This window comes from Streptomyces sp. NPDC052040 (assembly GCF_044548405.1).
Taxonomy (GTDB): Bacteria; Actinomycetota; Actinomycetes; order Streptomycetales; family Streptomycetaceae; genus Streptomyces.
Window position 1 is genome coordinate 453,550 of the sequence record NZ_JBIUBV010000003.1, and the last position, 56,828, is coordinate 510,377.

47 protein-coding genes (2 of these 47 only partly in view) are annotated in these 56,828 nt (G+C 73.4%); 29 read left to right on the plus strand and 18 right to left on the minus strand.

Annotated features, from left to right (window positions below; genetic code table 11):
* A protein-coding gene (locus ACIHAA_RS10395; RefSeq protein ID WP_399815302.1) for an EF-hand domain-containing protein crosses the window boundary here: on the plus strand, window positions 1–297 show its 3' portion. Its footprint begins 216 nt before the window's first position; the window shows 297 of its 513 coding nt (coding positions 217–513); its start codon lies off the left edge, out of view; it ends in the stop codon at window positions 295–297.
* Here ACIHAA_RS10395 and ACIHAA_RS10400 read toward each other — a convergent pair.
* A complete protein-coding gene (locus tag ACIHAA_RS10400) occupies window positions 276–1,790 on the minus strand; it encodes a class I adenylate-forming enzyme family protein (RefSeq protein WP_399815304.1) in 1,515 nt (504 codons plus the stop codon). The genes ACIHAA_RS10395 and ACIHAA_RS10400 overlap by 22 nt on opposite strands.
* Window positions 1,791–2,008: 218 nt before the next feature.
* Here ACIHAA_RS10400 and ACIHAA_RS10405 point away from each other — a divergent pair, with 218 nt between their 5' ends.
* The 3 genes from ACIHAA_RS10405 (at window position 2,009) to ACIHAA_RS10415 (ending at window position 5,020) form a co-directional block, all read left to right on the plus strand.
* Window positions 2,009–3,163 (plus strand): acyl-CoA dehydrogenase family protein, encoded by a 1,155-nt coding sequence (locus ACIHAA_RS10405; RefSeq protein WP_399815454.1) that lies wholly within the window; start codon window positions 2,009–2,011, stop codon window positions 3,161–3,163.
* 7 nt (window positions 3,164–3,170) lie between these two features.
* Window positions 3,171–4,049, plus strand: coding sequence for an acyl-CoA dehydrogenase family protein (locus ACIHAA_RS10410; RefSeq protein ID WP_399815306.1), 879 nt, complete (start codon window positions 3,171–3,173; stop codon window positions 4,047–4,049).
* Between the two features lie 479 nt (window positions 4,050–4,528).
* Complete coding sequence (locus tag ACIHAA_RS10415; protein ID WP_399815308.1) at window positions 4,529–5,020, plus strand: ATP-binding protein; 492 nt, start codon at window positions 4,529–4,531, stop codon at window positions 5,018–5,020.
* A 618-nt stretch (window positions 5,021–5,638) separates the two neighbouring features.
* On the opposite strand, the gene ACIHAA_RS10420 is transcribed toward ACIHAA_RS10415, so the two are convergent.
* Window positions 5,639–6,565, minus strand: a complete 927-nt coding sequence (locus ACIHAA_RS10420) for a cyclase family protein (RefSeq protein WP_399815309.1) — start codon at window positions 6,563–6,565, stop codon at window positions 5,639–5,641.
* 91 nt (window positions 6,566–6,656) lie between these two features.
* Between ACIHAA_RS10420 and ACIHAA_RS10425 the strand changes: the two genes are divergently transcribed.
* The 4 genes from ACIHAA_RS10425 to ACIHAA_RS10440 all read left to right on the plus strand — a co-directional run bounded on the left by ACIHAA_RS10425 (window position 6,657) and on the right by ACIHAA_RS10440 (window position 11,498).
* Entirely contained in the window at window positions 6,657–7,568 is a 912-nt protein-coding gene (locus ACIHAA_RS10425; RefSeq protein WP_399815311.1) for an SDR family oxidoreductase, read from the plus strand.
* Between the two features lie 146 nt (window positions 7,569–7,714).
* Window positions 7,715–8,959, plus strand: coding sequence for an acyl-CoA dehydrogenase family protein (locus ACIHAA_RS10430; RefSeq protein ID WP_399815456.1), 1,245 nt, complete (start codon window positions 7,715–7,717; stop codon window positions 8,957–8,959).
* 23 nt (window positions 8,960–8,982) lie between these two features.
* Window positions 8,983–10,032, plus strand: a complete 1,050-nt coding sequence (locus ACIHAA_RS10435) for a Zn-dependent alcohol dehydrogenase (protein ID WP_399815457.1) — start codon at window positions 8,983–8,985, stop codon at window positions 10,030–10,032.
* A 188-nt stretch (window positions 10,033–10,220) separates the two neighbouring features.
* The gene (locus ACIHAA_RS10440; RefSeq protein WP_399815313.1) at window positions 10,221–11,498 is read left to right on the plus strand and encodes an MFS transporter; all 1,278 of its coding nucleotides are present in this window, start codon (window positions 10,221–10,223) and stop codon (window positions 11,496–11,498) included.
* Here ACIHAA_RS10440 and ACIHAA_RS10445 read toward each other — a convergent pair.
* Window positions 11,382–12,425, minus strand: a complete 1,044-nt coding sequence (locus ACIHAA_RS10445; RefSeq protein ID WP_399815315.1) for a GlxA family transcriptional regulator — start codon at window positions 12,423–12,425, stop codon at window positions 11,382–11,384. The genes ACIHAA_RS10440 and ACIHAA_RS10445 overlap by 117 nt on opposite strands.
* Window positions 12,426–12,484: 59 nt before the next feature.
* Between ACIHAA_RS10445 and ACIHAA_RS10450 the strand changes: the two genes are divergently transcribed.
* Window positions 12,485–13,804 (plus strand): MFS transporter, encoded by a 1,320-nt coding sequence (locus tag ACIHAA_RS10450; RefSeq protein ID WP_399815317.1) that lies wholly within the window; start codon window positions 12,485–12,487, stop codon window positions 13,802–13,804.
* A 22-nt stretch (window positions 13,805–13,826) separates the two neighbouring features.
* Here ACIHAA_RS10450 and ACIHAA_RS10455 read toward each other — a convergent pair whose 3' ends face one another.
* From ACIHAA_RS10455 to ACIHAA_RS10470, 4 genes are all read right to left on the minus strand, one after another.
* Entirely contained in the window at window positions 13,827–14,447 is a 621-nt protein-coding gene (locus tag ACIHAA_RS10455) for a flavin reductase family protein (RefSeq protein WP_399815458.1), read from the minus strand.
* 55 nt (window positions 14,448–14,502) lie between these two features.
* Window positions 14,503–15,330 (minus strand): enoyl-CoA hydratase/isomerase family protein, encoded by an 828-nt coding sequence (locus tag ACIHAA_RS10460; protein WP_399815319.1) that lies wholly within the window; start codon window positions 15,328–15,330, stop codon window positions 14,503–14,505.
* A gap of 121 nt (window positions 15,331–15,451) precedes the next feature.
* Window positions 15,452–17,677 (minus strand): acetate--CoA ligase family protein, encoded by a 2,226-nt coding sequence (locus ACIHAA_RS10465; RefSeq protein WP_399815321.1) that lies wholly within the window; start codon window positions 17,675–17,677, stop codon window positions 15,452–15,454.
* A gap of 245 nt (window positions 17,678–17,922) precedes the next feature.
* Window positions 17,923–19,128, minus strand: a complete 1,206-nt coding sequence (locus ACIHAA_RS10470) for a flavin-containing monooxygenase (protein WP_399815322.1) — start codon at window positions 19,126–19,128, stop codon at window positions 17,923–17,925.
* A 270-nt stretch (window positions 19,129–19,398) separates the two neighbouring features.
* On the opposite strand from ACIHAA_RS10470, the gene ACIHAA_RS10475 reads away from it, so the two are divergent.
* Window positions 19,399–19,794: a Zn-ribbon domain-containing OB-fold protein gene (locus ACIHAA_RS10475; protein WP_399815324.1), complete on the plus strand. Its 396-nt coding sequence runs from the start codon at window positions 19,399–19,401 to the stop codon at window positions 19,792–19,794.
* 31 nt (window positions 19,795–19,825) lie between these two features.
* On the plus strand, window positions 19,826–20,440 hold the full coding sequence (locus tag ACIHAA_RS10480) for a GNAT family N-acetyltransferase (RefSeq protein WP_399815327.1): 615 nt from the start codon (window positions 19,826–19,828) through the stop codon (window positions 20,438–20,440).
* Between the two features lie 81 nt (window positions 20,441–20,521).
* On the opposite strand, the gene ACIHAA_RS10485 is transcribed toward ACIHAA_RS10480, so the two are convergent.
* Complete coding sequence (locus ACIHAA_RS10485; protein WP_399815329.1) at window positions 20,522–21,439, minus strand: LysR family transcriptional regulator; 918 nt, start codon at window positions 21,437–21,439, stop codon at window positions 20,522–20,524.
* 144 nt (window positions 21,440–21,583) lie between these two features.
* Between ACIHAA_RS10485 and ACIHAA_RS10490 the strand changes: the two genes are divergently transcribed.
* Window positions 21,584–22,642: a YncE family protein gene (locus ACIHAA_RS10490; protein ID WP_399815331.1), complete on the plus strand. Its 1,059-nt coding sequence runs from the start codon at window positions 21,584–21,586 to the stop codon at window positions 22,640–22,642.
* A 121-nt stretch (window positions 22,643–22,763) separates the two neighbouring features.
* Complete coding sequence (locus tag ACIHAA_RS10495) at window positions 22,764–23,648, plus strand: NAD(P)H-binding protein (protein WP_399815333.1); 885 nt, start codon at window positions 22,764–22,766, stop codon at window positions 23,646–23,648.
* Between the two features lie 54 nt (window positions 23,649–23,702).
* Here ACIHAA_RS10495 and ACIHAA_RS10500 read toward each other — a convergent pair whose 3' ends face one another.
* Both ACIHAA_RS10500 and ACIHAA_RS10505 read right to left on the minus strand, forming a co-directional pair.
* The gene (locus ACIHAA_RS10500) at window positions 23,703–24,395 is read right to left on the minus strand and encodes a pyridoxal 5'-phosphate synthase (RefSeq protein WP_399815335.1); all 693 of its coding nucleotides are present in this window, start codon (window positions 24,393–24,395) and stop codon (window positions 23,703–23,705) included.
* Window positions 24,396–24,453: 58 nt separating this feature from the next.
* Window positions 24,454–25,629, minus strand: a complete 1,176-nt coding sequence (locus tag ACIHAA_RS10505; protein WP_399815337.1) for a thiolase C-terminal domain-containing protein — start codon at window positions 25,627–25,629, stop codon at window positions 24,454–24,456.
* Window positions 25,630–25,747: 118 nt separating this feature from the next.
* On the opposite strand from ACIHAA_RS10505, the gene ACIHAA_RS10510 reads away from it, so the two are divergent.
* From ACIHAA_RS10510 to ACIHAA_RS10520, 3 genes are all read left to right on the plus strand, one after another.
* Window positions 25,748–26,923 (plus strand): acyl-CoA dehydrogenase family protein, encoded by a 1,176-nt coding sequence (locus tag ACIHAA_RS10510; RefSeq protein WP_399815339.1) that lies wholly within the window; start codon window positions 25,748–25,750, stop codon window positions 26,921–26,923.
* The gene (locus ACIHAA_RS10515; protein WP_399815341.1) at window positions 26,920–27,393 is read left to right on the plus strand and encodes a nitroreductase family deazaflavin-dependent oxidoreductase; all 474 of its coding nucleotides are present in this window, start codon (window positions 26,920–26,922) and stop codon (window positions 27,391–27,393) included. The genes ACIHAA_RS10510 and ACIHAA_RS10515 overlap by 4 nt, the downstream gene beginning before the upstream one ends.
* Window positions 27,394–27,483: 90 nt before the next feature.
* Window positions 27,484–27,945: an Lrp/AsnC family transcriptional regulator gene (locus tag ACIHAA_RS10520; RefSeq protein ID WP_399815343.1), complete on the plus strand. Its 462-nt coding sequence runs from the start codon at window positions 27,484–27,486 to the stop codon at window positions 27,943–27,945.
* A gap of 212 nt (window positions 27,946–28,157) precedes the next feature.
* Here the strand turns inward: ACIHAA_RS10520 and ACIHAA_RS10525 are convergent, their stop codons facing one another.
* Window positions 28,158–28,793: a TetR family transcriptional regulator gene (locus tag ACIHAA_RS10525; protein ID WP_399815460.1), complete on the minus strand. Its 636-nt coding sequence runs from the start codon at window positions 28,791–28,793 to the stop codon at window positions 28,158–28,160.
* 155 nt (window positions 28,794–28,948) lie between these two features.
* On the opposite strand from ACIHAA_RS10525, the gene ACIHAA_RS10530 reads away from it, so the two are divergent.
* Window positions 28,949–29,773, plus strand: a complete 825-nt coding sequence (locus tag ACIHAA_RS10530; protein ID WP_399815345.1) for a VOC family protein — start codon at window positions 28,949–28,951, stop codon at window positions 29,771–29,773.
* Between the two features lie 344 nt (window positions 29,774–30,117).
* Window positions 30,118–32,451 (plus strand): PQQ-binding-like beta-propeller repeat protein, encoded by a 2,334-nt coding sequence (locus ACIHAA_RS10535; RefSeq protein ID WP_399815347.1) that lies wholly within the window; start codon window positions 30,118–30,120, stop codon window positions 32,449–32,451.
* 286 nt (window positions 32,452–32,737) lie between these two features.
* On the opposite strand, the gene ACIHAA_RS10540 is transcribed toward ACIHAA_RS10535, so the two are convergent.
* From ACIHAA_RS10540 to ACIHAA_RS10550, 3 genes are read right to left on the minus strand one after another with little or no spacing between them, the layout of a single operon-like run.
* Complete coding sequence (locus tag ACIHAA_RS10540) at window positions 32,738–33,517, minus strand: enoyl-CoA hydratase/isomerase family protein (protein ID WP_399815349.1); 780 nt, start codon at window positions 33,515–33,517, stop codon at window positions 32,738–32,740.
* Entirely contained in the window at window positions 33,514–33,930 is a 417-nt protein-coding gene (locus ACIHAA_RS10545) for a Zn-ribbon domain-containing OB-fold protein (RefSeq protein ID WP_399815462.1), read from the minus strand. The genes ACIHAA_RS10540 and ACIHAA_RS10545 overlap by 4 nt, the downstream gene beginning before the upstream one ends.
* A gap of 15 nt (window positions 33,931–33,945) precedes the next feature.
* Window positions 33,946–35,109, minus strand: coding sequence for a lipid-transfer protein (locus ACIHAA_RS10550; protein ID WP_399815351.1), 1,164 nt, complete (start codon window positions 35,107–35,109; stop codon window positions 33,946–33,948).
* A gap of 106 nt (window positions 35,110–35,215) precedes the next feature.
* On the opposite strand from ACIHAA_RS10550, the gene ACIHAA_RS10555 reads away from it, so the two are divergent.
* The gene (locus tag ACIHAA_RS10555) at window positions 35,216–36,841 is read left to right on the plus strand and encodes a FadD3 family acyl-CoA ligase (RefSeq protein ID WP_399815353.1); all 1,626 of its coding nucleotides are present in this window, start codon (window positions 35,216–35,218) and stop codon (window positions 36,839–36,841) included.
* Window positions 36,842–36,979: 138 nt separating this feature from the next.
* Here the strand turns inward: ACIHAA_RS10555 and ACIHAA_RS10560 are convergent, their stop codons facing one another.
* Window positions 36,980–37,231, minus strand: coding sequence for a hypothetical protein (locus ACIHAA_RS10560; RefSeq protein WP_399815355.1), 252 nt, complete (start codon window positions 37,229–37,231; stop codon window positions 36,980–36,982).
* 249 nt (window positions 37,232–37,480) lie between these two features.
* Window positions 37,481–40,423 carry a BTAD domain-containing putative transcriptional regulator gene (locus ACIHAA_RS10565; protein ID WP_399815356.1) on the minus strand — a complete coding sequence of 981 codons (2,943 nt, stop codon included), beginning with the start codon at window positions 40,421–40,423 and terminating at the stop codon, window positions 37,481–37,483.
* A 215-nt stretch (window positions 40,424–40,638) separates the two neighbouring features.
* Here ACIHAA_RS10565 and ACIHAA_RS10570 point away from each other — a divergent pair, with 215 nt between their 5' ends.
* From ACIHAA_RS10570 to ACIHAA_RS10595, 6 genes are all read left to right on the plus strand, one after another.
* Complete coding sequence (locus tag ACIHAA_RS10570; RefSeq protein ID WP_399815358.1) at window positions 40,639–41,889, plus strand: amidohydrolase family protein; 1,251 nt, start codon at window positions 40,639–40,641, stop codon at window positions 41,887–41,889.
* A gap of 20 nt (window positions 41,890–41,909) precedes the next feature.
* Window positions 41,910–42,815 carry an LLM class F420-dependent oxidoreductase gene (locus ACIHAA_RS10575; RefSeq protein ID WP_399815360.1) on the plus strand — a complete coding sequence of 302 codons (906 nt, stop codon included), beginning with the start codon at window positions 41,910–41,912 and terminating at the stop codon, window positions 42,813–42,815.
* 8 nt (window positions 42,816–42,823) lie between these two features.
* On the plus strand, window positions 42,824–43,618 hold the full coding sequence (locus tag ACIHAA_RS10580; protein ID WP_399815362.1) for an SDR family NAD(P)-dependent oxidoreductase: 795 nt from the start codon (window positions 42,824–42,826) through the stop codon (window positions 43,616–43,618).
* Window positions 43,619–43,700: 82 nt separating this feature from the next.
* Window positions 43,701–44,819 (plus strand): LLM class flavin-dependent oxidoreductase, encoded by a 1,119-nt coding sequence (locus tag ACIHAA_RS10585; protein ID WP_399815364.1) that lies wholly within the window; start codon window positions 43,701–43,703, stop codon window positions 44,817–44,819.
* Window positions 44,820–44,832: 13 nt separating this feature from the next.
* Entirely contained in the window at window positions 44,833–46,563 is a 1,731-nt protein-coding gene (locus ACIHAA_RS10590; RefSeq protein ID WP_399815366.1) for an amidohydrolase family protein, read from the plus strand.
* The gene (locus ACIHAA_RS10595) at window positions 46,560–48,011 is read left to right on the plus strand and encodes an aldehyde dehydrogenase family protein (protein WP_399815368.1); all 1,452 of its coding nucleotides are present in this window, start codon (window positions 46,560–46,562) and stop codon (window positions 48,009–48,011) included. The genes ACIHAA_RS10590 and ACIHAA_RS10595 overlap by 4 nt, the downstream gene beginning before the upstream one ends.
* Window positions 48,012–48,095: 84 nt before the next feature.
* On the opposite strand, the gene ACIHAA_RS10600 is transcribed toward ACIHAA_RS10595, so the two are convergent.
* Complete coding sequence (locus ACIHAA_RS10600; RefSeq protein WP_399815370.1) at window positions 48,096–49,616, minus strand: CehA/McbA family metallohydrolase; 1,521 nt, start codon at window positions 49,614–49,616, stop codon at window positions 48,096–48,098.
* A 200-nt stretch (window positions 49,617–49,816) separates the two neighbouring features.
* Here ACIHAA_RS10600 and ACIHAA_RS10605 point away from each other — a divergent pair, with 200 nt between their 5' ends.
* A complete protein-coding gene (locus tag ACIHAA_RS10605) occupies window positions 49,817–52,402 on the plus strand; it encodes a bifunctional FO biosynthesis protein CofGH (RefSeq protein WP_399815372.1) in 2,586 nt (861 codons plus the stop codon).
* Between the two features lie 48 nt (window positions 52,403–52,450).
* On the opposite strand, the gene ACIHAA_RS10610 is transcribed toward ACIHAA_RS10605, so the two are convergent.
* Complete coding sequence (locus ACIHAA_RS10610) at window positions 52,451–52,960, minus strand: DUF2165 domain-containing protein (protein WP_399815374.1); 510 nt, start codon at window positions 52,958–52,960, stop codon at window positions 52,451–52,453.
* Between the two features lie 159 nt (window positions 52,961–53,119).
* On the opposite strand from ACIHAA_RS10610, the gene ACIHAA_RS10615 reads away from it, so the two are divergent.
* The 3 genes from ACIHAA_RS10615 to ACIHAA_RS10625 form a co-directional block, all read left to right on the plus strand.
* Window positions 53,120–54,235 (plus strand): ADP-ribosylglycohydrolase family protein, encoded by a 1,116-nt coding sequence (locus ACIHAA_RS10615; RefSeq protein WP_399815376.1) that lies wholly within the window; start codon window positions 53,120–53,122, stop codon window positions 54,233–54,235.
* A 253-nt stretch (window positions 54,236–54,488) separates the two neighbouring features.
* Complete coding sequence (locus ACIHAA_RS10620) at window positions 54,489–54,902, plus strand: hypothetical protein (protein ID WP_399815378.1); 414 nt, start codon at window positions 54,489–54,491, stop codon at window positions 54,900–54,902.
* Window positions 54,899–56,828, plus strand: partial view of a tetratricopeptide repeat protein gene (locus ACIHAA_RS10625; RefSeq protein ID WP_399815380.1) — the 5' portion only. The gene runs 431 nt beyond the window's last position; 1,930 of the gene's 2,361 nt are visible here — the first part of the coding sequence; it begins with the start codon at window positions 54,899–54,901; its stop codon lies off the right edge, out of view. The genes ACIHAA_RS10620 and ACIHAA_RS10625 overlap by 4 nt, the downstream gene beginning before the upstream one ends.

Here is a 56,828-nt window from a genome sequence, read left to right on the forward strand (position 1 = left end):
GACCAGCGCATCAGCCGCGCGGAGTTCGTGGGCGGCGCGGTCAAGCGGCTGCGCGACAACCCCGAGCGCTTTGCGGAGATCGCCCGCCCCTTCCTGCACGCGGCCCTGGCCGTCGCGGACGGCGACCACGACGGCCGCGCCACGGTCGAGGAGACCGCCCGCGTCCTCGGGGCGCTCGGAGTGCCGGAGGACCTCGCCCGGTCGACCGCCGCCTCGCTCGACACCGACGGCGACGGCCGGGTCGAGGAGAGCGAGATCGTGGCTGCGTTCGCCCGCTACTTCACCGTGCCCGAGTAGCGCTCCCGCAGCTTGTACTTGAGCACCTTCCGCAGGGTGTCGTTGCGCGGGAGGGCGTCCACCACCTCCAGCCGCTCCGGCAGCTTGTGCACGGACAGCCCCTCGGCGCGCAGATACGAGACGACCTCCGCCAAGGTCAACTCCGGGGCGCCGGGCGGCTGTTCCACCACGGCGCAGACCCGTTCGCCGCGGTCCCGGTCGGGCAGCCCGATCACCGCCGCGTCCCGCACCGCCGGATGGCCGTGCAGCAGGTCCTCGATCTCCCGGGCGGAGATGTTCTCCCCCTTGCGGATGATGACGTCCTTCAGGCGCCCGGTGAGCACCAGATGCCCACTGCCGGTGAGATGCCCGAGGTCGCCGGTGCGGAAGAACCCGTCCGCGTCGAAGGCCTCCGCCGTCTGCGCCGGGTCCAGATACCCCCGGCACACGGCCTCCCCCCGCAGGCGCACCTCCCCGCCGACGATCCGTATCTCCATCCCCTCGGGCGGCCGCCCCTCGGTGGTCGCCAGCTGGTGGGCCGAGTCGTCCGGCCGCCCCATGGTGATCATGGGCACCTCGGTCATCCCGTACCCGTGCAGGAGCTGCACCCCCAGCTCGCGGACCACCTCGTGGTACAGCTCGGGCGGCTTCGGCGCCCCGCCGCCCGCCAGCAGCCGCAGGGTCGGCACGATCCGGGACCCGGGCCGCCCGCGCTGCTCGGCGAGGAACATCCCGTAGAAGGCGGTGGATCCGCCCGCCACCGTCACCCCGTGCCGACGGCAGTCCGCCAGCGCGTCCGGCAGTGCGAACCGCTCGAACAGCACCGCAGGGAAGCCGTACAGCAGCAGCATCACCGTGTAGTCGGGCCCGCCGATGTGCGCGTACGGGAAGGCGATGGAGCCCACATCGCGTTCGGACGGGCCGAGTGCGTGCGCGAGGCAGGACCCGCCCGCGAGCAGGGAACGGTCCGTGTGCAGCACGCCCTTGGGGTCGGAGGTCGTCCCCGAGGTCCAGTGGATCCAGCGGACCGCGGTGCCGTCGGCGGGCGGCGGCGGCAGTACGGCCGGGTCCCCGTCGGGCAGGTCCTCGCTCCCGTACACCCGGAAGACGCCCCGCGCGCCGAGCCGCCGTGCCATCGCCGCATGGTCGAAATCCCGCCAGACGCCCGGCACCGCGAAGAACTCCGCCCCGGTCCGGCGGAGCGCGAAGCCGACCTCGCGGTCCCGGCAGTAGGGGATGACCGGGGTCTGCACGGCCCCGAGGCGGGCCAGCGCGAAGGACAGCAGGGCGGTCTCGATCCGGGTGGGCAGCTGCCAGGCGACCACCGTCCCGGGGCGCACACCCATCCCGTACAGCCCGGCGGCCACCCGCTCGGCCCGCTCGCACAGCTCCCCGAAGGTCAGCGAGCGGTCGTCCTGGAGCAGAACGGGCCGGTCGGGGGTGAGGGCGGCCCGCCGGGCAGCCAGCTCCCACAGCGTCCGGGACGCACCCAGCGCCCGCGCGGTGTCGTTCACATCGCCCCCTGTCCTATCGCCTGACGGTACGTCAGATAGTGCGGGAGCGTAGAACCGGTCGCCTTGCCGGTCCAGGGGCGCGGAGCTACTCTGCCCCGCAGACCTGATGAAGTGTCAGATTCATGTCTGCCGCCAGGGGAGGCACCCGGACCCATGACACCCATGACACCCATGACACTGGCGACATTCAGGACACCTGCGTCCGCCCCGGACTGCTAGTGGACCTCACCGACTCGCCCGAGGAGGCGGAGTTCCGTGCCCAGTTGCGGGCCTGGCTGGCGAGGACGCTGCCGGGGCTGCCCCCGAAGCCGCCCCCCGACGACTGGCCCGCCCGCCGCGCCTACGACCTCGACTGGCAGCGGACGCTCCACGACGCCGGATACGCGGGACTGCACTGGCCCGTGGACGCGGGCGGCCACGGCGCCACCCCCACCCGGCATCTGATTTTCCTGGAGGAGACGGAGCGGGCGGGGGCGCCCTATGTGGGCGCCAACTTCGTCGGGCTGCTGCACGCGGGCCCGACCATCGCCGCCGAGGGCACCCCCGAGCAGCGGGCGCGCTGGCTGCCGCCCGTGCTGCGCGGCGAGGAGGTGTGGTGCCAGGGGTTCAGCGAACCGGGGGCGGGCTCCGACCTGGCCTCGCTGCGCACCCGCGCCCGCCGGGACGGCGACCACTACGTGGTGAGCGGGTCCAAGCTCTGGACCTCGCACGCCGAAGTGGCCGACTGGTGCGAACTGCTGGTCCGCACGGATCCCGGCGCGCCGAAACACCGGGGCATCACCTGGCTCGCGATGCCCATGGACGCGCCGGGCGTCACCGTACGCCCGCTGCGCACCCTCGCGGGGTCGCACGAGTTCGCCGAGGTGTTCCTCGACGAGGTGCGGGTGCCGGTGGCCAACCGGGTCGGCGCCGAGAACGACGGCTGGCGGGTGACCCTGGTGACCCTGTCCTTCGAGCGCGGCACGGCCTTCGCCGGGGAGGTGGTGGCCTGCCGTCGGCTGCTGCGCGAACTCGCCCGCGCGGCCCGGGCGGACGGCCGCTGGGACGACACCCCGCTCCGGCGGCGGCTGGGCAGGCTGAACGCGGAGTTCCGCGCCCTGTGGCGGCTCACCCAGTGGAATGTGAGCGAGGCGGAACGCACCGGGGGAGCGCCCGGCGCGGGCGGCTCGGTCTTCAAACTGCGGTACTCGCACGCCCGGCAGGAACTCTTCGACGCCGCCGCCGAGATCCTCGGCCCCGACTCCCTGGACCTCGACCGCCCCTGGGCCCTGGAGCGGCTGTCCTCGCTGTCGTACACCATCGCGGCGGGCACCTCGCAGATCCAGCAGAACATCGTGGCCGAACGCATCCTGGGGCTGCCGAAGGGGCGGTGACTCATCCGTGCGCTTCCAACTCACCGACGACCAGCGTGCCTTGCGGGCGGGCATACGGGCGCTGCTCGCGGGCCGTTTCGGCCGGGACGCGCTGTGGGCCGCCGCCGCCCGCCCCGGCGTCCTGGACCGGGCGCTCTGGCGCGAGCTGGGCGCCGCGGGCCTGTTCGCGCTGCGGTTGCCGGAATCGGCCGGCGGGGTCGGGCTGGGGCTTCCCGAGGCGGTGCTCGCCTTCGAGGAGGCGGGCCGGGCGCTGCTGCCCGGGCCGCTGGTGGCCACGCATCTGGCGGCCGGTGAGGTGGCGGGCGCGGCCGACGGCGGGACCGTGGTCACGGCGGTGTCCGGGGGTCTGGTGGAGTGGCTGGCCGAGGCGGACGTCGTGCGGGGGGACGCGGAGGGCGCCGTACCCCTCCGCTCGGTGGACCCGCTGACCCCCCTGCACCGGGTGGGCCGGGCCCCCGCCACGCCCGACCCGGCGGCCGTCCTGCTCACCGCCGCCGAACAACTGGGCGGCGCCGCCAGGACCTGCGAGCTGGCGGTGGCGTATGCCCGGACCCGGGAGCAGTTCGGGCGGCCGGTCGGCGCCTTCCAGTCGGTCCAGCGGCTGTGCGCGCGGAGCCTGGTGCGGGTGGAGACGGCCCGGGCCGCCGTCTACGCCGCCGCCGTCACCGCCGACCCTCTCGACATCGCCGCGGCCCGGCTGCTCGCCGACGAGGCCGCCGTCCGCGGCGCGCGCGACTGCCTCCAGGTCCACGGGGGAACGGGCTTCACCTGGGAGTCCGAGGTGCATCTGTTCCTCAAGCGGGCCTGGGTGCGGACCCATCGTATGGGTGTATCTACGCAGAGTGACGAAACTCTTGCTGATGATCTTCTGTCTGGAGAGGTGTAAACGCCCTTTGTGCAGGCATTCTTCGGGTCGGCCCGGTGGGGATGTTGCGGGTTGTGGCGGTACGGAATCACGGAGCGTTGATACCGGGTTGTGTCCTACGCGTGACTTGTCACGGGCTGGAGTCGGCGCGGGGCTCGGGTACCTTGTGTGGGATGCGAGCGGTTCCGAGCACGAGCCCGACCGGTGCGGCCCCTGTGGCGGCGCCGGACCCGGCGATGCGTGCCGCTCGCGGGGCGGTGCGAAACCCCGCATTTGCCTGTTCGACTCCCCGTGGCAAGCGTCGCACAGTATGCCGTACGCGTACTCCTTCGCGCTGGAATATGCCCGAAGCGCTTGTTGGGGTGACTGTACGTCAACCATGCTGTCGTGCAAGGGAATCACGGTCCGTGATCCTGGTTCCTGCCATGCAGACGATGACCACGATCGTGGCGCTCGCAAGGCGCGAGGCGATGTGTCCGCCGGTTCGGATGGTGTGAGCGGTGCAGGTGCTTCAAGTGCAGCTGGAGATCCGGCCCGACCCCGCGGAGGTGGGGCGAGCCCGCAGGTGGGCGCGTTCCCGGCTCGCCGGATCGGGGATAGGCGCGGACGAGCCGCTGGCCGAGACCCTGATCCTGCTCGTCTCCGAGCTCGTCACCAACGCCGTGGTGCACACCGGCTGCCCCGCCGTGCTGCGCCTGCTCCTGACGGGCGTCCGTGACGACGCCTCCGGCACCCCGGGCGGCACCGTACGCCTCGAAGTGGCCGACGCCAGCGCCCGCCCCCCGGCCCCCCGGCACGCCCGGGGCGACGAGACCGGCGGCCGCGGGCTGGAACTGGTGGACGGCCTCGCCGATCGCTGGGGCTGGGACCCGGAGGGTCCGGGCAAGCTCATCTGGTGCGAGGTGGACCGCTGCGCCGCCAAGGTGGGCGGCCGGATCACGGCCTGCACAACGGATGTGGCGCTCGCCGACCTGGCGTACGGAGCGGTGTAGCGGAGCGGTCCGGCTCTACGGCATGGAGGGCGGCGCGGTCCGGCTCTGTGGCGCGGGGAGTGGTCGCGGTCCGGCTCTGTAACGCGGGGAGTGGTCGCGGTCCGGCTCTGTGACGCGGGGAGTGCCCGGTGTCGGTGTGGTGCTCGTGGGCGCATGCGCCCGGGTGTGCGGCCGCACGGCGAGGGGTGTCCGCGGCGGGACGGCCGTGGATGCGCCGGGACGTGCTTCCGTGCGCACCGCCGTGACAAGCGCGGACGCGAGGAAATCCCTGACGGCTGTTGACGCCACGTGTCTGTTTGATCACGCTGGAGTGCAGCGATGCGCCGTGAGGGGACGACGAGGGCCGTGACGACGGGGCCCTCGACGAGTGCGGATCGTGACGCGGCGACGGCTCCCACAGGGCCGGGCGGCCCCGCCGGGCCGTCCGGGGAGCGGGGCGGGCACGCCGATGCCGGATGGCGGTGCGCGCTGACGCGCTCGGGGCGGGCAGGGGCGTACTGCCATCCGGTTCACTTTGTGGCGGCGGTTCGCCTGGCGGCGGTGATTCGGCTGATGGTGGCGATTCGGTTGGCGGTGGCGACTCGCCCGGCGTCGTTCTGAGTGAATCGTTCGGCGTGTCTAGAGGATCGCCACCGGTGCGACGGGTGCGCCCGTGCCACCGGTGAAGGGTTCGGGTGTCGCCGACAGCAGAAAGGCGTAGCGCCCCGCTTCTCCACAGGCTGTGGACAACTCTTCGAGATTCCAGTTCTGCCCCTGCGGCATCCCCATCTCGACCAGGTCCAGCGCATGGACCGGCAGCCACAGGTCCTCGATCTCGGGCGGGAAGATCTCAAAGGTGAGCGTGTCGTTCGCGACGGCCGCCACATCGCGCGCATGGAACCACTCCGGGGTGCGCACGGACAGCCCCGGCGACGGATGGGCGTAGGCCTCCCGGTCGCCCGCGAGGAGGCTCCGGATCTGCCCCGTCCGCACCAGCACGATGTCCCCCGGCCGCACCCGGGTGCCCGCGAACTCCTCCGCCGCGTCGAGGTCTTCGGGAGTGACGGCATGCCCCCCGGCCAGCCGGTCCCGGCCGAGCGTGCGGGCCACGTCCAGCAGGACACCCCGGGAGACGAGGTGCCGCGGCTTGTCGATCCCCCCGAACTCCGCGCCCCCGTGCGCGGTGACGGTCCCGGCCGGGCGCCCGTTGTAGAGCAGCCCGGAGTGCGAGACATGGCTGAGCGCGTCCCAGTGGGTGCCTGCCTGGAGCCCCATGGTCACCGCGTCGTCGCTGCACGCCACGGTGCCGGGTCCGAACAGCTCCTGGTTGATCTGCACCATGACATGCAGCGGATTGACCCGCCCCGGGATCACCCCGGTCTGCACCCCGTCCTGCCGCAGCGGCAGCGCGAGCGGAACGCGTCGGCCGCTCCGCACGCAGGCGGCGGCCTCCCGCACGGTCGCGTCGGTGATGAGGTTCAGGGTCCCGATCTCGTCGTCCTCGCCCCACCGCCCCCAGTTGTTGACGCGTCCCGCGATCTCGTGGAACTCGGTCGGCAGTGACATGGGACCTCCCCGGGGCTTGTCTCCGAGCGGGTGGCGGGCCGTAGAATCAGAAATCTAACGGACCGTCAGAAACGACGGGAAGGGGCCGGGCATGGGGAACTTCCTGGCGGGCAAGGTCGTCGCCGTGACCGGCGCGGGCCGCGGGATCGGACGGGCGGTGGCGCTGGCCGCGGCGGCCGAGGGAGCCCGGGTCGTCGTCAACGACCTCGGGGTGTCCGTGGAGGGAGCCGCGCCCACCAGCGCCGTCGCCGAGGCCGTGGCCGAGGAGATCGCGGCCGCGGGCGGCGAGGCCGTCGCCGTGGCCGACGACATCGCCACGATGGCGGGCGGCCGCCGGGTGGTCGACGAGGCGCTCGCCTCCTACGGCCGTCTGGACGGGGTGGTGTGCGTGGCGGGCATCCTGCGCGAGCGGATGCTGTTCAACATGACCGAGGAGGAGTGGGACCCGGTGGTCGCCACCCATCTCAAGGGCACCTTCACCGTGTTCCGCGCGGCCTCGGCGGTGATGCGCGCCCAGCGTTCGGGCACCCTGATCGGCTTCACCAGCGGCAACCACCAGGGCTCGGTCGCCCAGGCCAACTACAGCGCGGCGAAGGGCGGCATCATCTCCCTCGTCCGCAGCGCGGCGCTGGGCCTGCACAAGTACGGGGTGACGGCCAACGCGGTGGCACCGGTCGCACGCACCCGGATGTCGGCGAACGTCCCCCTGGAGCTGAAGGAGATCGGCGAACCGGAGGACGTGGCCGCGCTGGTGGTCTATCTGCTGTCGGACCACGCCCGGGACCAGCGCATCACCGGGCAGGTGTACACGATCGCGGGTCCCAAGCTCGCGGTCTGGGCCCAGCCCAGGGAGCTGCGGGCGGCCTATGCGGAGGGCCCCTGGAGCCCGGACCGGATCGCCGACATCCTGAGCGGCACCGTGGGGGCGGACCCGATGCCCCTCCTCGCGCAACTGGAGTCGATGGAACGGGCGGCCCGGGAGGGGGATCGCCCCAACGCGTGAGGCGCCACCGGGCGCCCCGCCGGGCGCCCCACCGGGACGGGCCCGTGCCGGGGAGCCGTAGAGCACGTAGACCCTGGCCGCAGCGCAGCACCACAGGACCACAGGACCACAGGACCCCTTGGACCACAGAACCGGAGGCGGTGACCGTGGAGTTCGGCCCCCATCCCGAGGACCGGGCCTTCCGGGCCGAGGCGCGGGCCTGGTTGCGCACCAAGCTGGGCCCGGGCACGGCGTCGGGCGGCGCCCCGGGCGTGGCCCCGGGCACGGCGTCGGGCACCGACCGGCGCGAATGGGAACGTACGCTCGGTGCGGCGGGCTGGATCGGCCTCGGCTGGGCGGAGGACGGCTACGGCAACCGCCGCGCCACCCTCACCCAGCAGGTCGTATGGGCGGAGGAGTACGCCCGTTCGGGCGCGCCGCCCCGGTCCGGCCACATCGGCGAGAACCTCCTCGGCCCCACCCTCCTCGCCCACGGCTCACCGGAGCAGAAGTCCCGCTTCCTGCCCCCGATAGCGCGCGGTGACGAACTCTGGTGCCAGGGCTACAGCGAGCCCGGCGCGGGCTCCGACCTGGCCGGTGTCCGCACCGCCGCCGTACGCGACACCCCGGGCACCTACCGGGTCACCGGCCAGAAGATCTGGACCTCCCTGGCCCACGAGGCGGACTGGTGCTTCGTCCTCGCCCGCACCGACCCGGAGGGCCGCCGCCACCGGGGGTTGACCTTCCTTCTCGTTCCGATGGACCAGCCCGGCCGGATCGAGGTCCGCCCGATCCGCCAGCTCACCGGGACGAGCGACTTCAACGAGGTCTTCTTCGACGGGGCGACGGCCCGCGCCGAGCACGTGGTCGGCGGCGAGGGCGAGGGCTGGCGGGTCGCGATGAGCCTGCTCGGCGTCGAACGGGGCGTCTCCACCCTGGCCCAGCAGATCGGTTTCGCAGGGGAGTTGGGCGAGGTCCTGCGGACGGCGGTGGCGACGGGCGCGGCCGAGGACCCCGTCCTGCGCGACCGGCTCATCGCCCAGTGGGCGGAGCTGCGGGCGATGCGCTGGAACGCCCTGCGCACCCTGGGCGGCCCGGCGGACACGGGCGCCCCCAGCGTCGCGAAGCTGTTGTGGGGCGGCTGGCACCAGCGGCTCGGCGAACTGGCGATGCTGGTGCGCGGCGCCGCGGGGGCGGCGGGCCCGGCCGACCGCACGCCGGAGAACCCGTACCAACTGGACGCGGACCAACATCTGTTCCTCTTCGGCCGCGCCGACACCATCTACGGCGGCTCGGACGAGATCCAGCGCACGATCATCGCCGAGCGCGTGCTCGGCCTGCCCAGAGAACCCAGAGAACCCAGAGATCCCAGAGATCCCAGAGAACCCAAGGCAAGAGGCCCGGTGGCCTGAGGAGGCTTTCGATGCCAGGCGGGATACGGGGCGTGGTCTACGACGGCACCCGGGCGCGGGTCGTGGACGATCTGCGGCTGCGGGACCCGGGTCCCGGCGAGGTGCGGGTGGCGCTCGCGGCGGCAGGGCTGTGCCACAGCGATCTGTCCGTGGTGGACGGGACCATCCCCTTCCCCGTGCCCGTGGTGCTCGGCCATGAGGGCGCGGGCACGGTGGAGGCGGTGGGGGACGGGGTCACCCATGTCCGGCCCGGGGACCATGTGGCGCTGTCCACCCTGGCGAACTGCGGGACCTGCGCGGAGTGCGACCGGGGCCGCCCGACGATGTGCCGGGCGGCGATCGGGCGTCCCGGCCGGCCGTTCAGCCGGGGCGGCCGCCCGGTGTTCCAGTTCGCGTCGAACTCGGCCTTCGCGGACCGCACCCTGGTGCGGGCGGTCCAGGCCGTACGCATCCCCGAGGACATCCCGCTGACCTCGGCCGCGCTGATCGGCTGCGGTGTGCTGACCGGAGTGGGCGCCGTGCTCAACCGCGCCCGGGTGGGGCAGGGCGACACCGTCCTCGTCATCGGGGCGGGCGGCATCGGCCTCAACGTCTGCCAGGGCGCCCGGATCGCGGGCGCGTCCAGCATCGTGGCGGTGGACGCCAACCCGGCGAAGGAGGCGGTGGCACGTCGGTTCGGTGCAACGGATTTCCTCTCCTCGGTGCGCGAGCTGAGGGACCTTCTGCCGATGGGCGTCGACCACGCGTTTGAGTGCGTCGGCCGGGTGGAGCTGATCCGGGCCGCGATCGACTCCCTGGACCGCCACGGGCAGGCGGTCCTGCTCGGTGTGCCGCCCGCGACGGCGGAGGCGTCCTTCCTGGTCTCGTCGCTCTACCTGGACAAGTCCGTCCTGGGCTGCCGCTACGGCTCCTCCCGCCCCCAGCGGGACATCGCCCTCTACGCCCGGCTGTACCGCGAGGGCCGCCTGCTGCTGGACGAACTGGTGACCGCGACCTACCCGGTGGAGGACTACGAGAAGGCCGCCGCCGACACGCGCGAGGGGAGGGTGGCCAGAGCGGTGCTCACCTTTTGATCCCGGGCGCGCGGCCTCCTGCTCGAACAGCGCGGAGCGCCCGCCGGACGCGCGCGAGCCGCACACCTGGCCGCGAACACACTCTCCATCAACCGGCCTTGGACGTCCCGCCCCCGGCCTCCGGATTGTCCACAGGGTGCGGGAAAACCCGTGGGCCGCTGTCAGTGCCGTCGCCTACCTTCGGAGGCATGTCGTACCGAGACGTGATCTCCGGGCGGGTGCTGACCTGGGCCCTGGTGGCGGTCTGCGCCCGGATCCCGGTCGCCATGGCCCCGCTCGCCCTGGTGTTCCTCGCCCGCCACCGCCCCGGCGGCTACACCCTGGGCGCGACCCTGGCCGCGGTCTACGTCATCGGTGAGATCGCCGGTGCCCCCGTGCTCGGCATGCGGATGCGCCCCGACCGGGCCCGTGCCCAGATGGCCGCGGGACTCGCGGCCGGGGCGGCCGGGTTCGCGGGACTCGGCGCCTTCCCGGACGCCCACCCGGCGGTCCTCGCGGTGTGCGCGTTCCTCGCAGGGAGCGCCCCGGCCGCGGCCCCCGGCGGTCTGCGGTCCCTGCTCACCGGGCTCGTCCCCGCCCACGCGGCAGCCCAGGCGCTGTCCGCCGAGTCCCTGCTGACATCCGGCGTCTGGGCCGTGTCCCCGGCCGCGGTCACCGGCCTTGCGCTCGGCGTGGCGCCGCGGGTGCCGCTGCTGCTGGCGGCCGCCCTGATGGCCGCCTCGGTCGCCGGACTGTGGCTGCTGCCGCCGGGCTGGACGGCGGACCCGGTCGGCCGCGACGAGGTCTCGATGGCCGGGCTGCTCGCCCGCGCCTGGCCGGTGTATGTGACCGCGGCCGCCAGCCTCTCCCTGCTCTCCCTGGCCGAACTGGTCCTGCCCGCCCTGCTCGAACAGCGCGGAGCGCCCGTCGGCTGGTCGGGCCCGATGCTCACCGGGCTCGCCGTGGGCTCGGGAATCGGCGCCTTCGTGTACGGGCTGCGCACCTGGCCGGGCGGCCTGCGGCTGCGGAGCGTGGTGCTGATGTGCGGCCTCTGCGCGTGCGTGGCCTTCGCCGCGCTGATACCGGGCCCCGCCTGGATCGCCGCGGCACTGGTCGTCGCGGGCATGCTCCAGGCGGGCGCGTCGGTCACCCGCACCATGGCGCTGCGCGAGGTCCTCCCCTCCGGCGCCCTGGCCGCGGGCTACTCGGTGATGTACGCGGCGGTGGGCATCGGCTATGCGGCCACCGGCTCCCTGGCGGGCGCGATGCTCCGCTTCACCGCACCCTCCACCGCGATCCTGGCGGGCATCGCCCTGACCCTGCTGCTCACCGCGGTGGGCGCCCGCGGCGAGGGCTCCCGGCGGCCCGTCTCAACTCCCGTCGCCGCAGCGGGCACCGGCATCCCGGCCGCCGTGGACGGCAAGACCGTCACCCGCGCGGAAGGTGCGCCGGTAGGCGGTGGGGGTGACTCCGAGTGCCGACTGTAGGTGCTGCCGCATCGACTGGGCCGTGCCGAAACCGGAATCCCGTGCCACCTGGTCGATCGACAGGTCCGAGGACTCCAGCAGCTGGCGGGCCCGTTCGACGCGCTGCTGGGTCAGCCACTGGCCGGGGCTCACCCCGACCTCCTCGCGGAAGCGGCGGGTGAAGGTGCGCACGGACATGGACTCCTGCTCCGCCATGTCCCGCAACGCGATGGGCCGGTGGAGGCGGCCGAGGGCCCAGGCGCGGGCGGCGGTCGTGGTGGCCAGCTGCGGATCGGGCACGGGACGGTGGATGTACTGGGCCTGGCCGCCGTCGCGGTGCGGGGGGACGACCGTGCGGCGGGCCACCTCGTTGGCGACGGCGGTGCCGTGGTCGCGGCGCACCATGTGCAGACACAGATCGATCCCGGCCGCCACTCCGGCGGAGGTCAGCACATCGCCGTCGTCGACGAACAGCACGTCCGCGTCGACCTCGATCCGCGGGAAGAGCCGCCGGAAGCGTTCGGCGTCGGCCCAGTGCGTGGTGGCGGGCCGCCCGTCGAGGAGACCGGCGGCGGCGAGGACGTAGACACCGGTGCAGATGGAGGCGAGCCGGGTGCCGGGGCGGATGTGGGCGAGTGCGGCGGCCAGTTCCCCGGTGAGCACCCCCTGCTCGAAGACCGGGCCCAGTTCGTAGGAGGCGGGGACGACGACGGTGTCGGCGGTGGCCAGGATCTCGGGGCCGTGCGGGACGTGGACGATGAAGTCCGCGTCGGTCTCGACCGGCCCGGGCGGCCGCACCGAGCAGGTCAGGACCTCGTACAGGAGCCGCCCCTCGGCGTCTCTCGGGCGCCCGAAGATCCGGTGCGGGATGCCCAGCTCAAAGGGGAGCAGCCCGTCCAGGGCGAGCACCACGACGCGGTGCGGTCGGAACTCCGGCTCACGGGTCATGGCCCGATCCTAGCGAACACTGTCCTTCGGGCCACTCGATCGGGAGAATCCCGGCCTCGATGCTCAAGGGCGTGACCTGGACACCCGACACCGCAGCCGCAGCCCCCGAGGAACCCCGCACCGGCAGGACGTCCACCCGCCTCCACCGGGCCTGGTTCGTCGCCGCCGTCACCTTTGTGACGATCATCGGCGCCGCCGCCTTCCGTTCGCTGCCCGGTCTGCTGATCGACCCCCTGCACCAGGAGTTCGGCTGGTCGCGTGGCACGATCGGCGCCGCCGTCTCCATCAACCTGGCGCTCTACGGAGTGACCGCGCCCTTCGCGGCCGCCCTGATGGACCGCTTCGGCATCCGCCGGGTGGTCGCCGCGGCCCTCGCGGTCATCGCGCTCGGCTCCGGCGCGACCGTGTGGATGACCACGGCCTGGCAACTCCTGCTCTGCTGGGGCCTGCTCGTCGGCCTGGGCACCGGAGCGATGGCGCTGGCCTTCGCGGCGACGGTCACCAACCGCTGGTTCACCACGCGCCGCGGGCTGGTGAGCGGCATCCTCACCGCCGCGTCGGCCTCCGGTCAGCTGATCTTCCTGCCCGTGCTGTCCTGGATGGTCGAGGGCCACGGCTGGCGCCCGGCCGCGGTGACGGTCGCCCTCGCCGCCTGCGCGGTCATCCCCTTCGTCTGGCTGCTGCTGCGGGACCATCCCGCGGACGTGGGCCAGAAGCCCTACGGCGCCACCGAGTTCGTACCCCGGCCCGAGCCCGTGCCCGGTGCCGGCCGCCGGACCGTCGGCGTGCTGTTCTCCGCGACGCGGACGGGCACCTTCTGGCTGCTGGCCGGCACCTTCGCGATCTGCGGAGCCTCCACCAACGGCCTGGTCCAGACCCACTTCGTACCGGCCGCCCACGACCACGGCATGCCGGTCACGGCGGCCGCCTCGCTACTCGCGGTCATCGGCCTCTTCGACGTGGTGGGCACGATCGCCTCCGGCTGGTTCACCGACCGCTTCGAGCCGCGGCGGCTGCTCGCGGTGTACTACGCCCTGCGTGGGATCTCCCTGCTCTTCCTGCCGATCCTGCTGGCCCCCACCGTCCACCCCCCGATGGTCCTCTTCATCGTCTTCTACGGGCTGGACTGGGTCGCCACCGTCCCGCCCACCCTGGCGCTGTGCCGGGAGCAGTACGGCGAGGACAGCGCCATTGTCTTCGGCTGGGTCCTCGCCTCCCACCAGGTGGGCGCCGCCCTGGTCGCCTACCTCGGCGGGGTCGCGCGGGACACCTTCGGCTCCTACGACGTGGTCTGGTACGCCTCGGGCGCCCTGTGTGCGGCGGCGGCCCTGATGGCCCTGGTGATCCGCCGCCCGGCGGCCCTGCGGGCGCTCGCCTGACACCCGCCCCCGGGGGGCCGTCCTACGGGTGTGCCCCCGGCATGAAACGGCCCCGGTGGAACAGCAGGGGAGTGTCCGCGCCGTCGTCGGTGCCCAGGGCCTCCACCCGGCCCACCACGATCAGATGGTCGCCGCCCGAGTGCACGGCGTGTATCGCGCAGTCGATCCATGCCGTGGCGTCCGCCAGCCGCGGTGAGCCGGAGTAGGGCGCGGGCTCGTGGTCCACGCCCGCGAACTTGTCCCCGCCGCTGACCGCGAACCCGCGGCACAACTCGCCCTGGTGCGCGGCCAGCACATTCACACAGAAGACCCCCGCCTGCGCGATCCGCGGCCAGGTGCGCGAGGCCCGGCCGACCAGGAAGACGACGAGCGGCGGATCGAGGGAGAGGGACGAGAAGGACTGGCAGGCGAACCCCGCGGGCCCGTCTCCGTCCTCCCCGGCGGGCGCGGTGATCACGGTGACACCGGTCGGGAAGTGGCCGAGGACACGGCGGAATTCCCCGGGATCGACCGGCGCCCGCTCGTCGTCGGCCACGGCGCGCAGCGCGGGCCGCGGCAGGGCCTCGACGGGACCCGCGACCGTGGGAGCCCCGACCGACCTGAGATAGCGGACGGCGGAGGCCGCCATGCCTGCGTGTCCCATCACGTTCCCATTGAAGCTGACGCCATATCAGAAGTGAACCCCTCGGCCGGGCCCTTCACCGCCCCCGGAAGCGGGGTTCCCGGCGCTCGGCGAAGCTGGTGACGCCCTCCTGGGCGTCCGCGGTCGTCATATTGATCTCCTGGGCCGCCGCCTCGGCCGCGAACGCCGCGCCCCGGTCCCCGTCCAGGGACGCGTTGACCAGTTGCTTGGCGAGGGCCAGGGCGCGGGTCGGTCCGGCGGCCAGGCGCTCGGCCCAGATCAGGGCGGCCCGCTCCAGACCGTCCGCGGGCACCACCCGGTTGACCAGGCCGAGGCGTTCGGCGTCGGCGGCGTCGAGCGCGTCGCCGAAGAACATCAGCTCCTTGGCGCGCTGGGGGCCGACCAGCCGGGACAGCAGATAGGCGCCGCCACCGTCCGGGACCAGCCCCCGCCGTACGAAGACCTCGACGAACCGGGCCGACGCGGCGGCCAGTACGAGATCGCAGGCGAGGGCGAGATGGGCGCCGAGACCGGCGGCGGTGCCGTTCACGGCGGCGATCACCGGCTTCTCGCAGTCGAGGACCGCGGCGACCAGGCGCTGGGCGCCCCCGCGGATGGTCCGGGCCACATCGCCGGGGAGCCGCTCCCCGGCAGCAGCCCCAGCCGCCCGCCCGCCGCGCAGATCCGCGCCCGCGCAGAAGCCGCGGCCCGCACCGGTGAGGACCACGGCCCGCACACCCGGATCGCCGGAAGCCTCGGAAAAACTTTGGATGAGCTGTTCCCGCAGGTCGGGCGTGATGGCGTTGAGGGAGGCGGGGCGGTTGAGGGTGAGCCACAGGACGTGACTGTCAGTGGTGTGCCGTATCAATGACTCGACGGGTTCTTCGGGGGAGGACATCATCATGTTCCGTTTGGTTTGGGGGGCCTTGGGGGTTCTGAGGGCTCTGGGCGTTCTGAAGGGTTGGTGGGGCCGGAGGCGGTGGCGGGGGCCGGTGGGCGGCCCGGGTGTCCGGCCGTTCCGGGGGTCAGCGGCAGACCGCCAGTGCGTCCAGGGCCACGGCTCCCTGCCCCCTCGGCAGCACCATCAGCGGATTGATGTCCAGTTCCGCGATGTCGTCCCCGAGTTCCAGGGCCATGCGCTGCACCCGCAGCACGACCTCGACGAGCGCCTCCACATCGGCCGGGGGGCGCCCGCGCACCCCGTCCAGCAGGGGCCGTCCGCGCAGTTCACCGAGCATGGCCCGCGCCTGGTCCTCACCGAAGGGCGGCACCCGCACGGCCACGTCCCGCAGCACCTCGACGAGCACACCGCCGAGCCCGGCCGTGACGGTCGGCCCGAAGAGCTTGTCGTGGGCGATACCGACGACCATCTCGACACCGGGCTCCACCATCTGGCACACGAGTACGCCGTCCAGCGTGATCCCTTCGTAGCGCGCGATGTCGGTCAGCTCCCGGTAGGCGTCCCTGACCTGGCTGGCGGAGGTGAGCCCGACCTTCACCAGGCCGAGTTCGGTCTTGTGGGCGATCCGCGCGCCGGACGCCTTCATCACCACCGGGTAGCCGACGAGCCCCGCCGCGCGGACGGCCGCCGCCGCGCTGGTCACCAACTGCTCCCGCGGCACCCGGATGCCGTAGGCCCGCAGCAATTGCTTCGCCGCGTGCTCGCTCAGCTGCTGCCCGGGACGCATCAGGGCCTTGGCCTTGCGGAAGGACGGCGAGGGGGTGCGGGGTGCCTCGTCGAAGGGGGACCGGTAGGCGTGGGTGAAGCGGTGGTGGTCGAGATGGGCCCGGACGGCCGTGAGGCAGTTCGCCACGGTGCGGAAGGTGACCACCCGGGAGGACCCGAGCAGCGTCTCGCGGTAGGCGCTCTCGGTGCCGACCGGCGACCCCCACACCACGCACACCAGCTTGTCCGTCTCCTCCGCCGCGGCCGCCAGATCCTCCACGAGCCTGTCGCTGAGCGGCGGAAAGGGCCCGGTGACGGGGCAGATCAGCACCCCGACCTCCGGGTCGTCCAGGATCGAGTCGATGATCTTCCGGCCGCGCCAGTCGCCCACCGGGTGACCGCCGTTGTCCACCGGATTGGCCACGTTCAGATAGTCGGGTATCCACTGGTGCAGTTCGGCCTGCCGGGCCTCGGACAGCACCGGCAGGCGCAGGCCCGCCTCGGTCGCGAGGTCCGCGACATGCGCGCCCGTGCCGCCCGAGATCGAATAGACGACCACCCCGTCCGCGCACGGGGTGCGGGCCCGGGCCAGCAGGGTCGCGGTGTCCTGGAGTTCGTCCAGGCCGTCGACGCGGATGACCCCGTACTGCCGCATCGCCGCGTCGACCACATCGTCCGCCCCGGTGAGCTTGCCGGTGTGTGAGGCGGCGGTGCGGGCGCCGGTCTCGGTGCGGCCCACCTTGACCGCGACGACCGGCACACCGCGGCGTGCGGCCCGGTCGGCGGCCAGGAGAAAGGACCGGCCGTCCTTCAGCCCCTCGATGTAGCAGGCGATGGCGCCGACTTCGGGCCGTTCGGCGAAGTAGGAGATGAAGTCGGCGGTCTCCAGGTCGGCCTCGTTGCCGGTCGGGGCCCAGTGGGAGAGCCGTACGCCCAGCTCCTGGAGCGCGAAGACGGGCCGCCCCTGGTGGCCGGACTGGGTGATGAGCGCGATGGCCGGACCGTCGAGGTCGTCCCGGAACGGCTCGAAGGCGTTGAGATTGGTGTTGGGCCCGAGCAGCCGGACCCCGGCCCGTTCCGCAGCCGCGGCCAGCCGGGCCTGGGCGGCCGCACCCTGCTCACCGGTCTCGGCGAAACCGGAGGCGAAGGCGACCGCGAACCTCACCTTGGCGGAGCCGAGTTCCTCGATGAGGGGGAGGGGGTCGGAGACGAGCAGTACGGCGAGATCGATCTGCGTGGGCAGGTCGGCGAGGGAGGGGACACAGGGCAGTCCGAAGACGGAACGGCGGGTGGGGTGTACGGGGTGGATCCGGGCGCCGACGCGCTCGGCCCAGGCCAGCAGCTGCCGGGTCATTCCGGTGCCGGGGCGCCCCTCGGTGTCGGAGGCACCGACGACGGCGACGGACTCGGGCCGGAAGAACCGGTCCAGGTCGGGGACCTCGGAGTGCAGTGGCCGTCCGCCGACATCGAGTTCCCCGGCGGCGGCGGGCCTGCCGTGCACCACCGGCGAGGCATGCTCCTCGCAGGCGGAGACCAGGGCCCGGCGGGAGTCGGTGGTCAGGCTGCCATGGGTTGATCCAAGCATCGCTCCACCCCGCTCCTGTTGTGACCGCTCAAGAACTGACGCAGTGTCAGATTACTGAACTGATGTCGCGTCAGGAATCTCTGTGCAGACAAAGACTGCCCTCGGGCGGCGGAGAGCAATCAACCGGCTCCGCGTGTGGGGCGGGCGGGGCGTGTGGGGCGAGCGAGGTTGGGGCGGGCGCTGGTGGGGGAGCCGATGATGGCCTGACCACTGACTCCCGCCGGGGCCGGGGACGGGGCCGGGGTTCAGTGTGGGGTGCGGGTGCGGGTGCGGGTCAGGTGGCGGGCTGTCGCCTTGGCGATCGGCCGGGCCTCGCGGGCCAGTTCGCGGAGGGTGCCGCTGATGGGGTTGGTGAAGCCGGTGAAATAGAGGCCGGGTGCGGTGTGCGGGGCGCGGGCGCCGTGGACGAGCGGTCTTCCCCGGGCGTCCAGGACATCGAGGTGGCCGACCAGCCCGTCCAGTGCGGGGACGTAGCCGGTGGCGGCGATGACCGCCTCCGGTGCGGTCCGGCTGCCGTCGGCGAGGACGGCTTCGGCACCCTCGAACCCCTCGACGGCCGCCACGATCTCGATCCGCCCCTTGCGCACGGCCTCGACCAACCCGGCGTCCTGGACCGGGATGGACCCCTCCTTCGCCCGGCGGTAGAGCCCCCTGCCGGGTCGGGGCAGCCCATGTGCCGACAGATCGGGCACGCCCAGTCTCGCCACCGGTCCGGCCAGCAGATCGACGAGCCCGGCGGGCAGCCTCCGGACCAGCACCCCCGTGTACTGGGCGGCCCACCCGGCGGTCGAGCGGCGCACGATGTGCGGTGCCGTCCGTACCGACAGCCGCACCCGGGAGGCGCCGCCCCGCACCAGGTCGACGGCGACCTCGGTACCGGTGTTCCCGGCGCCGACGACCAGGACGTCCCGTCCGGCGTACGGCCCCGCCTCGCGGTACTCGGCGGCGTGCAGGAACTCACCGGTGTAGGTGGCGAGTCCGGGCCAGTCGGGCACGCGCGGGGTGTGGTTGTGGCCGGTGGCGACCACGACCGCGCTGCCGGTCAGGCGGCGGCCGCCAGTGGCGTGCAGCAGCCAGCCGCTGCCGTCCGGTGCGGGCTCGACACGGGAGACCTCGACACCGGTGACGATCTCCAACTGGTGGTGCTCGGCGTAGGCCTCCAGATAGCGGACCATGCCGTCGCGCGGCACCCACCGCCCGGAGGAGCGCGGTATCGGCATACCGGGCAGGGCGGACAGGCGCCGGGTGGTGTGCAGCTGCAACCGGTCGTAGTGGCGCCGCCAGGACGCTCCGACGCCGTCGGACTTCTCCAGCACCACGGCCCGTACACCCCGGGCGCGCAGTGCGCAGGCGGTGGCCAGTCCGCCCGGGCCGCCGCCTATGACGTAGACGGGCCGGTCCTCCTGGACCGGTACCTCCGGGTGCGGCGAAACAGCAGTCGACAGGGCCATGAGCGGGAGCGTAATCCCGCTGGTGATTGATGGGTCTCGGTCAAGACCGGAATCGATTGCAAATTGATCACGGGTGCACAAGTGATGTGCGGAACAAGCCACTTACGGTGAGGGGTGTGGTGATTCATGAAGGGGCGGAGGGCATGGAAGTCCCCGGCCGCCCGGCTCTTGCGGGGCCGTCGCGGATGCGCTGAACTGACGTAGCGTCAGATAGCGGTCCCGGATCCCGGGTCCGGTTCCCAGGCCTTGGGAGTGGGAGGTGCGGTGCACATGGGTGAGCGCTTCGATCTCCCCGATGTGGACGCCTTCACCCGTACCTACTGGGACGCGGCCGCCGAGGGCCGGCTGCTGATCCGCCGCTGTGCGGATTGCGGGCGGGCGCACCACTATCCGCGGGAGTCCTGTCCGTACTGCTGGAGCGAGGACGTGGTCTGGGAGCGGGCGAGCGGGTGTGCCACGCTCCACACCTGGTCCGTCGTGCACCGCAACGACCTCGCCCCTTTCGCGGGGCGCACCCCGTATGTGGCGGCCGTGGTCGACCTCGCGGAGGGGCCCCGGATGATGACCGAGGTGGTGGACTGCCCACGGGCCGGGCTGCGGGTGGGGATGGCGCTGGAGGCGGTCTTCCGGGACGGGGTGCCGGTCTTCCGGCCGCCGGGCGGGTGAGCTTGGCTGGGTGGCTTGATTCAATGGGTGCATGGCCGACATACAGCGGGAGTCCCCCGCCGCGTACCCCTTCCCCGATCTTCAGGGCCATGGCCTGCGGCTCACCTGCTGGGACCCGGATTCCGAGGACCAGGTGGACGCGTGGTTCCGGGGGCTGACCGACCCCGACTTCGCGCGCTGGAACACACCGCTGAAGATCGTGCGGGACCGGGCCGATGCGCGCCGTTCGCTGCGGTCGAAGGCAATGGCCGCGGCGACGGGGTCGAGTGCCGTCTTCCGGATCGCGGACGCGGCGGACGGTACGACGCTGGGGCAGATCGGCGTCAATGAGATCAGCCAGGTGATGCGTGTCGCCCGCGTCGGGTACTGGGTGCTGCCCGAGGCCCGCGGCGGGGGCGTGGCCACCCGCGCGCTGGCCGTCGCCGCCCGCTGGGCCCTGACCGAACTCGGCCTCAACCGCTTGGAGCTGGGACACGCGCTCGGCCACGAGGCGTCCTGCCGTATCGCGGAGCGCTGCGGTTTCCGCTACGAGGGCACGATGCGCGGGGCCATGTTCGAGAGCGGGCGGCAGGACGCCTTCCGGGACGCGCACCTCCACGGCAGGATCGCGAGCGACCCGGAACCGGACCTCGGGCACGGCGCCTGAGGAGACTGCGTCACATCGACTCCGTCGGCTTCCTTCGGTCTCCTCGGTTTCCGCCGGTCCTCTCGGCTTCCAGTACGTCCCTCAGCTCTCCCCCAGGTCTCTGTCCGCCCCCGAGAGGGCCAGGACCGTGGCGGCCAGGCGGTCGCGGAACCAGCGGTGGCCCGGGTCGGCCGCGGTGCGCGGATGCCAGGCCATGCCGAGTTCCAGGGGAGCAAGGTCCAGGGGGACGGGAAAGGCGCGCAGGCCCAGTGCGGACAGGGTGTCCGGGAGCCAGTCGGCCAGGGTGAGCGCGACCAGGTCGGAGTCCCGGGCGAGCAGCATCGCGCTGGTGTGGCTGGGTACGACGACCGCGATCCGGCGGCGGAGTCCGAGCTCGGCGAGCGCGTCATCGATGGGTCCGCGGCGCTTGCCGAGGCGGGAGATGCCGATGTGGTCGGCGGCGGCGAAGCGGCGGGCGTCGATCCGGCCCCGGAAGAGCGGGTGACCGGCGCGGGCGACACCGACCAGTGTCACCCGGGTGAGCGGGTGGGTCCGGATCTCCGGGTCCAGGTGCCCGAGCACGCCCAGTTCGACGTCGACCAGGCCCTGCCGCAGCGCGGGGCCGCCCTCCACCGCCTCCGGCAGGAACACCACGTCCACCCGGGGAGCCTCCGTACGGATCCGGTCGGCCAGGCTCCCGGCCAGCGCCACCAGCAGCAGGTCGGCGGTCTGCACGGTGAAGGTGCGTTCGAGATGCGCGGCCTGGAAACCGGCCCCGGGGCGCAGCACGTTGTCGCAGCCGCGGAGCAACGCGCCCACCTCCTCCCGCAGTTCCAGGGCGCGCGGAGTCGGGACCATCCCCTGGCCCGCGCGCACCAGCAGCGGGTCCCCGACGGCACGGCGGAGCCGGGCCAGGCTCCGGCTGACCGCCGCGGGGGAGGTGCCGAGCCGCTCCGCGGCAAGACTCACGCTGTTGCCCTGGAGCAGAGCATCCAGAACGCGCAGCAGATTGAGATCCACACACCCTCCTGAGCTGCATTTTTACGGTTGAGGCAAAGATCTGCTGCTTATCTTTGCATTGCTGGCGCATTCTCCGGCCGGGACAGTGGAGGTGCGGGCGGAAAACGCCCGGCAACCCATCCACCGCGTTCAAGGGAACCCGCCATGCCTGCCATGCAGCAGTCCCCGCGCTCCGAACGGGAGGGCGACGTCCTGGCCGTGGTCGGCCAGAGCGGGCCCACGGTCTCGTTCTTCGACGCCGCCACCGACCGTCTCCTCGGCTCGCTGGAAACCCTGGCCGAACCGCACGAGTTGTGCTTCGACCCGGTCCAGCGCCTGCTGTGGTGCTCGATGACGTACCGCTCGGGCTTCTACCACGCCAACAGCGGCCCGCGCACCGAACTGACCGTCATCGACCCGGACACGCGACGGGTCGTCGAGGTGGTCGACCTCGCTCCGGAGCACGCTCCGCACGGCCTCGCGCTGGACCCGGTGCGCGGCCGCCTCTATGTCACCGTGGAGGGCTCCGCCGACCGGCCCGGCGGCGTCGTGGTGGTCGACACGCAGACCCGTCGGCCGCTGGGCCGGATCGACACGGGCGCGCCCGGTTCGCACTGGGTGGCCGTCGACGCCGCCGGGGGGACGGGGTACGTCGCCAACAAGGAGGCGCCGTTCGTCTCGCTCCTCGACCTCGAACGCGGAGTCCTCACCGCGCGGGCCGAGGTGCCGGGCAGCGAGGGGATCGCCATCGCCCCCGACGGCTCGCGCGCCTACGTCGCCGCGCCGTACCGGGGCTCCTTCACCGCCGAGGAGGGAGCTGCCCCCGGCATCCGGGTCATCGGGACCCGTACGGCGTCCGTCATCGACGTCCTGCCCACGGAGGGTTCCGTCCTGCCGGTGCATCTGACCTCGACGGGGCGGCTGCTCGCGGGCGAGGTGCGGGTGGCCCACGATCCGTCGGGCCGGCCCGGTGCCATGGCGCCCGGGCGCCTCGCGGTGTTCTCCGCGGACACCCACAAGCGGCTGGGCGAGGTCGAGGTGGGGCTCCTCCCGCTGACCATCACCTCGTCCCCCGACGGCCGGATCGCCTATGCGGCCTGCTTCGGCTCCTCCACCGTCGATGTCATCGACCTGGAAAGTCTCCGCCCCCTGCACCGGCTGGACCTCGCCGACCTCGGCCAGTCCGGCGCCCACGGCCTGGCCTACATCCCGCGCCGCGCCTGATCCCGGCTCCTGCACCTGTACCTGCGGCCCCCGCCTCCACCTCCACCCAGTCTCACCCCCACCTCACCCAAGGGCGTCCAGCCCACCCCTTTTCCCACCCGAAGAACGGAAGACATCAGACATGTTCGTCATCACCGCCCCCACCAGCACCATCGGCCGACTGCTCGTCGACGATCTGCTGGAGCGCGGGGTGCCGCTGCGGCTCGTGGCCCGGGACCCCGCACGGCTGGCGCCCGGGGTGCGCGAGCGGGCCGAGGTCGTCACCGGGTCGCACGGCGACGCCGCCGTCATCGACCGGGCGTGCGCGGGCGCGGAGGCCGTGTTCTGGCTGGCGCCGGACGTCGAGGACGCGCCGGTCGCCGAGACGTGCTACGTCGACTTCTCCCGCCCGGCGTGCGAGGCGTTCGCCCGGCACGGCGTCAAGCGCGTCGTGGGCATCTCCGCGCTGGGCCGCGGGACACCGCTGGCCGGGCAGGCGGGCCTGGTGACCGCGTCGCGGGCGATGAACGACCTGATCGCCGCGTCGGGTGCCGCCTACCGGGCGGTGGTCTGCCCGTCGTTCATGCACAACCTGCTCCACCAGGCCCGGACCATCAGGGAACAGGGCATGTTCTTCATGATGATCGACCCGGATCTGAAGAGCCCCCTCGTCGCGACCCGCGACATCGCCGCCACCGCCGCGCGGCTGCTGCTCGACCCCTCCTGGGAGGGGTCCGGAGAGGTGCCTGTCCTCGGGCCCGAGGACCTGTCCCCCGAGGACATGGCGCGGATCGTCTCCGAGGTGCTCGGCACCGAGGTCCGCTACCGGCAGATCCCGGGCGAGGCGCTCAAGGTGCGGCTCACCGGCTTCGGCATGAGCGAGGGCATGGCGCAGGGCATGGTCGACATGTTCGCCGCCAAGAACAGGGGACTCGACAAGGCCGAGCCGCGCACCGCGGAGTCCACGACCCCGACGACGTTCCGGCAGTGGTGCGAGGAGGTCCTCAAGCCCGCCGTGACCCGCTAGCGGGTTACCGGGCCCGGCGCCGCGGTCCGTGGTTGGCGGGGGGTCGCCGGGCCGTCAGGGCCACAGCAGCTGCCGGGTCCAGCCCTCCCCTTCGGTCTCCCGCTCGGCCTCCCGCTCGGCCTCTCCCTCCCGGCGGTAGACCAGCCGTACGTGGCGGCGGCCCGCGTCCCCCTGGAAGAACTCCACCTCCCGCGGCCGCAGCCGATAGAGGGTCCAGGACGGGACCGGGGCGTCCGGTTCGCGCTGTGCCCGCTCCCAGGCCTGGCGGGAGGCCCGGGCCAGTTCCTCCGCCGAACCGAGCACCTCGCTCTGCCGTCCCGTGAGCGCCGCGGCCAGCGCGCCGGTGGAGCGGGCGTGCAGATCCGCCTGCCCCTCCGGCGCGGGCGCCGCGCCGACCGGTCCGCGCACCCGGATCTGGCGCCCCTGGACGGGCCAGTAGAAGCCCAGGGCGGCATACGGCCGTGCCGCGAGCTGCCGCCCCTTCCGGCTGTCCGCATGGGTCGCGAAGGCCCAGCCCCGGGCGTCCGCGCCGTGCAGCATCACCGTGCGCACGTCGGGTGTGCCGTCGGCGTCCGCCGTGGCCAGCGACATGGTGTGCGGCTCGGTCTGCCCGGCCGCCACCGCCTCCGCGAACCACCGGGTGAACAGCGCCAGCGGGTCCGCGGGCGCCGTCGAGGGGTCGAAGGAGGGCAGTTCGACGTCCCAGACCCGGAGGGACCTGAGCAGCTCATGGAGATCCGTTGCCATGGTCCGAGTATCGCCGCCGGGTCCGGGCGGACGGATCCGGCGGCGCGCCGCGGCCGGTTCAGCGCCCCAGCACCACGGTTCCCGAGGAGCAGAACCAGCCGCCCGTGCCGGAGGCGACGGCCAGGGCAGGCAACCGCCCGCCGTGGACGCGTACTTGGCGCTCACCGGCCTCGCCGCGCAGTTGCCGTACCGCCTCCACCAGCAGGAACAGCCCCCGCATTCCGGGATGCTGGGCCGACAGGCCGCCCCCGTCGGTGTTCACCGGCAACTGGCCGCCGCGCACCAGGAGCCGCCCCCGCTCCACGAACGCCCCGCCCTCGCCCTTGGCGCAGAAGCCGAGGTCCTCCAGCGTCACCAGGGTCATATAGGTGAAGGCGTCGTAGATCTCCGCGAAGTCGATCTCCTCGGGGCGCACGCCCGCCCGTTCGAAGGCGAGCCGCCCGCTGACCGCGGCCGGGGACACGGTGAAGTCGGGCCACTCCGACATCGTGGTGTGGGATACGTACTCCCCGGTGCCGAGCACCCAGACCGGTGCCGTACGGCAGTCCGGCAGCAGGTCCTCGGCGACCAGCAGCACCGCCGCCCCGCCGTCCGAGCGCAGACAGCAGTGCAGGGTGGTGAAGGGGTCAGCGATCACCGGGCCGGACAGGACCTCGTCGACGGTGACCGGGGTGCGGAACATCGCCTCCGGGTTCGCGGCGGCGTTCGCCCGGGTCTGCACCGCCACCTCGGCCAGCTGCTCCAGCGTGGTGCCGTACTGGTGCATATGGCGCCGGGCCGCCATCGCGTACTTGGCGATCAGGGTGTGGCCGTAGGGCGCCTCGAACTGGAGCGGGCCGCGGGTGCCGAAGGACAGGGTGCCGGTGCGGCGGCCGGACCGGATGTCGGCGCGGGCCGTGGAGCCGTAGGCCAGGAGCACCGCCCGCGCGTGGCCCGCCGCGATCGCGTCCGCCGCGTGCGCCGCCATGACCTCCCAGGTGCCGCCGCCGACAGAGGTGGAGTCGAACCAGACGGGCCGCAGCCCCAGATACTCGGCGACCTCCGCCGGGGCCAGGGTGCCCAGACCCGCCGAAGCGAAGCCGTCGATCACCGAGCGGTCCAGCCCGGAGTCGGCCAGGGCACGGCGGGCGGCCTGGGCGTGCAGTCCGTAGGGCGTGGCCCCGTCGAGCCGTCCGCAGTCCGCCAGGGCCACCCCGGCGATCGCCGCCCGCCGCCGACCGGTCACAGCACTCATAGATCTGACGGTACATCAGATTACCCGCTCCCGGACCTGTGCAGGCGCGGGCCGGAGTCCTAATATGACGGAGCGTCAGAAACGTGCAGGATCGGCCGACGGAGAGGGGACCCGGCCCATGGACACCCGCTTCACCGTCGAACAGGACGCGATCCGCCGTACCGTGCGGAAGGTCCTCGCGGGGCGGTGCGGCCCGGCGGAGGTCCGGGCCGCCGCCGACACCCCCGCCGGCTACGACCCCGCCCTGTGGGCCGCCCTCGCCGGGAAGCTCGGGCTCCCCGGGCTCGCACTCCCCGAGGACTGCGGCGGAAGCGGCTGCACCACCACCGAACTCGCCCTGGCCTGCGAGGAGACGGGCCGCTTTCTCGCCCCCTCCCCGCTGCTGTCCACCGCCGTCCTTGCCGCGCCCCTGGTACACACCCTCGGCACCGACGCCCAGCGCGCCGCGGTGCTGCCCCGGATCGCCGCCGGGGAACTGACCGCCGCCCTCGCCGTGCCCGGCCCGGCCCTCGCCACCGCCCTCGGCCTCACCGGCGGCAATCGCGGCGACTGGGCGGGCGGGGGAGTCACCGGCGGGATGCAGGCCCGGTGGGCGGGCGGCGGCTGGCGGCTGTACGGGGAGGCGGACCAGGTGCTCGACGGGCACAGTGCCGGGCTGCTGGTCGTCGCCGCGCACACCGGCGGCTACGCCCGCGCCCGGACCCTGCTGTTCCTGGTGCGGGAGGGCGGGGTGCGGACCCGGCGGACCGCCCTCGACGCGACGCGCCCCTGCGCACGCATCCAACTGCGCGACGTGGCAGCGGAGTTGCTGGGCGAGGAGGGCGCCGATGTGCCGGAGGCGCTCGCCGTCACCGGGGACCGCGCGGCCGCCGTCCTCGCCTGCGAGGCCGTCGGTGCCGCCGACCGGGCCCTGGAACTCACCCTCGAACACGTCGGACGGCGGGAGCAGTTCGGCCGGCCGGTCGGCTCCTTCCAGGCCGTGCAGCACCGGCTGGCCGACGTCCATGTCCGGGTGCAGACGGCCCGTTCGGCGGCCTACTACGCGGCCTGGGCCGCCTGCCACGGGGAGCAGGTCGGCGCCCTCGCCCTCGCGGAGGCGCTCGGCGCGCTGCGCACCGCGGCGGCCGAGGCGGTCCAGCTGCACGGCGGTATCGGCTTCACCTGGGAGCACCCGGCGCATACGTACGTCAAGCGGGCGGCCGGGGACGAGCTGCTGTTCGGACCGGTCCACCGGCTGCGGGCGCAGGCGGCCGCGGCGGCACGGCTCTTTCAGTCCACGGAGGTGGCGATGTGACGGCCCTGGGCGTGCGGATCGTGCAGAAGGTGTCCTCCACGCGGGCCTTCGCCAGGGTCGCGCCGCATGTCGTGCCCGTGCTCGACCGGGCGGTGCACCGGCTGACCCGGGGCCGGGTGCTGCCCAGCGCGCGGATGCTGCCGGGGCTGGTCCTCACCTGCACCGGAGCCAGGAGCGGCCTTCCCCGCCGTATCCCCCTGGCGTGTGTACCCGAGGAGGGCGGCGGCTGGCTGCTGATCGGCTCCAACTTCGGGCGGACCGGCCACCCCGCCTGGACCGCCAATCTCCTCGCCCACCCCGACGCCCGGATCAGCCGCCAGGGGGAGGACATCCCGGTCACGGCCCGTCTGCTGACCGGTGAGGAGCGGGCGGCGGCCTGGCGCGCGGTGCTCGCCTTCTGGCCGCCGTACGCGACCTACCAGGCACGGGTGGAGCGGGAGATCCGGGTGTTCCGGCTGGTACGGCGCTGAGCCGGGGAACCGGCCCCCGCACCCGGTGTGAACAGGCCGAAAGTGGTCCGTGGGGCTTCCGGCGCGCGATTTCTGGCGGAAGATCCACTGATGGACTCCATGGACCAGAAGATCCTCGCCGAGCTTCAGCAGGACGGGCGGCTGACCGTGACCGAGCTGGCCTCCCGGGTGCGGCTCAGTGTGTCGCCGTGCCACCGGCGCCTGCGCGAGCTGGAGCGCAGCGGTGCGATCCGCGGCTACCGGGCGGTGGTGGACCCGTCCGCCGTCGGGCTGAACTTCGAGGCGCTGGTGTTCGTCTCGATGGGCCAGGAGGACCGGGACACCGTGGCGGGGTTCGAGCAGGCGCTCGGCGAGGTGGAACACGTCCTGGAGGCCCGCCGCCTGTTCGGCGACCCCGACTATCTGCTGCGGATAGCCACCGTGGACCTGGCCGCCTTCCGGCGGCTCTACGACGAGCGCCTGGCCACCCTGCCGGGCGTGCAGCGGCTGACGTCCACCCTGGTGATGAAGCACGTGGTCGAGGACCGCCCGCTGCCCCGGGCCCGCACGTGAACAGTGGCCGGTGGCCCGCACGTGAGCAGTCGGCGGTGGCCCGCACGTGAGCAGTCGGCGGTGGCCCGCGCATGAGCAGCGGCCGGTGGCCCGTACATGATGCAGCGGCCGGTGGCCCGTACATGATGCAGCGGCCGGTGGCCCGTACATGATGCAGCGGGCGGTGGCCCACCGCAGTGGACCACCGCCCGTATGACAGGACGTGCGCCGGGCTACCTCGTCGGCTTCTTCGCGGTGACGCCCAGATGCACCAACAGCGCCAGGTTCGGCCGCAGTTCGGCCTGCTTCACGCCCCAGGAGGTGAAACCCTTCTGGTGGGAGGCCACGGAGGCGAGCATCGCCACCAGGGCGCCCGCCACGGCTGCGGGCTTCACGTCCTTCTCGACCCTGCCCTTGGACTGGAGTTCGGCGATCGCGTCCGCGAGGGAGTTGGTCACCGAGTTGAGGATCTTCATGCGGAGTTTGTAGAAGCGCTTGTCGCCCTCGGCCGCGCCCAGGTCGACGACGCGCAGGATCGCATCGTTCTTGCGCCAGAAGTCCAGGAATCCGTCGACGAGTTCCTGGGCCGTCTGCCAGCCCGCCTTGCCGACCCAGGAACGGCCTTCGAGCAGCTGGGTCAACCCGGCGCCCTCCGCGGCCATTTGCTCGGCGATCTCCAGGACGGCGCCCTCGACGTCCGGGAAGTACTGGTAGAAGGTGGCCGGGGACGTCCCGGCCTTCCGGGCGACATCGATGACTTTGACGTCCCGGTAGGGCGATGAGCTGAGCATCTCGCTGAGGCAGTCGAGCAGCTTCTGCCGGGTCGCCTGCCCACGCCGGCCGGCCACGCGGCCGTCGACGGTACGCACTTGTCCTGTCATGCCGTCAGCTTACCGAGGGGTGATGGGAGCGCGATTCGGCCGACTGCAAATGGGGAGTGCGGGGGTCCGGAAGCCCCTCCCGGGCCGGTGAGGAGGGAGTATGCGGACGCGCGCCGCGCGGGAATCCCTCTTAACTTGGCGGCATGGCCGAAAATCCGCCGTCACTGCCGCCGTCCCCGCCCCCGGGGGACGGCGCCTCCGGTGCACCCGGCGGCGGTGCGCCCGGCGGCGTCCCGTCCCCGGGCGGCGCGGGGCGCGACGGCACGGCCCTCCCCGAGGGCGTCCCCTGCTGGACCGATGTCCAGCTGCCGGACCTGGAGGCGGGCAAGCGGTTCTACGGTGGGCTTTTCGGGTGGACCTTCGAGGAGGTGTCCGGCTCCGTGGCCTGGGCGCGCTCGGACGGCGGGGCGGTGGCCGCGCTGGTGCGCAAGCGGGACGGCCGGATGCCCACGGTCTGGACGGTGTACTTCGCGACGCCGGACGCCGCCGCGCTCGCCGGGCGGATCCGGGCGGCCGGGGGCCAGGTGATCGTGCCGCCCGCCCCCGTGGACGGCCTCGGCGTGACGATGCTGGCCGCGGACCCCGAGGGAGCGGTGTTCGGGCTGTGGCAGGCCGGGACGCACCCGGGCTTCGGCAGCCGCCACCGGCCGGGCTCCTTCGCCTGGGCCCAGCTGTACGCGCGGGACACCGCCACCGCGAACACCTTCTACACCGGGCTGTTCCACGACGCCCTGTTCGGCCCGGGCGCGGTTCCCGACTTCGGGCGCGCGCCGGTCGGGGAGGTCTTCCCGGCCGAGATGCCGCCGCACTTCCTCGTGCACTTCGGCGTCGAGGACGTGGGGGCCGCACTTGAGGCGGTGGGCCGACTGGGGGGCCGGGTGCGGGTACCGCCGTTCGAGACCTCGTACGGAAGGGTGGTGGTCGTCGCGGACGACCAGGGGGCCTCCTTCGCGCTGCTCCGGCGGTAGCGGGGGCGTCCGGGGCGAGGCCCAGGGGAGTGCCGGGGGCGTCGGGGGCGGGTCCCGGGGGCGTCCTGGGCGGGGCTTCCCGCGTGCTCCGGAGGCCGCCGGAGCCTTCCGGGCGCGGCACTTCGGGGGTGTGCCGGGCGTTCCATCATGCGGGCGCCGCTTTCCCGGAGCGGCCTGGCGTGGTTTTGTCCTGAGACACCCCGATCCGCCCCCGGGTTCGCACCAGGGGGCCGGGACAGGAAGAATCGGGGTCCGTGCCGCCGCGGCGGTGCGGTGGTGAGACGCTGCACGGGGTCGCGTGCACAAGGCGGGCGATGCGACCCGTACGGGGAGGTGGCAGGCTAGTGGTGGATCAGCTGACGCAGCACGATCCGCGGCGGATCGGGCCGTTCGAGGTGCTGGGACGGCTGGGTGCCGGCGGCATGGGGCTGGTCTATCTCGCGCGCTCGGCGTCGGGCAGGCGCGTGGCGATCAAGACGGTGCGCACGGAACTGGCCGAGGACCAGCTGTTCCGGGTGCGCTTCACGCGTGAGGTCGAGGCCGCCCGTGCGGTGTCCGGCTTCTACACGGCCGCCGTGGTCGACGCGGACCCCCGCGCGGCCGTGCCCTGGCTCGCCACCGCCTATGTGCCCGCGCCCTCCCTGGAGGAGATAGTGACCGACTGCGGGCCGCTGCCCGCGCAGGCGGTGCGCTGGCTGGCCGCGGGCGTCGCGGAGGCGCTCCAGTCCATCCACGGGGCGGGCCTGGTCCACCGCGACCTCAAGCCGTCCAACGTCCTCGTCGTCGAGGACGGCCCCCGGGTGATCGACTTCGGTATCGCCTCCGGCGTATCGAACACCCGTCTGACGATGACCAATGTCGCGGTCGGCACACCCGCCTACATGTCCCCCGAGCAGGCGAAGGACTCGCGCAGTGTGACCGGCGCGAGCGATGTCTTCTCGCTCGGTTCGATGCTCGTCTTCGCCGCCACCGGGCATCCCCCCTTCCACGGCGCCAACCCGGTCGAGACCGTCTTCATGCTGCTGCGTGAGGGCCCGGACCTGTCCGGGCTGCCGGACGAACTGCGTCCGCTCATCGAGTCCTGTATGCAGATGGAGGCCACCGGCCGCCCCAACCCCGCCGACCTCCAGGCCCAGCTGGCACCCCATCTCTTCGGCTCGGGCTCCGACGACAGCGGTACGGCCTCGGCCTGGCTGCCCGAGAAGGCGGTCACCCTGATCGAGGCGCGCCGCGGCGGACGCCCGCCCGCCAAGCCGCCCGTGCCCACCGGCCGCAGTGGCGGGGGCGGCAGACCCGCCGTGCCGCCCCCGCCCTCGCACGCCCCCGCCCCGGTGCCGGTCGGTGCCCCCGACGGCGGCCCGGTGCGGCTGGCGGGCGCCCCGGTGCCGATCGGGCCCGGCCCCCGGGTCGCCGACGCCCGGGCCGCCGCCGTGAAGGCGCCGCCCCCGGAGGCGGGCCTCGCCGCGTCCTGGTCCCGCCCGTCCGGCGGCGTCAACGGGGCGCCCGCGGGCGCCCCCGCCCTCCCGCCCCCGCCCCCGGAGACGGCCTCCGGCTGGCGCCCGTGGCGCTTCCGCATGTCCAACGACCTCTGGGGCACCCCGGCGGTCGCCGACGACCTCGTCTATGTCACCTCCTTCGAGGTGCACGCCCTGGACGTGGCGACCGGCCGCCGCCGCTTCAAGACCCGGGACGTCGCCTGGTCCATGGCGGTCGCCGACGGCCGGGTCCACGCCTCGGACGGCCCCACCCTCTTCGCCCTGGACGCCCGCGCGGGCACGGATCTGTGGCGGCTGTCCCTGGACGGCTGGGTCTACACGCTCCGGGCCGACCGGGGCACGGTCGTCACCGGGACCCGCGGCGGCGGCGTCCAGGCCTGGGAGGCGTCCACCGGGCAGAAGCTGTGGGAGACGGGCGGCGCCCAGACCGACTTCGAGTCGCCGGAGGCCGGGCCCGCGCTCCATGACGGCACGGTCTACATCTGGCAGGACACCCGGCTGCGCGCCCTGGACGCGCGCACCGGCGAGGAGCGCTGGTCGTACCCGATCGGGGACGCGGCCTCGTGCGGCGGCGTCCCGGTGCGCCTGACCCACGCCTCGGACGGCTCGGTCTACGTCTCGGCCGGTACCCGGGTACTGGCGATCGAGGCCGCGACCGGCAGGGTGCGCTGGCACTTCGAGGCGCCGGCGGTCTTCCTGTGCCCGCCGGCCTTCGTGCCCGGCCCGGCCGTCGCCGGCGGCGGCATCTACCTTGCGGACTACCTGGGCACGGTCTACGCCCTGGACGCGGCGGACGGCCGCGACCGCTGGCGCATCGCCACGGAGGCCCGGGCGGCGGCCGACCCGGTGCTGGTCGCCGCGGGACACGTCCATGTGGGCAGCGGCAAGGGCCTGTACACGCTGGACGCGGTCACCGGCACCCCCAAGTGGCGCTTCCAGGCGGGCGGCGACATCGTGGGTACCCCGGCGGTGGCCGAGGGCCGCATCCACTTCGGCTCCACGGACCATCTGCTCTACACGCTCAAGGCCGACGACGGCCGCCTGCGCTGGAAGCTGGCCACCGGCGGGGAGATCACCGGCTCGCCCGTGGTGAAGGACGGCGTGGTCTACGCGTGCAGCAAGGACCGCTGTGTGTACGCCCTGGACGCCGGGAAGGGCACCGGCACGGCACGGACGGCCTAGGGCCTCTCGAGTGGATCAGGCCGGGCTCGCGGGCCCTGGCACCGCGCCTCGCGGCGTTGTCGTCGGTTGCCATGGCTCCGCCATGACGCCCTCCTCCGCCTTGCGACGCTCGGCACCAGACCCCGCTCCCTGACCCGGCCCGATCCCAACGAAAGACCCTGGCGTCCAGCGGGGCCCTGGACGGCCGTCGTACGGGCCTGACGGAAGGGGCGGCGGACGGCGGCCGTCGCCTCGAGATTACGCCGGGTGCGCGCACCGCGCCACACGGTGACCGGGGTTCCGGCGCTCACCTGACCCGGTGACCGCCCTTGCGCCGCCCGGCGAAGAGTTCCGCCTGCCGTTCGGGCGGCAGATTCCCCAGCGCTATGAGCTGCGGCGCCTGTGCGAAGGCCGCGGCCCGCGCCGCCTCCTGGGCCGCCCACAGGGCCCGCACCGTGCCCTGCACCCCCTCCGGCGGATAGGAGGCGATGACCTCGGCGCAGCGCACCGCCGCCTCCACCGCGCCGCCGGGTGCGGTGAGTTCGGACACCAGCCCGATCTCGTAGGCCCGTTGCGCCGAGATCCGCTCGGCGGTGCCCATCAGGGCCATTCGCGCCGCCTCCCCGGGCGGCATCCGGTGGGCCGCGTGGACGGACTCGTAGGCGCTGACCATCCCGTAGGCGGTGTGCGGGTCGAAGAAGGACGCGGTCGGGTCCGCCACGACGAACTCGCTCTCGCCCAGCAGATAGAAGGCCCCGCCGCAGGCCATCCCGGACACCGCGGCGATCACCGGCTTCCACAGGCCGTTCGCCTTCGGGCCGATGTCCAGCAGCGGATCGTCCACCATGAAGGGCGAGGACGGCTGCGGGATGCGGGCGTCCCGGTCGATCCCCGTGCAGAAGGCGCGCCCGCCCGCGCCGGTGAGCACCACGGCCCGTACGGAGTCGTCGTGGCGCAACCGCCGCCAGCGCGCGGCCAGTTCGCGGGCCAGCGGGGGGTCGATCGCATTGAGCCGGTCCGGCCGGTCCAGGGTGAGCACCGCGACGCCCGTGGCCGCGTCGGCGGCGAACCGCAGCCCCCCGCTCACGGCCGCTCCGGGGCCCAGCGCGGCAGCCCGTCCGCACCGAAGACGGCCTGCACCCGCGCGCCGATCCGGATCCGTTCCGGCGGCACCGAGTCCAGCGGCGCGTCCGGCGCGGTGACCAGGTTCCCGACCAGCCGGATGCGGGGCTCCTCGGCCAGCTCCACCACGACCACGTTGTACGGGGCCCGCGCCGCGTAGGCCGGGAGCAGGGGCGGGTGGGGGACGACGTAGGACCAGATCCGTCCCTTGCCGCTCACCGGCCGCCACTCGCTCGTGAAGGACCGGCAGTGCGGGCAGCAGGGGCGCGGCGGGAAGCGGGGCTCACCGCAGTCGGCGCAGGTCTGGACGCGCAGTTCGCCCCGGGCCGCGTACTCCCAGAAGGGCGCCCCGTCCTCGTCGGGCACGGGGGACAGCAGGGCGTCGGTCATGGGTCAGCTCCTCAGCAGCAGGGCGGAGGTCGGCACGCCCTCCCCGGCGGTGACCAGGCAGGTGGCGGCGCCCGGGACCTGGGCGGTGCCGGTCCCGCGCAGCTGCTTCACGCCCTCGGTGACGAGGTTGAAGCCGTGCACATAGGCCTCGGACAGGCCGCCCCCGCCGGTGTTGAGGGGCAGCCGTCCGCCGATCTCCAGCGCGCCCCCCTCGGTGAAGGCCGCGCCCTCCCCGCGCCCGCAGAAGCCGTAGCCCTCCAGGGAGAGCGGGACGAGCGGGGTGAACGCGTCGTAGATCTGGGCGACGTCCACATCGTCGGGGGTGAAGTCGGCGTGCTTCCACAGATGCCGGGCGGCGGTCCAGGCCGGGCCGGTGAGCGGGTCGTCGTTCCAGTAGTTGACCATGCCGTGGTGCTGGGCGGGCAGGCCCTGGGCGGCGGCGTGGACATAGACGGGCCGGTGCCGGCAGTCGCGGGCGCGCTCGGCGGAGACCACCACGCAGGCCAGCGCGCCGTCCGTCTCCAGGCAGTTGTCGTAGAGGCAGAGCGGCTCGCTGATCCAGCGGGAGGTCATGTACATCTCCCTGGTCAGCGGGCGCTCGTACATGATCGCGGCGGGGTTCTGGTTGGCCCGGTTGCGGCAGGCGAGGGCCACCTGGAAGAAGTGGTCCCGCGTCGCGCCGTACTCGTGCATGTAGCGGCGGGCCAGCATGCCGATCTCGTCGACCGGCCGGAGCAGTCCGAAGGGCCGGGTCCACTGGGCGGGTACGGGCAGTTGGGCGGCCGTGTTCCGCCAGGGGCGGGGGCCGCTGCCGCGCTTGCGGGACCGCCAGGCGACCCCGACGGTCGCCTGCCCGGTGGCGATCGCCGCCGCGAGATGGGCGACGGTGGCGCAGGAACCGCCGCCGCCGTAGCCGGTCCTGGCGAAGAAGGTGAGGTCACCGAGGCCGAGCGCCTTGGCCACCTCCACCTCGTCGGTCTCCTCCATGGTGTACGAGGCGAGCGCGTCGACCTCGCCGGGCGCGATCCCGGCGTCGTCCAGCGCGGAGAGGATCGCCCGGCACGCCAACACCTTCTCGGACTGCGGCAGTCGGCGGGCGAAGGCGGTCTGCCCGATGCCCGCGACGGCGGTCGCGTCCTTGAGTCCTCTGAGTCCCGCCCTGGCCATGGACGCACCTTTCGCAGGGGATCCGGACCGGTGACTGACAGTCCGTCAGGCTATCGCTAATCTGACGGGTAGTCAGCTAATGGGACGGAATCGCTGGAGGCGGACCATGCGCGGTGACGTGGAGTGGGGCAGCATTCCGGGACTGGTCCGCAGCGCGGCCCGCCGGTACGGGGAGACGGAGGCCGTCGTCGAGGGCCGCACCCGGCTCTCCTACGCCGGGCTGGGCGCCCGGGTGGAGCACGCGGCGGCGGCGTGCATCGCACACGGCGTCGGCCCCGGCGACCGGGTGGCCGTCTGGGCCCCCAACTCCCTGGAGTGGATCGTCTCGGCGCTCGGCGCGGTCTCGGCGGGCGCGGTCCTGGTCCCCCTCAACACCCGCTACAAGGGTGCCGAGACCGCGGACGTCCTGGCGCGGAGCCGGGCGAAACTGCTGTTCGTGACGGGCACGTTCCTCGGCACCTCCTATGTGGCGTCGCTGCGCCGGGCGGCCGGCGAGGGACCCGGCCACGGTCCCCTTCCCGGCCTGCCGCACCTGGAGCAGGCGGTGGTCCTGGCGGACGACGCCCCGCCCGCCTTCCGCACCTGGCGGGACTTCCTGGCGGCCGGGGAGCGCGTCGGGGAGGCGGCCGTACGGCGGCGCGCGGCGGCCGTGGGCGGCGCGGACCCGTCGGACATCGTCTTCACCTCCGGCACCACGGGCCGCTCCAAGGGTGTGGTGACCACCCACGCCCAGACCCTGCGCACGTACGGGATCTGGACGGATCTGGCGGGTCTGGAGCACGGCGACCGCTATCTGATCGTGAACCCCTTCTTCCACACCTTCGGCTACAAGGCCGGGGTGCTCGCCTGTCTGATGCGGGGCGCGACCATGGTCCCGCAGCCGGTGTTCAACGTGGCCACGGCGCTGGCGAACATCGCCGCGGAGCGGATCTCGGTGCTGCCGGGACCGCCGACCCTGCACCAGTCCCTGCTGGACCACCCCGCCCGCGACGCCCACGACCTCTCGGCCCTGCGCCTGGTGGTGACGGGCGCGGCGGTGGTCCCGCGCCGCCTGGTGGAACGGCTGCGCGGGGAACTCGGCGTCGCCACGGTCCTGACGGCGTACGGCCTGTCGGAGGCGAGCGGCCTGGTGACGATGTGCCGCCGCGGCGACGACCCCTCGGTGGTCGCCGAGACCTCGGGACGGCCCGTGCCCGGCACCCGGGTGCGGATCGCCGGACCCGGGGGCGAGCCGCTGCCGCCCGGCGCCGCGGGGGAGATCCTGGTCCGCGGATTCCAGGTGATGCGGGGCTACTTCGAGGACGCGGAGGCGACCGCGGAGGTGCTGCTCCCGGGCGGCTGGCTGCGCACCGGCGATGTGGGCGTCCTGGACCGGGCGGGCAATCTCAGGGTCACCGACCGCATCAGGGACATGTTCGTCGTCGGCGGCTTCAACGCCTACCCGGCGGAGATAGAGCAACGGCTCGGACGGCACCCGGATGTGGCGGAGGTGGCCGTGATCGGCGTGCCGGACCCCCGGCTGGGCGAGGTCGGCAAGGCCTATGTGGTGCGCAGGCCGGGGTCCCAGGTCACCGGCGAGGATCTGATCGCCTGGTCCCGCCGCGAGATGGCGAACTACAAGGTGCCGAGGGCGGTGGAGTTCCTGGCCGAGCTGCCGCGGAACGCCGGCGGCAAGGTGGTGAAGGGGGAACTGCGCGGGCACGCCCGGCGGGAGGCGGCCGACCGCGCCTGACCGCGGACCGGACCGCGGCACACCTCGGCCGCGGCGGCTCCCCTCCGTGCCGCCGCGGCCGACCCCCGTGGTCGAGGAGGCGGGCTCTGCCAGGTTCTTCCGTCCGGATCGAGCCCGGCGTGATCCGGACGAGAGGCCTCAGCTCGGGTCGGACGTGATGTGGGTGTTGTCCGGGCGGACGTCGCCGTCCTGGGCGCCCGCGGCCTGCATCGCCGGCGGCTGGGCCGCGGGAGCCTCCGTGACGTGCGTGTTCAGCGGCTGGACGGCGGCGCCGGCCTCGGCGTCCGTGATGTGCGTGTTGAGCGGCCTGATCCCGCCGCCGGCCGGGGCATCGGTGATGTGCGTGTTGGCCGGCTTGACGATCGGCTGCTGCTTGGTGGTGTCGCTCATGCTGGTGCCTCCCCTTGGGTGGTGCTTCAGGACTGTCGAGGGCCCGCCCGGCCACTCCCCCGAGGATGGCCGGACGGGCCCCACAAACCGCCCACTCTAGAGACCTAGTGGGGCGGTCTCATCAGCGGTCCGCCTGCCCCCCGACACACGGATCGACAAAGAGAAGACTGCCGGACGGCGATAAACGAACGATGAACGCCCCTGACGGCTCCCCGCGTCGCCGCCCCTGAGGCCGCCCCGAGGGCGTCCTCAAGCCGCCGTCGCCGGGGCCAGCAGGGCCTGTAGCTCCGCGGCCTCCGGGGAGTTCAGCCCCTGGTAGATCTCCAGCGCCTCCCGCCAGCAGACGGTCGCGCGGCCGGACTGGCCGAGCCGGGTCAGGGCCTTGCCGAGGACCGTGAGGACATTGCCGCGGCGCCAGGTCCCGCCGATGCCCCGGAGCACCGACAGGGCCATCTCGGCGTTGGTGGCGGCCTGGGCGGGGCGCTGGGCCAGCAGGTCGACCTCGGCGAGCCGGAAGAGCGTCATGCCCTCCCACAGCCGCTGGCGGCTGGCCCGGAAGACCTGGAGGGCCTCGCCCAGGCGGGCGGAGGCGTCGGCGAACCTGCCGTGCTCGCTCAGCGCCATCCCGAGCGCGTAGTGGCCGTTGGCGGCCTTGAGCGTGTGCCCCAGCTCCTCGTACATCTCCGTGCCCTGCCGGGCGAGGCCCACCGCGCTCTCGGCGCGGCCCGTCGCCAGATGCAGCCGGGAGAGGTTGCACAGGGCGGCCGCGGTGCCGGACAGGTCGCCGCAGGCGCGGAACTCCCGGATGGCGCGCTCCAGATACTCCTCCGCCTCGGCATGGCGGTTCTGGTAGAAGGCGAAGGCGCCCAGGATGTTCGCCGCCCAGCAGCTGGGCAGCGGATCGCCCGCCGCCTCGGCGAGCCTGAGGACCTCGCGCGCCTCCCGGTCGGCCTGGTCGAAGGAGCCGGACCAGTGGCGGGCGTTGGCCAGCACCAGGTTCGCCCGGGCCTCCGCACGCCCGTCCGACGCCGTCCGGGCGGCATCGCGCAGGGCCGTGGCCGCGGCCTCGTACTCCCGGGAGTTCGCCCCGGACTCCGCCAGGTCCACCGCCGCCCACAGCAGGTCCACGGCGCGCCTGAGCCGGGTGCCGCCGGACGACTGGCGGACACAGGCGAGCAGGCAGACGGCCTCCGCGTAGAGCCAGTCCTGTGCCGCGCCACGGCCGGGGAAGGCGAGCCCCGGGGTCCCGGGCTTCTCCAGGTGGTCCACCAGCCGGTCGCCGGGCCGCTCGATGGCGTAGACGGCCGCCGCGGTGGCCAGGTAGAAGTCCAGCAGCCGGGACATCGCCGCGTCCCGCTCGCTGGGCGGATGCTCGTCCCGTTCGGCGCAGGCACGCGCGTAGAGGCGGACCAGGTCGTGGTAGCGGTAGCGGCCCGGGGCCGCGGACTCCACCAGGGAGGTGTCCACCAGGGACTCCAGCAGGTCCTCCGCGTCCTCCGGCGGGACGTCCAGGACCGCGGCGGCCGCGGCCAGGGAGATGTCCGGGCCGTCCGCCAGGCCCAGCAGGCGGAAGGCGCGGGCCTGGGCCGGTTCCAGCTGGCCGTAGCCCAGTTCGAAGGTGGCCTTCACCGCCAGGTCGCCGGCCTGGAGTTCGTCGAGGCGGCGCCGTTCGTCCGCCAGCTTGGCCGCGAGGATCGAGACGGTCCAGGTCCGGCGCGCGGCGAGCCGGGAGGCCGCGATACGGATCGCCAGCGGCAGGAAGCCGCAGGCCGCGACCACGTCGAGGGCGGCCTCGCGCTCCGAGTCCACCCGCTCCTCGCCCACGATCTTGGTGAACAGCGACAGCGCCTCGTCCGGGGACATCACATCCAGGTCCACCAGATGCGCACCGGCCAGGTCCACCATCCGGACGCGGGAGGTGACCAGGGCCGCGCAGCCGTCCGTGCCCGGGAGCAGCGGACGCACCTGCGCCGCGTCCTTGGCGTTGTCCAGCAGGACCAGCACCCGGCGGCCGTCCAGGACCGAGCGGTAGAGCGCGGCCCGCTCCTCCAGGGTGTCGGGGATGGCGGACTCGGTGGTGCCGAGGGCGCGCAGGAAGGAGCCGAGGACCGTCTCCGGCTCCGCGGCCTGGTGGCCCGCGCCCTGGAGGTCGACGTACAACTGGCCGTCGGGGAAGGCCGTGCGGGCCTGGTGGGCGACATGGACCGCGAGGGTGGTCTTGCCGACGCCGCCGATCCCGGCCAGCGCGGACACCGCCATCACCCGGCCCTCGGCCGAGGCCAGCACGTCGCTCAGCTCGTCGACGAAGGAGGTGCGGCCCGTGAAGTCCGGGACCGTCGCCGGGAGCTGGGCCGGGCGCACCGGGGCGGCGGCGGGTTCGGCGGCCGGGGCCGAGGGCTCCGCGAGACCCGGGTCGGCCCGCAGGATCCGCTGCTGGAGGTCCTTCAGGCCGGGGCGGGGGTCGACACCGAGTTCGTCGGCCAGCAGGCGCCGGGTGTCCGCGTAGACCGCGAGGGCCTCCGCCTGGCGTCCGGAGCGGTACAGGGCCAGCATCAGCAGTTCCCGCAGGCGCTCGCGCAGCGGCTGCGCCGCGGTCAAGGCGGTCAGCTCCGAGACCGCCTCGGCGTGGCAGCCCTGCTCCAGGTCCATGTCGAGCCGGGTCTCCAGGAGTTGGAGGCGCCACTCCTGGAGCCGGGTGCGCTGGGTCTCGGCGTACGGGCCGGGGATGTTGGCCAGGGGTTCGCCGTCCCACCGGGCCAGCGCCTCGGTCAGCAGCCGCCGGGCCCGGCCGAGATCTCCGGCGCCCTTCGCCTTCTCGGCGTCCCCGGCCAGCTCCTGGGCCGCGGCGAGGTCCAGGGCGCGGGCGTCCGTCAGCCGCACCGCGTAGCCGCCGGACTCGCTGACCAGCACACCGGGGGAGAGGACCTTGCGCAGCCGGGAGGCGTAGGTGCGGACGGCGGCCAGGGCCCGCGGCGGCGGCTCCTCGCCCCAGAGCGCGTCGATCAGTTCGGACGCGGTCGCCGTGCGCCCCTCGCGCAGCAGCAGCGCGGCCAGCAGGGCCCGTTGCTGGGGCGAGCCCGTGGCCAGCGGCTCGTCCTCACGCCAGGCGCGCACCGGTCCGAGCACCCCGAAGCGCAGAGCCGCCGATTCCTCGGCACCTCGCTGCTCCGGCACTCGCGGTACACCGTCCATCGCTGCCCCCTGGCACCCTGCCGAACGTCACAGTCAAGAGGCCAGTTTGCCTTGTTCATGGCGGATACGTCAGCCGTGGGAGACGGCGATCACAAGCTGTGAAGCAGTGCGTCACAGAGTCCACACACGCTCTGCCCCTGCCGGAGGGAACGGATTCGGGCCGGGGCGGGCCCTCGTTGCTGACGATCCGTCAGATCGGCGCTACGGTGACCGGCATGGAGACCTCGCCGAGCACCTCCGACTTCCCGCAGATCATCTCCGTCGACGACCACACGGTGGAGCCCCCGCACGTCTGGCGGGACCGGCTCCCCGCGAAGCACCGGGACGCGGGCCCGCACATCGTCCGCGCGCCCCTGAAGGAACTGACCTTCCTGGGCGGCAAGTTCGCCCCGGTCATGGGCGCGCCCGGGGACGAGGGGCCGCTCGGCGACTGGTGGGTCTACGAGGACCTGCGCCGCCCCCTCACCCGTCTGGACACCGCCGTCGGCTGCTCCCGGGACGAGATCAGACTGGAGGTCATCACCTACGAGCAGATGCGGCCGGGCTCCTACGACGTGCGCGACCGCCTCGCCGACATGGACGTCAACCATGTCGGGGCCGCCCTCTGCTTCCCGACCTTCCCGCGCTTCTGCGGCCAGACCTTCACCGAGGCCCGCGACCGCGAACTGGCGCTGCTGTGCGTGCGCGCCTACAACGACTGGATGGTGGAGGAGTGGTGCGGACCCGCGGCGCAGGGCCGTCTCGTCCCCCTCACCCTGATCCCCCTGTGGGACGCACACCTCGCCGCCGCCGAGGTGCGCCGCAACGCCGCCCGCGGGGTGCGGGCCGTCGCCTTCTCCGAGATCCCGCCGCACCTCGGGCTGCCGTCCGTGCACGGTGACGACTGGGACCCCTTCCTCGCCGCCTGCGACGAGACCGGCACGGTCATCGCGATGCACATCGGCTCCAGCAGCAGGATGCCCTCCACCTCCGCGGACGCCCCGCCCGCCGTCGGCTCCACCATCACCTTCGCCAACTGCTGCTTCTCCATGGTCGACTGGCTGATGAGCGGCAAGTTCGAGCGCTTCCCGAAGCTGCGGGTGATGTACGCGGAGGGGCAGATCGGCTGGATCCCCTACATCCTGGAGCGCGCCGACACGGTGTGGGAGGAGAACCGCGCCTGGGGCGGCGTCACGGACAAGGTGGCCCGCCCGCCGTCCGAACTGTTCGCCGGGCATGTCTACGGCTGCTTCTTCGACGACGCCTTCGGCCTGCGCAACCTGGACGCGATCGGCGCCGGGAACGTCCTCTACGAGACCGACTACCCGCACTCCGACTCCACCTGGCCGAAGTCCCGCGAGGTCGGCGAGGCCCAGATGGCGCATCTGGACCCGGAGACCGTGGAGCGGATCGTGCGGGGCAACGCGATCGAGCTGCTGGGCCTGACCGCCGACGGCCGCTGGGCCGGTCCGGGCGGCGGCCGTTGACCGGGCCCCTGCGGTACGGGATGCAGCTTCCCGTGCAGGCCCTGAGCGTGCTCTTCGCCGAGTCCTGGGAGGCCGCGGCGGGCCCCGAGGACCTGGTGGAGGTCGCCCGGGCCGCCGACCGCGCCGGGTTCGACTACCTCGGGAGCTGCGACCACGTCGCCGTACCCCGGCGGCTGGCCCCCGCCATGGGCACCGTCTGGTACGACCCGGTGGCCACCCTGTCCCATCTGGCCGCCGTCACCACCCGGGTGCGGCTGCTCAGCCATGTCGCGCTCGTCGGGCTGCGGCACCCCCTGGTGACCGCCAAGCAGTACGCCACCCTGGACCGGCTCTCCGGCGGACGGCTGGTCCTCGGGGTGGGGGCCGGGCATGTGCCCGAGGAGTTCGAGGCGCTGGGCGTGGACTTCGGGACGCGGGGAGCCCTGCTCGACGAGTCGATCGACGCCCTCAGGGCCGCGCTGGGGCCGGACGAGTTCCCCGTCCACCACGGGAAGGCCTACGCCTTCGAGGGGCTCGGGCAGCGGCCCCGGCCCGTCCAGGCCAGGGTCCCCCTCTGGGTCGGCGGCTCCTCGCCCGCCGCCCTGCGCCGGGCGGCGCTCCGGGGCGACGGCTGGCTGCCGCAGGGCGACCCCCGGGAGCGGATGCCCGGGCTGATCGCCCGGCTGGCGCGGACCCGGGCCGAGGCGGGCATCGAGGAGCCCTTCACGGTCGGCGCGCTGGCCGGGCCGCTGTATGTCGGCCGGGCGGGCTGGGACGTCGGGCGCCGCACGGTCACCGGGTCGCCGCAGGCGGTCGCCGACTCGCTGCGCGGCTACGGCGAGATGGGCGTGCACCAGATCCAGGTGCGGTTCCGCAGCCGGAGCCGCGACGAACTCACCGACCAGATCACCGCATTCGGGGCGGAGGTCGCGCCCCGGCTGGGCTGAGGAGGGCCATGGGCAGGCTGGACGGACGCGTCGTGGTGATCACGGGCGCGGCGCGCGGGCAGGGCGAGCAGGAGGCACGGCTGTTCACCGCGGAGGGCGCCCGGGTCCTCCTCACGGATGTGCTCGACGACCGGGGCGAGGCCCTCGCCGGGGAACTGGGGCAGCTCTACGTCCGGCTCGACGTGGGCCGGGAGGACGACTGGACGGCCGCCGTGGCCCGGGCGAAGGAGGCCTACGGGCGCATCGACGGGCTGGTCAACAACGCCGGGATCCTCCGGTTCAACGCCCTGGTCGACACCCCGCTGGAGGAGTTCCAGGAGGTCGTCCGGGTCAACCAGGTGGGGTGCTTCCTGGGGATCAGGGCCGTGGCCCCCGAGATCGCGGCCGCCGGGGGCGGCACCATCGTCAACACCGCCTCGTACACCGCGCTGGCCGGGATCGCGGCCACCGGCGCGTACACGGCGGCCAAGCACGCCGTCCTCGGTCTCACCCGGGTCGCCGCGATCGAGCTGGCGCCCCGGGGGATCCGGGTCAACGCGCTGTGCCCGGGCGCCGTGGACACCCCGATGGCCAACCCGGCCCTGCTGGACCCGGACGCCGACCCGGAGGAGACCGCCCGGGCCCTGGCCGGGCTGTACCGGGGGCTGGTCCCGCTGGGCCGGATCGGCAGGCCCGAGGAGGTGGCGCGGGCGGCCCTCTTCCTGACCTCGGAGGACTCCTCCTATCTCACCGGGCAGCCCCTGGTGATCGACGGCGGCTGGCTGGCGGGCGTCCCGTTCCCCGGGGCGCCCGGCGGCTCTTGACGCTGCCACCGGGCGGTGCCACAGTCGGCGGCACCATAGACCTGACGAAGCGTCAGATAACGACCTGGGACGGTGAACCTCCGTGGAATTCGGGCTCTTTGTACAGGGATACGTCGGCAAGCGGGCAGCACGTGACCCGCTTGCGGAGCACAAGGCGCTGATGGAGGAGACCGAGTACGTCATCCAGGCGGACGCCTCCGGCTTCAAGTACGCCTGGGCCTCCGAGCACCACTTCCTCGACGAGTACTCGCACCTGTCCGCCAACGACGTCTTCCTCGGCTATCTCGCCCACGCCACCGAGCGCATCCACCTCGGCTCCGGCATCTTCAACCCCCTCGCCCCGGTGAACCACCCGGTGAAGGTCGCCGAGAAGGTCGCCATGCTCGACCACCTCACCGAGGGCCGCTTCGAGTTCGGCAGCGGCCGGGGCGCGGGCTCCCACGAGATCCTCGGCTTCCTCCCCGGCATCACCGACATGGACCGCACCAGGGAGATCTGGGAGGAGACCATCGCCGAGTTCCCCCGGATGTGGCTCCAGGAGGAGTATCCGGGCTTCCAGGGCAGGCACTGGTCGCTGCCGCCGCGCAAGGTCCTGCCCAAGCCGTACGGGCCGGCCCACCCCGCCATGTGGTACGCCGCCGGATCCCCGCCCTCGTACGCGATGGCCGCCCGCAAGGGCCTCGGGGTGCTCGGCTTCAGCGTGCAGAAGGTCTCCGACATGGAATGGGTCCTGGAGCAGTACAAGACCGCGGTCGTGGACGCCGAGCCGGTCGGCGCCTTCGTCAACGACAACGTGATGGTGACGACCACCGCCGTGTGCGCGCCCACGCACGAGGAGGCGGTACGGATCGCGGCCGCCGGGGAACTGCACTACCTGCCCTCCCTGGTCTTCCGCTACCACGACACCTTCCCGCGCCCCGAGGGCTTCCCGGTCTGGCCCGAGACGCTGCCCGAGTACACCGAGGAGTTCATCGAGGTCCTCATCGAGGAGGAACTCCTCGTCTGCGGCGACCCGGACGAGGTCCTCACCCAGTGCAAGCGCTGGGAGCAGGCCGGGGCCGACCAGCTCAGCTTCGGACTGCCGGTCGGGATCCCCAAGGAGGAGACGCTCCAGACGATCCGGCTGATCGGCGAGCACGTCATCCCGAAGATCGACACCGACCCCGTGCACCGCACCACCCGCTTCCGCCGGGCCGTCTGAGGGGATGCCCCGCATGCTGGACCATGTCATCAGGGACGCCACCGTCGTGGACGGCACCGGCGCCCCGGGCCGCACCGCCGACGTCGGGGTACGGGACGGCCGTATCGCCGCCCTCGGCACCGTCACCGAGCCCGCCCGCAGCAGCGAGGACGCCGCCGGGCTGGTCCTCGCCCCCGGCTTCGTCGACCCCCACACCCACTACGACGCCCAGCTCTTCTGGGACCCGTACGCCACCCCCTCCCTCAACCACGGGGTCACCACCGTCGCCGCCGGGAACTGCGGCTTCACCCTCGCCCCGCTGAACCCCGAACGCCCCGGGGACGCCGACTACACCCGCCGGATGATGTCCAGGGTGGAGGGCATGTCCCTGGTCGCCCTGGAGGAGGGGGCGCCCTGGACCTGGCACGGCTTCGGGGAGTACCTCGACGCCCTGGACGGCCGGATCGCCGTCAACGCGGGCTTCATGGCGGGCCACTGCGCACTGCGCCGCCATGTCATGGGCCCGGACGCGGTCGGCGGGCAGCCCACGCCCGGCCAACTGGACGCCATGCTGCGGCTTCTGCACGAGGCCATGGACGCCGGGGCCTGGGGCCTGTCCACCACCCAGTCGGCCACCCACTCCGACGGCGACGGACAGCCCGTCGCCTCCCGCCACGCCCGTCCCGCCGAACTGCTCGCCCTGTCCCGGGCGGTGGGCGAGCACGAGGGCACCCAGATCGAGGCGATCGTGGCGGGCTGCCTCGACCGGTTCAGCGACGCCGAGATCGACCTGCTCGCGGACATGAGCGCCGCCGCGGGCCGCCCCCTGAACTGGAATGTGCTCAGCATCGACGCCGCCGTCCCCGACCGGGTGCCGCGCCAGCTGCTCGCGAGCGAACGCGCCCGGAAGGCGGGCGGCCGGGTGGTGGCCCTCACCATGCCGATCCTCACCCCGATGAACATGTCACTGGGCACCTTCTGCGCGCTCCATCTGTTCCCCGGCTGGGGCCCGGTGCTCGCCCTGCCCCTGCCCGAGCGGATCGCCCGGCTGCGCGACCCCGGGGTCCGGGCCGCACTGCTGCGCGGCGCCCGCTCCGATGAGGCGGGCGTCCTGCGGCGCCTCAACGACTTCGGGCGCTATGTCATCGGCGACACCTACAGCCCGGGCAACGAGGGCCTCACCGGCCGGGTGGTGGAGGACATCGCCGCCGAGCGCGGCCAGGACCCCTTCGCCTGCCTGGTGGAGATCTGCGCAGCCGACGACCTGCGGACCGTGCTGTGGCCCATGCCCACCGACAACGACCCGGCCTCCTGGGCGCTGCGCGCCGAGACCTGGCTCCACGAGGACGTCCTCCTCGGCGGCTCCGACGCGGGCGCCCATCTGGACCGCATGTGCGGGGCCCCGTACACCACCCGCTTCCTCGGCGACTGCCTGCGCGGACGGCGGCTGGTGCCGCTGGAGCGGGCCGTCAAGATGCTCACCGACGACCCGGCGCAACTCTTCGGACTGCGGGAGCGGGGCCGGATACGGGAGGGCTTCCACGCCGATCTGGTCCTCTTCGACCCGGAGACCGTCGACGCGGGCCGCGCCACCCTGGTGCACGACCTGCCCGGCGACAGCCCCCGCCTGGACTCCCGGGCGATCGGCGTACGGGCGGTGTGGGTCAACGGCGTCGAGACGATCCGGGACGACACGGTGACCGGGGCCGTGCCGGGCCGGGTGCTGCGCTCCGGCCGGGACACCAGGACGGTGGGAACCCGGTGACCGAGCGGCAGCGGCTGTTCGTCGGCGGAGCCTGGACCGAGCCCGCGGACGGCCACCATCCGGTCCTCGACCCGGCCACCGGGACCGTCGTGGGCTGGGCCCCGGAGGCCTCGCCGGACCAGGTCCGCGCGGCCTGCGCGGCGGCCCGCGAGGCCTTCGGACCCTGGTCGCGCACGGCCCCGGAGGAGCGGGCGGCGGTGCTGGCCCGGGCCGCCGAGCTGATCCGGCGCGACCTGCTGTCCTGCGCTGAGCTGGCGCAGGCGGAGAGCGGCGCCACGACCCGTACGGCGCGCGCCATGCAGGTCGGTGTGGCGGCCGCCCGCTTCCGCCGGTACGCCAGGGTGGAACCGGCCGAGCAGCCGCTGCCGCCGCAGGTCAACGAGGCGGGTCCGCTGGGCCCGGCGGCCGTCCTCGGCGCGGTCGCCGAGCGCCGCCCGGTCGGCGTGGTCCTCTGCGTCACCTCGTACAACAACCCCTGGGCGAACGCGGCGGGCAAGGTGGCCCCCGCGCTGGCCATGGGCAACACGGTGGTCGTCAAACCCGCCCCGCAGGACCCGCTCTCCGTCTACCGGATGGCCCGCGCCCTCCAGGAGGCGGGCGCCCCGCCGGGCGTGGTCAATGTGGTGGGCGGCTCGCGGCCGGAGCTGGGGGAGGCGGCCGTGGAGTGCCCCGACACGGACATGGTGAGCTTCACCGGGTCCACGGCCGTGGGGCAGCGCATCGCCGAGGCGTGCGGGCGGTCCCTGAAACGGCAGTTGATGGAGCTGGGCGGCAAGGGCGCCGCCCTGGTCTTCGACGACGCGGACACCGACGCGGCGGTGGCCGGGATCGCGAGCACGTTCACCTTCTACAGCGGCCAGATCTGCACCGCCCCGACCCGGGTGCTCGCCCAGCGGGGCGTCTACGACCGGGTGGTGGACCAACTCGCCGCGCTGGCCAGGCGGCTGCCGGTCGGGGACCCGCGCGCCCCGGGCACGGTGGTCGGCCCGGTGATCTCGGCGGCCCACCGGGACCGCGTGGAGGCCTATGTGGAACTGGGCCGCAAGGAGGGCGCGCGCCTGGCCGCCGGCGGCGAACGGCCCCTCTGCGAGCGAGGCTTCTACGTCGCCCCCACCGTGCTCGCGGACTGCGCGCCCGGGATGCGGGTGGTCCGGGAGGAGATCTTCGGCCCGGTGGTCGTGGTGCTGCCCTTCGAGGACGAGGAGGAGGCCGTCGCCCTGGCCGACGACACCGACTACGGCCTGATCGACTACGTCTGGTCCCGGGACACCGCCCGCGCCTTCCGCGTCGCCCGGCGGTTGCGCGCGGGCCAGGTCGGCGTCAACACCGTGGGCCGCCATATGGAGGCCCCCTTCGGCGGCTTCAAGAAGAGCGGCACCGGCCGCGACGTCGGCTCCTACGCCCTGCACGCCTACAGCGAACTCCAGGCGCTGGTCTGGCAGGGCTGAGGGAACCGGGCGGGCGGAGAACCGGGGCGGTTCGGGGGCGCGCAAGGCACGGGCGCGCCCCCTGGTGGTCTACACCCCCGTGGCCTACGAACGCCCCAGGAAGATGGGGTTGGTGAACGCGGCCATCACGCCCGGCACCGGCCCCGCCGCCGCCTCGTGCCGCAGCTCCGCCCGCACGTAGGCCGCGTAGGAGGCGGTCGTGCGCCACTCCACCGTGCCCGCCCCGGCCACCGGCAGCGGATCGCTGGTGAACAGCACCCCCTGGTCGGTGACGAAACGGACCGTGCAGCGGGGCGCGCCCCGCGCCTTCAGCCGGACGGTGACCGGGGTGCCGGGATCCGTCCGCAGCCGCTCCCCGATCCCCGCGTGCTCGCCCCGGCCGCCCGAGGCGGTGAAGTCCAGCGAGACGTTCCTGGACTCGGCGACATAGGAGCGGCCCGCCCGGATGCCCTCCTGGATGGCCTCCCGGGTCAGATCGTCGGCGAGGACCACCGTCTGCGGGGCGCCGATCGCGTCGGGGGACCGGTGGGCGTCGCTGTTGCCCATCGCCGGGAGCCAGCGCCCGTGCCCCGCGCGGACCGACGCCACCAGGGTGTTGTCCCACTCCGCGAGCGTCGCCTCGTCGTCCGGGGTGAAGGGCCCGTTCCACACCTCCACCGCGTCGGCCTCCGCGAAGCCGAACTTCCAGCCGCAGCCGACGCAGGTGGCGTGCGGATGGGCGGGCACCACCAGGCCGCCCGCCCGGTGGATCTGCTGGGCGAAGCGGGCCCAGCGGTTGTCCCGCGCCCGGTAGCGCCAGTCGATGAAGGTGCCCGGGTCGGTGCCCAGCGCCAGCACATGCCCGTTGCGGGTGGTCACCTCCTCGCCGAGCATGATCAGCAGATCGTCGCCCGCCAGATCGGCCCAGTGGGCGTGCGAGGACGTGGTGTTGTGCTCGGAGGAGTTGATGAAGTCGAGGCCCGCGGCCCGGGCCAGCGCCGCGATCTCGGCGGGGGTGCGGCGGCCGTCGGAGTACCAGGAGTGCATATGGCAGTCGCCCCGGTACCAGGCGCGCCCCCGCCCCTTGGCCCGGGACGGCGGATACCCGGGCACCGGGGTGGTGCCCTGGACGCCGTAGGTGAGGGTGACGGTGATCTCGTAGGAGAGGCCCTCCGGTGCCACCGTGTAGGGGCCCAGCGCGATGTGCCAGGTGCCGGGGTGCAGCGGGCCGGGGAGATAGCCGGGGGTCGCGTCGTCGGCGCGGACGAAGAACTCGGTGCGCGCGCCGCCGGACCAGCCGCGGAAGCCCCGGCCGCCCAGCTCGGTGCCGCGCTCGTCGAAGAGGCCGATGTCGAGGGCGTTGCCCGGGGTGCCGGCCGGGACGGACGGCCTGTCGTAGGTGTAGGCGACCTTGATCTCCCGGACGCCCGCGGGGACGTCGACGGGAAGGTGGACGAAGTCGGCGGAGCCGGGCGGCAGAGTGCCGCGCACCGTCCTCGTCTCCTGGTTGTCGGCCGCCTCGGCGGCGGGACCGTGGGAGAAGCTCACGGTTCCCAACGTAAGCGCGGCGGCCGCACCCGTCACGAACAGGGCGCGTCTGCCGATGCCGTGGTCGTCCTCGCACATGCTGCTGCTCCCAACGTGCCGGAATGACGGGGGACGGGCAGGAGTGGACCCTTCCAGTGTGGTCCCGCGCCGTGAACTCCCGTGCACGGCAAGCCGATCCCCAGCCGCGCCCCGGCGGAACATCCGGTGCCGCGACCGGCCCCCACGGGCGCCCCCGTCCGCCCTCCCCGGGCCGATCACGGCAAACGTATGCTCGGAGGATGACGACTTCCGCGACCTCCGGAACCGGCCCCACCGAGAACTCCATGCGTCGCGCTCTCAAACGCGCCCGTGACGGTGTCGCGCTCGATGTCGCCGAGGCCGCGGTGCTGCTCCAGGCCCGCGGCGCGGACCTGGAGGACCTCGCGGCGTCCGCCGCCCGGGTCCGGGACGCGGGCCTCGCGGCGGCGGGCCGGCCCGGCGTCATCACGTACTCCAAGAGCGTCTTCGTCCCGCTGACCCGGCTGTGCCGCGACAAGTGCCACTACTGCACCTTTGTGACGGTCCCCGGCAAGCTGCGCCGGGCCGGGCACGGGATGTTCATGTCGCCGGACGAGGTCCTCGACATCGCCCGCAAGGGCGCCGCGCTCGGCTGCAAGGAAGCCCTGATCACCCTCGGCGACAAGCCGGAGGACCGCTGGCCCGAGGCCCGCGAGTGGCTGGACGCGCACGGCTACGACGACACGATCGCCTACGTACGGGCCATCTCCATCCGGATCCTGGAGGAGACGGGCCTGCTGCCCCACCTCAACCCGGGCGTGATGTCCTGGACGGACTTCCAGCGGCTGAAGCCGGTGGCGCCCTCGATGGGGATGATGCTGGAGACCACGGCCCGGCGGCTGTGGTCCGAGCCCGGCGGACCCCACTACGGCTCCCCGGACAAGGAGCCGGCGGTGCGGCTGCGGGTCCTGGAGGACGCGGGCCGCTCCTCGGTGCCCTTCACCTCCGGGCTGCTGATCGGGATCGGGGAGTCCCACGAGGAGCGCGCCGAGTCGCTGTTCGCGCTGCGGAAGGTGGCGCGGGCGTACCACGGCGTCCAGGAGCTGATCATCCAGAACTTCCGCGCCAAGCCGGACACCGCGATGCGCGGGATGCCGGACGCGGAACTGGACGAACTGGTCGCGACGGTGGCGGTGGCCCGGCACATCATGGGCCCGAGCGCCTGCCTCCAGGCCCCGCCGAACCTGGTGGACGGCGAGTACGAGCGGCTCATCGGCGCGGGCATCGACGACTGGGGCGGGGTGTCCCCGCTGACCATCGACCACGTCAACCCCGAGCGGCCCTGGCCGGGCATCGAACGGCTGCGGGAGCACTCCGCGGCGGCCGGTTTCGAGCTGCGCGAACGGCTCTGCGTCTACCCGGAGTTCGTGCGGCGCGGGGAGCCCTGGCTCGACCCCCGGCTGCGGCCGCATGTGGCGGCCCTCGCCGACCCGGAGACCGGTCTCGCCCGGCCCGACGCGGTGGTCGAGGGGCACCCCTGGCAGGAGCCGGAGGAGGTGTTCTCCTCCTCAGGACGCACCGATCTGCACCGCACCATCGACACCGACGGCCGCACCGGCGACCGCCGGGACGACTTCGACGAGGTGTACGGCGACTGGGAGGCGCTGCGGGAGGCCGCCGCGCCCGGCATGGCACCGGAGCGCATCGACGCGGACGTACGGGCGGCGCTGCGCACGGCGGCGGACGACCCCACCCGTCTGACGGACGCCGAGGCCCTGGCGCTGCTGCACGCGGACGGTCCCGCGCTGGACGCGGTGTGCCGGATCGCGGACGACGTCCGCAGGGCGGCGGTGGGCGACGACGTCACCTACATCGTCACCCGGAACATCAACTTCACCAATGTCTGCTACACCGGCTGCCGGTTCTGCGCCTTCGCCCAGCGCCGCACGGACGCCGACGCCTACACCCTGTCGCTGGAGCAGGTCGCCGACCGGGCCCAGCAGGCGTGGGAGGTGGGCGCGGTGGAGGTGTGCATGCAGGGCGGCATCCACCCCGACCTGCCGGGCACGGCCTACTTCGACATCGCCAAGGCGGTGAAGGACCGGGTCCCCGGCATGCATGTGCACGCGTTCTCCCCCATGGAGGTGGTGAACGGCGCCACCCGCACCGGACTGTCGATCCGCGAGTGGCTGACGGCGGCCAAGGAGGCGGGCCTCGACACCATCCCCGGCACGGCCGCGGAGATCCTGGACGACGAGGTCCGCTGGGTGCTCACCAAGGGCAAACTGCCCGCGGCCACCTGGATCGAGGTCGTCACCACCGCCCATGAGCTGGGCATCCGGTCCTCCTCCACGATGATGTACGGCCATGTGGACCAGCCCCGCCACTGGCTCGGCCACTTCCGCACCCTCGCCCGGATCCAGCAGCAGACGGGCGGTTTCACGGAGTTCGTCACCCTCCCCTTCATCCACACCAACGCCCCGGTCTATCTGGCGGGCATCGCCCGCCCGGGCCCGACCCTGCGGGACAACCGGGCGGTGGTGGCGATGGCGCGGCTGCTGCTCCACCCCCATATCCCCAACATCCAGACCAGCTGGGTGAAACTGGGGACCGAGGGCGCGGCGGAGATGCTGCGGTCGGGCGCGAACGACCTGGGCGGCACCCTGATGGAGGAGACCATCTCACGGATGGCGGGCTCCTCCTACGGCTCCTACAAGTCGGTACGGGATCTGGTGGCGGTCGCGGAGGCGGCGGGCCGCCCGGCGAAGCCCCGTACGACGCTCTACGGCGAGGTCCCGGAGGAACGCGTGCGCACGGCGGCGGCCTCGGACGGCCATCTGCCCGACCTGCTGCCGGTCCTGGACTGAGGGCCCCGGCGGCCGAGGGGTCCCGGTCCGGGAGGAGGGGGGCGGAGATCAGCCCTCTTCCCGGGCCGCTCCCGGCAGATGGGTCACCAGCAGGACCACACCGGTCAGCACGATGATGCGGGTGGCCGCGTCCAGACCGTTCCAGGACTTGGACTGCCACATCGCGAACCATTCCCCGCCTATCGCGATGAAGCCCGCGCCGAACAGCACCAGAAGCATCGCCAGACCGATGGTGGACCACCGCCGGGCATCCGGGTGGCGCCGGGCCCACAGCCAGGTCGCCGCGATCAGGACCAGCGCGGCCAGCGTCTCCCAGACGATGATCGCGACATAGGCGCAGTCCTGGAGCGCGCGGGAGGTGACCGCCCGCCACATCAGGTCGTCGTCCTTGAAGGTGGTGTCCATCGCCAGGACATGCCGGACGAACTGCTGATTGGTCCCGAAGTCCGTGATGTTCCCGAACGCGACGAGTGCGATGTACAGGGCGACGGTGCCGACGAGGGCGGTGGCGGCGAGCGGAAGGGCGGGCAGGGAGCGGGGGGTTCTGGTTTCGGCCATGATCCCACTATGGAGAGGGCTTCCGGCCGCTCCTAGATCATTTTCGGGCGGTCACCGAAGTGTGGTGTGCATGACGGTCCTGGGCCCCCGACCGATCCTCTGCGTTCGATTACAGTGCTGCGCATCGGACGTACGGGCGGGACGGTGAGGAGGCCTGGGATGGCTGCGACGGCCGGTGCCGTCTGGGGCCGCACCGAGCAGCAGGACTTCCGCAGCCGGGTGCGCGGGACGCTGCTCGGCGCGGCCGTCGGCGACGCGCTGGGCGCACCGGTCGACGGGCTGCCCCTGGAGGAGATCCGCCGGGAGCACGGGCCCGAGGGCCTCCTGGACCTCGCCCCCGCCCAGGGCGGCCGCGGCGCGGTCACCCAGCTCACCCAGCTCACCCTGTTCTCCGTCGACGGGCTGATCCGCGCCCAGGTCCGCCGGGACACCGGCGCCTGGCATCCGCCGACCGATCTGCACCGGGCCTATCTGCGCTGGGCGGCGACCCAGCACGACTGGGGGCCCGACGAACGCCGCGCGGAGGACGGCTGGCTGGCCCGCGAGGAGTGGCTCTACGCCCGCCGCTCCCCGGCCCGGGCCTGTCTGCTGGGCTTCGGCGACGGCACCCTCGGCACCCTGGAGGCGCCCAAGAATCCCGGCGAACAGGGCCCCGAGGCGGCGGTCCGCTCCGCGCCCTTCGGGCTGCTGGTGGGCTGGGAGCCGCAGTTGGTGTTCCAGCTCGCCATCGAGTGCGCGGTCCAGACGCACGGGCACCCCACCGCGTATCTCGCCGCGGGCGCCCACGCCGTGATCGTGCACGCCCTGGCCCGCGGGGAGATCCTGGACGCGGCCGTACAGCGGGCGCTGGCGCTGCTGGCCGCCTGCCCGGGCCGGCAGCCGGTCGCGGACGCGCTGCAACGCGCCCTGGGTGCCGTACGGCAGGGCATGCCCACACCCGAACGGATCGAGGAACTGTCCGGCGAGGGCACCGCGGACGGAGCCCTGGCGGTCGCCGTGTACTGCGCGCTGGTGGGCGAGGACGTACGCCACGCGCTGTCCCTCGCGGTGAACCACGGCGGCCCGTCGTCGGCCGCGGCAGCGCTGACGGGCGCCCTCCTCGGAGCCCTGCACGGCGAGACCTCCCTGCCCCCGGCCTGGGTGGCCGAACTGGAGGGCCGCCCCACGATGCTGGTCCTGGCCGACGACTTCGCCCTGGAAATGACCCAGGGCCCCACCCTGCACGGCCCCGCCACCTCCTCCCCGGCCTGGCTGGAGCGCTACCCGCGGGCGTAGAGACTGCCGTGCCACACCTCGCAAGGACTGGCCGCTCGTCCCGCCGGTGCCCTCCGCACCCGGGGCGGGCACCGCGTCCCCACCGCCCTCATCCGTGTTCACCCTCTCGATCACGGCCGCCCGCTCCGGCCTGACCAGACCGCGGTCGCGCACGGTTCCCATCCGGGGATGAGTGCCTGACACCACCCTTCGGCCCACCTATCGTGTGGAGTTGGCAATGAGCCGACACTGCCGATGGAGCAGGGGGACGTGGATGGAAGCTCAGCTGATGGACCTGGCTCGCTCCGCGGGAGCCACTGTGGTGACGCTGATGGCCACGGAGGCGTGGGAAAGAGCCCGGGACGGTCTTTCGGCGGTGTGGCGCCGGGTCAGCCCAGCACGTGCTGACACTGTCGAGGGTGAATTGGAAGCGACACGGGAGGAACTGCTCCGCGCCCGGCAGTCCGGTGACGAGACGGCAGTACAGGAACTGGGTGACGAGTGGGCCGGCCGTCTTCGACGCCTTCTGCGTGAGCACCCGGAGGCCGCCGACGATCTGCGACAGATCATTGCCGATCTCGCCCCCACGACTCCCCAGGCTCCGAGCGCGGTGCAGATGCGTGCCCGGGCTTCCGGCAGTGGGCGCGTCTACCAAGCGGGACGCGATCAGCACATCACCGAGCGGTGAGCGACGAGCGGCGGCACGCCGAGAATCGTGTGCACGGACGGGCCTCGGGACAGGGCCGCATCTACCAGTCCACGGGGGACCAGTACATCACCGAACATCACCACCACTACCTCTCACCGGAAGAGCTCGTCTTCGAGCCTTCCCTGCCGCGCACGGTCGTGCGTGCGCAGCCGGGTTCGCCGGGGGTGGATCTGCCCGCCCCCGACTCGGTTCGGACGCCGGTCGTCGGACGGGTACCTCGCATCCTGCGAGACCGGCGCGACCTCATGCGCAGATTGTCGGCCGCCGCTGAGGCCGTGAGCGGCGAAGTGCATGTCCTGCACGGCATGGGCGGCTGCGGCAAGACGGCGATCGCCTACGAACTCTTCAAGACCGCGACACGCGAAGCCCGATGCGTCGGCCTGTGGGTCAACGCCGCCGATCGGGCGACTCTCCGGGCGGGGATGCTCGCCGTTGCGGCCGACCGCGGTGCCCAGACAGTGGAGCTGGTCTCCGCGTACGCCGGACAGCGAGCCGCCGCGGACCTCGTCTGGCACTATCTGGATGCCTCGCCCCAGCCGTGGATCCTGGTTCTGGACAACGCCGACGATCCCTCCGCGCTCGAGGACGGCTCATGGCTGCGCTCAAGCCCTCGGGGCACCGTCGTCGTCACGACACGGCAGGGCACATCGCAGGCGTGGAGCAATGCCGAACTGCACTCCGTGGGCCTGCTTCCGCTGGAGGATGCGGCTCGCGTGCTGCGTGATCTCGCCCCAGCCTCCGGTACCGGCGCAGACGCCGAAGCCATGGCTCGACGGCTCGAATGCCTTCCCCTCGCCCTGACGCTGGCGGGGTCCTTTCTGTCCAGTCAACTCCTGGAGAACTGGTCCATGAGCGACTACCAGCGAAAGCTTGACGAGAGTCCCATCGAAATGATCGACCGAGGGGCGTCAGCCGGTGGCGGCGATGGGGATTCCCGGCAGTTGGTGAGCAAGACCTGGCAACTGTCCCTGAGCACCCTCGCACAGGCAGGTGTCCCTGAATCGATCACACTGATCCGGCTGTTGAGCTGCTGGAGTTCGGATCCGGTGCCCCTGTCGCTGCTCCACCCCGGCAGTGTGGGGGTGGCAGATCTGCCTGCTCTCGATCCGCCGCTGCCCCAGGACCGCATGGAAGCGGCTCTGCGAGGACTGCTCGACCACTCCCTGGCCTCACTCGTGAGCTGGCAAGAAGAAGGGGACGTCGTGCGGTGCGTCCAGGCGCACGGAGTCCTGCTGGACAGCGTGTACACCGCGATGCCTCGGAATCAGCGAGCGCGTGTCGCCGAATCGGCCGGGCGCATCCTCGACGAGGCGGTACCGGCGCCCCTGCGTGGGCTGGCGCCGTCGCGCGGAGTCGAGCGACTCGTGCCTCATGCCGCGACGCTGCTGCGACGAGTCCAGGACGGGGCCTCCGCCCGGACGGCGGTCGACGTGGCCAGCTGCCTGGCGGGTCATCTGCACAACAGCGGGGACTACGAAGCCGCCTTCTCCCTTGCCGAGAAGGCAGCGGAGCGGTCTGCGGAACTACTGGGATCTGACAACCCGGCGGGCTTCCGCGCACAGCACCGGCTGGCCGCGGCCTTGTTCCGGCAGGGCCGATTCGTGGAATCCGAGGCTCTGTACCGACAGGTCATTGAGGGCCGGCGGCGGATCCTCGGCCCGGACGACCCCGAGACCCTTGAGAGCCTTCAGGAAATCAGCGGGCCGTTGAGCCAGATGCAGAGGGTCGATGAAGCCGTGCGGGCGCTGAACGAGACGGAGGAGATCCGGGCCAGAGTTCTGGGGCCCCATCACCCCGACACCCTTCACGCGCGGGCCCTCGTCATCGAGCACCTGGCGGGATCCGGCGATGTCGACGAATTCGACAGGGTGGGGCCGACGACGGTCGCGACCTGCGAAGAGGTCA

Bases quoted from the DNA above. Each gene is read 5' to 3' on its own strand.
- ACIHAA_RS10420 (WP_399815309.1), bottom strand. From the start codon at position 6,565: ATGTCACTGCCGACCGAGTTCCACGAGATCGCGGGACGCGTCAACAAC.
- ACIHAA_RS10425 (WP_399815311.1), top strand. From the start codon at position 6,657: ATGGGGAACTTCCTGGCGGGCAAGGTCGTCGCCGTGACCGGCGCGGGC.
- ACIHAA_RS10440 (WP_399815313.1), top strand. From the start codon at position 10,221: ATGTCGTACCGAGACGTGATCTCCGGGCGGGTGCTGACCTGGGCCCTG.
- ACIHAA_RS10445 (WP_399815315.1), bottom strand. From the start codon at position 12,425: ATGACCCGTGAGCCGGAGTTCCGACCGCACCGCGTCGTGGTGCTCGCC.
- ACIHAA_RS10450 (WP_399815317.1), top strand. From the start codon at position 12,485: ATGCTCAAGGGCGTGACCTGGACACCCGACACCGCAGCCGCAGCCCCC.
- ACIHAA_RS10455 (WP_399815458.1), bottom strand. From the start codon at position 14,447: ATGGGACACGCAGGCATGGCGGCCTCCGCCGTCCGCTATCTCAGGTCG.
- ACIHAA_RS10460 (WP_399815319.1), bottom strand. From the start codon at position 15,330: ATGATGATGTCCTCCCCCGAAGAACCCGTCGAGTCATTGATACGGCAC.
- ACIHAA_RS10465 (WP_399815321.1), bottom strand. From the start codon at position 17,677: ATGCTTGGATCAACCCATGGCAGCCTGACCACCGACTCCCGCCGGGCC.
- ACIHAA_RS10470 (WP_399815322.1), bottom strand. From the start codon at position 19,128: ATGGCCCTGTCGACTGCTGTTTCGCCGCACCCGGAGGTACCGGTCCAG.
- ACIHAA_RS10475 (WP_399815324.1), top strand. From the start codon at position 19,399: ATGGGTGAGCGCTTCGATCTCCCCGATGTGGACGCCTTCACCCGTACC.
- ACIHAA_RS10480 (WP_399815327.1), top strand. From the start codon at position 19,826: ATGGCCGACATACAGCGGGAGTCCCCCGCCGCGTACCCCTTCCCCGAT.
- ACIHAA_RS10490 (WP_399815331.1), top strand. From the start codon at position 21,584: ATGCCTGCCATGCAGCAGTCCCCGCGCTCCGAACGGGAGGGCGACGTC.
- ACIHAA_RS10495 (WP_399815333.1), top strand. From the start codon at position 22,764: ATGTTCGTCATCACCGCCCCCACCAGCACCATCGGCCGACTGCTCGTC.
- ACIHAA_RS10500 (WP_399815335.1), bottom strand. From the start codon at position 24,395: ATGGCAACGGATCTCCATGAGCTGCTCAGGTCCCTCCGGGTCTGGGAC.
- ACIHAA_RS10505 (WP_399815337.1), bottom strand. From the start codon at position 25,629: ATGAGTGCTGTGACCGGTCGGCGGCGGGCGGCGATCGCCGGGGTGGCC.
- ACIHAA_RS10510 (WP_399815339.1), top strand. From the start codon at position 25,748: ATGGACACCCGCTTCACCGTCGAACAGGACGCGATCCGCCGTACCGTG.
- ACIHAA_RS10520 (WP_399815343.1), top strand. From the start codon at position 27,484: ATGGACTCCATGGACCAGAAGATCCTCGCCGAGCTTCAGCAGGACGGG.
- ACIHAA_RS10530 (WP_399815345.1), top strand. From the start codon at position 28,949: ATGGCCGAAAATCCGCCGTCACTGCCGCCGTCCCCGCCCCCGGGGGAC.
- ACIHAA_RS10550 (WP_399815351.1), bottom strand. From the start codon at position 35,109: ATGGCCAGGGCGGGACTCAGAGGACTCAAGGACGCGACCGCCGTCGCG.
- ACIHAA_RS10555 (WP_399815353.1), top strand. From the start codon at position 35,216: ATGCGCGGTGACGTGGAGTGGGGCAGCATTCCGGGACTGGTCCGCAGC.
- ACIHAA_RS10560 (WP_399815355.1), bottom strand. From the start codon at position 37,231: ATGAGCGACACCACCAAGCAGCAGCCGATCGTCAAGCCGGCCAACACG.
- ACIHAA_RS10565 (WP_399815356.1), bottom strand. From the start codon at position 40,423: ATGGACGGTGTACCGCGAGTGCCGGAGCAGCGAGGTGCCGAGGAATCG.
- ACIHAA_RS10570 (WP_399815358.1), top strand. From the start codon at position 40,639: ATGGAGACCTCGCCGAGCACCTCCGACTTCCCGCAGATCATCTCCGTC.
- ACIHAA_RS10575 (WP_399815360.1), top strand. From the start codon at position 41,910: ATGCAGCTTCCCGTGCAGGCCCTGAGCGTGCTCTTCGCCGAGTCCTGG.
- ACIHAA_RS10580 (WP_399815362.1), top strand. From the start codon at position 42,824: ATGGGCAGGCTGGACGGACGCGTCGTGGTGATCACGGGCGCGGCGCGC.
- ACIHAA_RS10590 (WP_399815366.1), top strand. From the start codon at position 44,833: ATGCTGGACCATGTCATCAGGGACGCCACCGTCGTGGACGGCACCGGC.
- ACIHAA_RS10600 (WP_399815370.1), bottom strand. From the start codon at position 49,616: ATGTGCGAGGACGACCACGGCATCGGCAGACGCGCCCTGTTCGTGACG.
- ACIHAA_RS10605 (WP_399815372.1), top strand. From the start codon at position 49,817: ATGACGACTTCCGCGACCTCCGGAACCGGCCCCACCGAGAACTCCATG.
- ACIHAA_RS10610 (WP_399815374.1), bottom strand. From the start codon at position 52,960: ATGGCCGAAACCAGAACCCCCCGCTCCCTGCCCGCCCTTCCGCTCGCC.
- ACIHAA_RS10615 (WP_399815376.1), top strand. From the start codon at position 53,120: ATGGCTGCGACGGCCGGTGCCGTCTGGGGCCGCACCGAGCAGCAGGAC.
- ACIHAA_RS10620 (WP_399815378.1), top strand. From the start codon at position 54,489: ATGGAAGCTCAGCTGATGGACCTGGCTCGCTCCGCGGGAGCCACTGTG.